The organism is Streptomyces sp. NPDC007917 (assembly GCF_042959105.1).
Classification (GTDB): domain Bacteria; phylum Actinomycetota; class Actinomycetes; order Streptomycetales; family Streptomycetaceae; genus Streptomyces.
The window spans coordinates 1-56556 of the sequence record NZ_JBIBKK010000025.1; the positions used below are offsets into that span (position 1 = coordinate 1).

At 73.2% G+C, this 56556-nt stretch carries 52 protein-coding genes, 1 rRNA gene and 1 pseudogene (1 of these 54 only partly in view); 37 read left to right on the plus strand and 17 right to left on the minus strand.

The features are described from left to right. The 3 genes from rrf to ACFZDL_RS35515 all read left to right on the plus strand — a co-directional run. A 5S ribosomal RNA gene (gene rrf / locus ACFZDL_RS35505) occupies positions 1–86 on the plus strand; the annotation flags it as partial. Between the two features lie 224 nt (positions 87–310). Beyond that, a complete protein-coding gene (locus ACFZDL_RS35510; RefSeq protein ID WP_391193357.1) occupies positions 311–1399 on the plus strand; it encodes a hypothetical protein in 1089 nt (362 codons plus the stop codon). Between the two features lie 23 nt (positions 1400–1422). Then, positions 1423–2241, plus strand: a complete 819-nt coding sequence (locus ACFZDL_RS35515) for a hypothetical protein (protein WP_353594692.1) — start codon at positions 1423–1425, stop codon at positions 2239–2241. Positions 2242–2349: 108 nt separating this feature from the next. Here ACFZDL_RS35515 and ACFZDL_RS35520 read toward each other — a convergent pair whose 3' ends face one another. After that, positions 2350–3756, minus strand: a complete 1407-nt coding sequence (locus tag ACFZDL_RS35520) for a DUF1015 domain-containing protein (protein ID WP_353594580.1) — start codon at positions 3754–3756, stop codon at positions 2350–2352. A 79-nt stretch (positions 3757–3835) separates the two neighbouring features. Between ACFZDL_RS35520 and ACFZDL_RS35525 the strand changes: the two genes are divergently transcribed. The 4 genes from ACFZDL_RS35525 to ACFZDL_RS35540 all read left to right on the plus strand — a co-directional run bounded on the left by ACFZDL_RS35525 (position 3836) and on the right by ACFZDL_RS35540 (position 8127). Continuing rightward, positions 3836–4894: an HAD-IIA family hydrolase gene (locus tag ACFZDL_RS35525; protein WP_353594581.1), complete on the plus strand. Its 1059-nt coding sequence runs from the start codon at positions 3836–3838 to the stop codon at positions 4892–4894. 91 nt (positions 4895–4985) lie between these two features. Continuing rightward, a complete protein-coding gene (locus ACFZDL_RS35530) occupies positions 4986–6035 on the plus strand; it encodes an iron chelate uptake ABC transporter family permease subunit (protein WP_353594582.1) in 1050 nt (349 codons plus the stop codon). Continuing rightward, entirely contained in the window at positions 6032–7117 is a 1086-nt protein-coding gene (locus ACFZDL_RS35535) for an iron chelate uptake ABC transporter family permease subunit (RefSeq protein WP_391193358.1), read from the plus strand. The genes ACFZDL_RS35530 and ACFZDL_RS35535 overlap by 4 nt, the downstream gene beginning before the upstream one ends. Before the next feature lie 86 nt (positions 7118–7203). Further along, positions 7204–8127 (plus strand): ABC transporter ATP-binding protein, encoded by a 924-nt coding sequence (locus ACFZDL_RS35540; RefSeq protein ID WP_353594694.1) that lies wholly within the window; start codon positions 7204–7206, stop codon positions 8125–8127. Here ACFZDL_RS35540 and ACFZDL_RS35545 read toward each other — a convergent pair. Beyond that, positions 8075–8422, minus strand: coding sequence for a sterol-binding protein (locus ACFZDL_RS35545; RefSeq protein WP_353594583.1), 348 nt, complete (start codon positions 8420–8422; stop codon positions 8075–8077). The genes ACFZDL_RS35540 and ACFZDL_RS35545 overlap by 53 nt on opposite strands. Positions 8423–8487: 65 nt before the next feature. Here ACFZDL_RS35545 and ACFZDL_RS35550 point away from each other — a divergent pair, with 65 nt between their 5' ends. The 6 genes from ACFZDL_RS35550 (at position 8488) to ACFZDL_RS35575 (ending at position 15325) form a co-directional block, all read left to right on the plus strand. Further along, on the plus strand, positions 8488–8877 hold the full coding sequence (locus ACFZDL_RS35550) for a hypothetical protein (protein ID WP_353594584.1): 390 nt from the start codon (positions 8488–8490) through the stop codon (positions 8875–8877). Between the two features lie 63 nt (positions 8878–8940). Continuing rightward, the gene (locus ACFZDL_RS35555; protein WP_353594695.1) at positions 8941–9807 is read left to right on the plus strand and encodes a TlyA family RNA methyltransferase; all 867 of its coding nucleotides are present in this window, start codon (positions 8941–8943) and stop codon (positions 9805–9807) included. After that, positions 9804–10733, plus strand: coding sequence for an NAD kinase (locus ACFZDL_RS35560; RefSeq protein ID WP_353594585.1), 930 nt, complete (start codon positions 9804–9806; stop codon positions 10731–10733). The genes ACFZDL_RS35555 and ACFZDL_RS35560 overlap by 4 nt, the downstream gene beginning before the upstream one ends. Before the next feature lie 90 nt (positions 10734–10823). Further along, positions 10824–12575, plus strand: coding sequence for a DNA repair protein RecN (recN, locus tag ACFZDL_RS35565; protein WP_353594586.1), 1752 nt, complete (start codon positions 10824–10826; stop codon positions 12573–12575). Between the two features lie 272 nt (positions 12576–12847). Next, a complete protein-coding gene (locus tag ACFZDL_RS35570; RefSeq protein WP_353594587.1) occupies positions 12848–13987 on the plus strand; it encodes a glycosyltransferase family 4 protein in 1140 nt (379 codons plus the stop codon). A gap of 156 nt (positions 13988–14143) precedes the next feature. Further along, the gene (locus ACFZDL_RS35575; protein WP_353594588.1) at positions 14144–15325 is read left to right on the plus strand and encodes a glycoside hydrolase family 64 protein; all 1182 of its coding nucleotides are present in this window, start codon (positions 14144–14146) and stop codon (positions 15323–15325) included. A 68-nt stretch (positions 15326–15393) separates the two neighbouring features. On the opposite strand, the gene ACFZDL_RS35580 is transcribed toward ACFZDL_RS35575, so the two are convergent. Next, on the minus strand, positions 15394–17196 hold the full coding sequence (locus ACFZDL_RS35580; protein WP_353594589.1) for a glycoside hydrolase family 15 protein: 1803 nt from the start codon (positions 17194–17196) through the stop codon (positions 15394–15396). 448 nt (positions 17197–17644) lie between these two features. Here ACFZDL_RS35580 and ACFZDL_RS35585 point away from each other — a divergent pair, with 448 nt between their 5' ends. The 14 genes from ACFZDL_RS35585 to der all read left to right on the plus strand — a co-directional run bounded on the left by ACFZDL_RS35585 (position 17645) and on the right by der (position 34047). Continuing rightward, entirely contained in the window at positions 17645–19354 is a 1710-nt protein-coding gene (locus ACFZDL_RS35585) for a CTP synthase (RefSeq protein WP_391193362.1), read from the plus strand. A gap of 112 nt (positions 19355–19466) precedes the next feature. Next, a complete protein-coding gene (locus ACFZDL_RS35590; protein WP_353594590.1) occupies positions 19467–20093 on the plus strand; it encodes an NUDIX hydrolase in 627 nt (208 codons plus the stop codon). A 198-nt stretch (positions 20094–20291) separates the two neighbouring features. Further along, positions 20292–22412: a tetratricopeptide repeat protein gene (locus ACFZDL_RS35595; RefSeq protein ID WP_391193365.1), complete on the plus strand. Its 2121-nt coding sequence runs from the start codon at positions 20292–20294 to the stop codon at positions 22410–22412. A 176-nt stretch (positions 22413–22588) separates the two neighbouring features. After that, the gene (gene ald / locus ACFZDL_RS35600; protein WP_353594698.1) at positions 22589–23704 is read left to right on the plus strand and encodes an alanine dehydrogenase; all 1116 of its coding nucleotides are present in this window, start codon (positions 22589–22591) and stop codon (positions 23702–23704) included. Between the two features lie 362 nt (positions 23705–24066). Next, positions 24067–25233 carry a ParA family protein gene (locus ACFZDL_RS35605; protein ID WP_319697328.1) on the plus strand — a complete coding sequence of 389 codons (1167 nt, stop codon included), beginning with the start codon at positions 24067–24069 and terminating at the stop codon, positions 25231–25233. Then, entirely contained in the window at positions 25218–25814 is a 597-nt protein-coding gene (locus ACFZDL_RS35610) for a hypothetical protein (RefSeq protein ID WP_353594591.1), read from the plus strand. The genes ACFZDL_RS35605 and ACFZDL_RS35610 overlap by 16 nt, the downstream gene beginning before the upstream one ends. Before the next feature lie 265 nt (positions 25815–26079). Continuing rightward, positions 26080–27450, plus strand: a complete 1371-nt coding sequence (locus ACFZDL_RS35615; protein WP_353594592.1) for a segregation/condensation protein A — start codon at positions 26080–26082, stop codon at positions 27448–27450. Positions 27451–27542: 92 nt separating this feature from the next. Beyond that, entirely contained in the window at positions 27543–28166 is a 624-nt protein-coding gene (gene scpB, locus ACFZDL_RS35620; RefSeq protein ID WP_353594699.1) for an SMC-Scp complex subunit ScpB, read from the plus strand. Next, on the plus strand, positions 28166–29248 hold the full coding sequence (locus tag ACFZDL_RS35625) for a pseudouridine synthase (protein WP_353594593.1): 1083 nt from the start codon (positions 28166–28168) through the stop codon (positions 29246–29248). Before scpB ends, ACFZDL_RS35625 begins: the two co-directional genes overlap by 1 nt. 155 nt (positions 29249–29403) lie before the next feature. Then, positions 29404–29766 (plus strand): chorismate mutase, encoded by a 363-nt coding sequence (gene aroH, locus ACFZDL_RS35630; protein ID WP_353594594.1) that lies wholly within the window; start codon positions 29404–29406, stop codon positions 29764–29766. Then, entirely contained in the window at positions 29763–30848 is a 1086-nt protein-coding gene (locus ACFZDL_RS35635; RefSeq protein WP_353594595.1) for a prephenate dehydrogenase, read from the plus strand. The genes aroH and ACFZDL_RS35635 overlap by 4 nt, the downstream gene beginning before the upstream one ends. 207 nt (positions 30849–31055) lie before the next feature. Beyond that, positions 31056–31769, plus strand: coding sequence for a (d)CMP kinase (cmk, locus tag ACFZDL_RS35640; RefSeq protein WP_353594596.1), 714 nt, complete (start codon positions 31056–31058; stop codon positions 31767–31769). A 125-nt stretch (positions 31770–31894) separates the two neighbouring features. Then, on the plus strand, positions 31895–32494 hold the full coding sequence (locus tag ACFZDL_RS35645) for a lysophospholipid acyltransferase family protein (protein WP_353594700.1): 600 nt from the start codon (positions 31895–31897) through the stop codon (positions 32492–32494). A gap of 86 nt (positions 32495–32580) precedes the next feature. Then, positions 32581–34047: a ribosome biogenesis GTPase Der gene (gene der, locus ACFZDL_RS35650; protein WP_353594597.1), complete on the plus strand. Its 1467-nt coding sequence runs from the start codon at positions 32581–32583 to the stop codon at positions 34045–34047. A 31-nt stretch (positions 34048–34078) separates the two neighbouring features. On the opposite strand, the gene ACFZDL_RS35655 is transcribed toward der, so the two are convergent. Together ACFZDL_RS35655 and ACFZDL_RS35660 are read right to left on the minus strand one after the other, a co-directional pair. Then, a complete protein-coding gene (locus ACFZDL_RS35655) occupies positions 34079–34480 on the minus strand; it encodes a hypothetical protein (RefSeq protein WP_353594598.1) in 402 nt (133 codons plus the stop codon). Between the two features lie 263 nt (positions 34481–34743). Then, on the minus strand, positions 34744–35532 hold the full coding sequence (locus ACFZDL_RS35660) for a hypothetical protein (protein WP_353594599.1): 789 nt from the start codon (positions 35530–35532) through the stop codon (positions 34744–34746). Positions 35533–35804: 272 nt separating this feature from the next. On the opposite strand from ACFZDL_RS35660, the gene ACFZDL_RS35665 reads away from it, so the two are divergent. The 4 genes and pseudogenes from ACFZDL_RS35665 to ACFZDL_RS35680 form a co-directional block, all read left to right on the plus strand. Continuing rightward, positions 35805–37055: a glycosyltransferase family 4 protein gene (locus ACFZDL_RS35665; RefSeq protein WP_353594600.1), complete on the plus strand. Its 1251-nt coding sequence runs from the start codon at positions 35805–35807 to the stop codon at positions 37053–37055. Continuing rightward, on the plus strand, positions 37052–37954 hold the full coding sequence (locus tag ACFZDL_RS35670; RefSeq protein ID WP_353594601.1) for a hypothetical protein: 903 nt from the start codon (positions 37052–37054) through the stop codon (positions 37952–37954). Before ACFZDL_RS35665 ends, ACFZDL_RS35670 begins: the two co-directional genes overlap by 4 nt. Positions 37955–38043: 89 nt before the next feature. Further along, positions 38044–38214 (plus strand): hydrophobic protein, encoded by a 171-nt coding sequence (locus ACFZDL_RS35675; RefSeq protein ID WP_353594602.1) that lies wholly within the window; start codon positions 38044–38046, stop codon positions 38212–38214. Positions 38215–38294: 80 nt separating this feature from the next. Then, positions 38295–39251: pseudogene (locus ACFZDL_RS35680) on the plus strand (helix-turn-helix transcriptional regulator); the annotation flags it as partial. Here ACFZDL_RS35680 and ctaD read toward each other — a convergent pair. The 9 genes from ctaD to gvpO form a co-directional block, all read right to left on the minus strand. Further along, a complete protein-coding gene (ctaD, locus tag ACFZDL_RS35685) occupies positions 39223–40935 on the minus strand; it encodes a cytochrome c oxidase subunit I (protein WP_353594603.1) in 1713 nt (570 codons plus the stop codon). The pseudogene ACFZDL_RS35680 and the gene ctaD sit on opposite strands and share 29 nt — an antisense overlap. Before the next feature lie 90 nt (positions 40936–41025). Further along, entirely contained in the window at positions 41026–41304 is a 279-nt protein-coding gene (locus tag ACFZDL_RS35690) for a gas vesicle protein K (RefSeq protein WP_353594604.1), read from the minus strand. Further along, positions 41301–41504 carry a gas vesicle protein gene (locus ACFZDL_RS35695; protein WP_353594605.1) on the minus strand — a complete coding sequence of 68 codons (204 nt, stop codon included), beginning with the start codon at positions 41502–41504 and terminating at the stop codon, positions 41301–41303. Before ACFZDL_RS35695 ends, ACFZDL_RS35690 begins: the two co-directional genes overlap by 4 nt. Further along, the gene (locus tag ACFZDL_RS35700; protein WP_353594606.1) at positions 41501–42397 is read right to left on the minus strand and encodes a GvpL/GvpF family gas vesicle protein; all 897 of its coding nucleotides are present in this window, start codon (positions 42395–42397) and stop codon (positions 41501–41503) included. The genes ACFZDL_RS35695 and ACFZDL_RS35700 overlap by 4 nt, the downstream gene beginning before the upstream one ends. After that, the gene (locus ACFZDL_RS35705) at positions 42397–42759 is read right to left on the minus strand and encodes a gas vesicle protein GvpJ (protein WP_391193372.1); all 363 of its coding nucleotides are present in this window, start codon (positions 42757–42759) and stop codon (positions 42397–42399) included. Before ACFZDL_RS35705 ends, ACFZDL_RS35700 begins: the two co-directional genes overlap by 1 nt. Then, complete coding sequence (locus ACFZDL_RS35710; protein ID WP_353594607.1) at positions 42738–42938, minus strand: gas vesicle protein GvpG; 201 nt, start codon at positions 42936–42938, stop codon at positions 42738–42740. Before ACFZDL_RS35710 ends, ACFZDL_RS35705 begins: the two co-directional genes overlap by 22 nt. A gap of 12 nt (positions 42939–42950) precedes the next feature. Beyond that, positions 42951–43670 (minus strand): GvpL/GvpF family gas vesicle protein, encoded by a 720-nt coding sequence (locus ACFZDL_RS35715; protein ID WP_353594608.1) that lies wholly within the window; start codon positions 43668–43670, stop codon positions 42951–42953. Then, positions 43667–44131 carry a gas vesicle structural protein GvpA gene (locus ACFZDL_RS35720; RefSeq protein WP_353594609.1) on the minus strand — a complete coding sequence of 155 codons (465 nt, stop codon included), beginning with the start codon at positions 44129–44131 and terminating at the stop codon, positions 43667–43669. The genes ACFZDL_RS35715 and ACFZDL_RS35720 overlap by 4 nt, the downstream gene beginning before the upstream one ends. A gap of 57 nt (positions 44132–44188) precedes the next feature. Further along, entirely contained in the window at positions 44189–44491 is a 303-nt protein-coding gene (gvpO, locus tag ACFZDL_RS35725) for a gas vesicle protein GvpO (protein WP_353594610.1), read from the minus strand. Positions 44492–44884: 393 nt separating this feature from the next. Between gvpO and ACFZDL_RS35730 the strand changes: the two genes are divergently transcribed. Then, positions 44885–45100 (plus strand): proteinase inhibitor I78, encoded by a 216-nt coding sequence (locus ACFZDL_RS35730; protein ID WP_353594611.1) that lies wholly within the window; start codon positions 44885–44887, stop codon positions 45098–45100. Positions 45101–45262: 162 nt separating this feature from the next. Here the strand turns inward: ACFZDL_RS35730 and ACFZDL_RS35735 are convergent, their stop codons facing one another. Together ACFZDL_RS35735 and ACFZDL_RS35740 are read right to left on the minus strand one after the other, a co-directional pair. After that, a complete protein-coding gene (locus tag ACFZDL_RS35735) occupies positions 45263–46294 on the minus strand; it encodes a phosphatase PAP2 family protein (protein ID WP_353594612.1) in 1032 nt (343 codons plus the stop codon). Positions 46295–46575: 281 nt separating this feature from the next. Beyond that, the gene (locus tag ACFZDL_RS35740) at positions 46576–47766 is read right to left on the minus strand and encodes a mannosyltransferase family protein (protein WP_391193375.1); all 1191 of its coding nucleotides are present in this window, start codon (positions 47764–47766) and stop codon (positions 46576–46578) included. Positions 47767–48107: 341 nt separating this feature from the next. Here ACFZDL_RS35740 and ACFZDL_RS35745 point away from each other — a divergent pair, with 341 nt between their 5' ends. Continuing rightward, positions 48108–49952 carry an MFS transporter gene (locus ACFZDL_RS35745; RefSeq protein ID WP_353594613.1) on the plus strand — a complete coding sequence of 615 codons (1845 nt, stop codon included), beginning with the start codon at positions 48108–48110 and terminating at the stop codon, positions 49950–49952. 163 nt (positions 49953–50115) lie between these two features. Next, positions 50116–51312, plus strand: coding sequence for an acyl-CoA dehydrogenase family protein (locus ACFZDL_RS35750; RefSeq protein ID WP_353594614.1), 1197 nt, complete (start codon positions 50116–50118; stop codon positions 51310–51312). A gap of 10 nt (positions 51313–51322) precedes the next feature. Here the strand turns inward: ACFZDL_RS35750 and ACFZDL_RS35755 are convergent, their stop codons facing one another. Continuing rightward, on the minus strand, positions 51323–51754 hold the full coding sequence (locus ACFZDL_RS35755; protein WP_353594615.1) for a cell division protein SepF: 432 nt from the start codon (positions 51752–51754) through the stop codon (positions 51323–51325). Between the two features lie 237 nt (positions 51755–51991). Between ACFZDL_RS35755 and ACFZDL_RS35760 the strand changes: the two genes are divergently transcribed. The 3 genes from ACFZDL_RS35760 to ACFZDL_RS35770 all read left to right on the plus strand — a co-directional run. After that, on the plus strand, positions 51992–53206 hold the full coding sequence (locus ACFZDL_RS35760; protein WP_353594616.1) for a DUF5685 family protein: 1215 nt from the start codon (positions 51992–51994) through the stop codon (positions 53204–53206). Between the two features lie 479 nt (positions 53207–53685). Then, a complete protein-coding gene (locus ACFZDL_RS35765; protein WP_353594617.1) occupies positions 53686–55593 on the plus strand; it encodes an FAD/NAD(P)-binding protein in 1908 nt (635 codons plus the stop codon). Positions 55594–55624: 31 nt separating this feature from the next. Continuing rightward, positions 55625–56556: the 5' portion of an LLM class flavin-dependent oxidoreductase gene (locus tag ACFZDL_RS35770; protein ID WP_353594618.1), read on the plus strand. The gene runs 211 nt beyond the window's last position; 932 of the gene's 1143 nt are visible here — the first part of the coding sequence; it begins with the start codon at positions 55625–55627; its stop codon lies off the right edge, out of view.

A 56556-nucleotide genomic window follows, 5' to 3' on the forward strand; every position in this document is an offset into this window, starting at 1 on the left:
GTTACATTCCGAACCCGGAAGCTAAGCCTTTCAGCGCCGATGGTACTGCAGGGGGGACCCTGTGGGAGAGTAGGACGCCGCCGAACAATCTTTGAAGGACCCTTGGTCCCAGCGTTCATGCTGGGACCAAGGGTCCTTTTGTTTTTGCTGAAACGCGTTCGCAAGTCCGATGCGCGAGAATGGCTGCAGTACCTCATCAAGACAGGAGTCACGTCGATGTCCACCAACTCCCCCGACGATCGGCCGAGCCGGGAGCCGCGGCGCCGGGACGGCGGTGACCGGCGCGACTTCCGTGAGTCCGGACCGCGACGTGACGGTGATCGCGGCGGGTTCCGGAGGGGGCGGGACGACCGCCCGTACCGTCCCCGGCGCGATGACGACCGCGGCGGCTACCGCCGTGACGACGACCGCGGCGGCTACCGCCGTGACGACGACCGCGGCGGCTACCGCCGTGACGACGACCGCGGCGGCTACCGCCGTGACGACGATCGTGGTGGTTTCCGCCGTGACGATGACCGCGGAGGCTACCGCCGTCGCGACGACGACCGCAGTGGTTACCGTCGCGACGACCGGGGGGATGACCGCCGTGGTGAGCGCCGCGATGACCGGCCGCGTGGGCCGCGTCGCGACGATGACCGTGGTGGACGGCCGGGAGGGTATGCGCGTCGTGACGACCGCGGTGGCCGGCCGGGGTTCGACCGCCGTGATGACCGGGGCGGTTTCCGCCGCGACGAGCGGCGTGATGACCGCCGTGATGATCGCCCCCGTGGGCCTCGCCGTGATGACCGTGACGGTGGCTACCGCCAGGGTGGGTTCCGTCGTGACCGGGACCGCGATGACCGGCCGGGGTTCCGGCGGGATGACGACCGCGGTGGCTACCGCCGCGATGACGACCGTGGCGGCTACCGTCGGGACGACGACCGTGGCGGCTACCGTCGCGACGATCGTCGTGATGACCGCCGTGACGACCGGCGCCGTGACGACCGGCGGGATGACCGGCCTTCGTACCGCCGTGACGACGACCGTGGCGGTTTCCGGCGTGATGATCGCCGTGATGACCGGCCGCGCGGGCCGCGCCGCGACGACCGGGATCGTGGTGGCCGCGTCGGCGGGTACGACCGCCGTGACGACCGTCGCGACGACCGCCGTGACGACAGGCCGCGTGCCCCGCGCCGGGATGACCGTGAGGGCGGTTTCCGCCGGGATGATCGCCGTGACGACCGTGGGCCGCGCCGTCCGTACGCCGGGCAGGGCCGTGGGCGCGATGAGCGTCCCGGTGGCGGTGGCTACAAGCGCCGGGACGACCGGTCCGGCGGCTACGGCCGCCGGGACGATCGCGCCCGCGATCGCGACCGTGACCGCGAGCCGGTCAAGCGGCTGCCGATCCCCGAGGATGTGACCGGGGACGAGGTCGACAAGAGCGTGCGGCAGGAGCTCATGAGCCTGCCGAAGACGCTCGCCGACGACGTGGCCAAGAACCTCGTCATGGTCGCCAGGCTGCTGGACGACGAGCCCGAGCGGGCGTACGAGTACTCGCGCGTCGCGCTGCGGCTCGCCTCCCGCGTCGCGGCCGTACGCGAGGCGGCGGGCTTCGCCTCGTACGCCGTCGCGAAGTACGCGGAGGCGCTGGCGGAGTTCCGCGCGGCGCGGCGGATGACCGGCACCGCGGACCTGTGGCCCGTGATGGCCGACTGCGAGCGCGGCATGGGCCGCCCGGAGCGGGCGCTGGCGATGGCCGGTGAGCCCGAGGTGCAGAAGCTGGACCGGGCTGGGCAGGTCGAGATGCGGCTGGTCGCGGCGGGCGCCCGGCGTGACATGGGGCAGACCGACGCCGCCGTGGTGACGCTGCAGAGCCCGGAGCTCGCCTCCCAGTCCATACAGCCGTGGACGGCGCGGCTGCGCTACGCGTACGCCGACGCGCTGCTGGCCGTCGGGCGTGAGGGCGAGGCGCGGGAGTGGTTCGCGAAGGCCCTGGAGGCGGACCAGGGCGGGACCACGGACGCCTCCGACCGGCTCGCGGAGCTGGACGGCGTGGAGTTCGTGGACGCGCTCGCCCCGGAGCTCGAGCACGAGGAGGAGCCCGGGGACGAGCCGGAGGTCGTGGACGAGCCCGGGGACGAGGAGGAGCCCGAGCTCGCAGCGGACGAGCCGGAGGGCGAGGGCGAGCCCGAGCCCGAGCCCGAGGCCGCCGCCGAGTCCGACCGTCCGAAGGACGGAACCGACGAGGCCGACGGCCGCTGACGGGGGCCGGGAGCGGCACCGGAGCGAAACAGCGAGAGACAGTGAGGGCGGAACCCCGGCCCAGGGGTTCCGCCCTTTCTCGTGAGCCGTGTCAGCGGCGTCAGCGTGTCAGCCGAGCGCGAGGCTCCGCAGGACCAGCCCCGACGCCGGCTTCGGCCCGAAGGAGGTCGACTTGTGCGGCATGGGAATCCCCTGCCGGGCCAGGTCGTGGACGACCCCCTCCCGTACCGGGTGCATCAGCACGGCCGTGCCGCCGTGCCGCTCTGCCTGCTCCACGGCCGCCGCCGCGTCATGGATGTAGCCGATGTGGCCAGGGTCGTCCGGGACCTTCCAGATGTGCTCGAGGAGCAGGGAGTGCAGGACTGTCGCGTCGAGGGTGCGCCATGCCTCCGGCCGGTCGGCGGGGATCGTACGGGCCAGGAGCGCCGGGTCGGGGCGGTCCAGGAGGAGGAAGCCGCCGTGCCCGGCGAGCAGGAAGGCGTTGCCGGCCCCCGGCTCGTCGGCGGCCTTCGCGAGCGTGGCCAGGGCCTGCGGGAGCGGGCCGTCGACCGGCCGTACGCGGAAGGCGGCGCCCCCCGAGCCCCCCGAGTCCCCTGAGCCTCCCGAGCCGGGCGTCGGCGAGCTCGGGCCGGTCGGGCCGGTCAGGTCGGTCGGGTCGGCCGGGCCGGGCGTGCGATGCGCGCCCGGGGCCCCCAGGGCGGCCAGCGCGTCGGCCGGGGAGAGCCGGTGCAGCAGCCGGTGGATGGCCCTGACCCGCAGCGGGTAGCGGGCGGTGTCGACGAGCAGGACCAGGCCGAAGTCCCAGGGACCGGGCTCCGTCCGCTCCTCGCGCAGCCGCAGATACGTGGCCCAGCGGTGGTGCCCGTCGGCGATGAGGGCCTGGCGGTGGCGGAGGTCGGCGGCGATCTGCGCGAGGTCGGCGGGGTCGGTCACCCGCCACAGGCGGTGGCTGAAGCCGTCCTCGGTGGGCGTGGACAGCAACGGGCGGCCCTGCACGGCGCGTTCGAGGACGGCCGCCGCGCCGCTCACCGAGCCGTCGCCGCGGTAGGCGAGCAGCAGCGGCTCCAGGTTGGCGGCGGTGGCGCGCATCAGGGCGGCGCGGTCCTCGACCACATGCGGCATGACCTCCTCGTGCGGGAGGACCACGCCCTCCTCGCGCGGGCTCAGCCGCAGGGCGCCGATGAGCCCCCGCTGGAGCACATGGCCGTCGCGCTGCTCGTAGACGTAGAGCGCGGGCTCGGGGTCGGGGGCGAGTATCCCGTCGGCCTGCCAGCGGCGCAGCGTCTCGGCTGCCTGCCGGTGGCGGTCGGCGGGGGTGCCGGCCTGCGGGAGGATGAGGCGGACGATGTTGTAGGGGTCCGCTGTCTCGAGCGCGCGCAGACCGTCGGGGCGCACCACGACGTCGTACGGCGGGGAGGTCACGGCGGCCAGGCTGCCGACCCGCTCCGCGACATAGCGCAATGCCCGGAACGGGGCGAGCTGCAGACCTTGCCCGACAGGCCCTGGAGTGCTCATCACTGAATGCTATGCCGTTCGACGCGATGAGCGATGATCGGAGCACAGACGCACATGTATGCGAGGAGCGTGTCCCCCGATGAATCCCCCCGTGACCCCGAACGTCCGGACCCGGCCCGCGACCAGCGAACGGCCGCTGAGCGCGGCGTACGACACCGCCCTGCTGGACCTCGACGGGGTGGTGTACGCGGGGGGCGAGGCCATCGAGCACGCCGTGGGCTCGCTGGGCGAGGCGAGGGACGGCGGGATGCGGCTGGCGTATGTGACCAACAACGCGCTGCGCACGCCGGAGGCGGTGGCGGAGCATCTGACCCGGCTCGGGGTGCCCGCGCAGCCGGAGGACGTGATCACTTCGGCGCAGGCGGTGGCCCGGCTGATCGCCGAGCAGGTCCCGGCGGGGGCCCGGGTGCTGGTGATCGGCGGTGAGGGGCTGCGGGTCGCGCTGCGCGAGCGGGGCCTGGTGCCGGTGGATTCGACGGACGACGACCCGGCGGCGGTGGTCCAGGGGTACGGCGGGCCCGACATGCCCTGGGGGCGGCTGGCGGAGGCCGGGTACGCGGTGGCGCGCGGCGTGCCGTGGTACGCCTCCAACGCGGATCTGACGATTCCGAGCGGCCGGGGCATCGCGCCGGGCAACGGCGCGGCGGTGGAGGTCGTGCGCATCGTCACGGGCCGCTCCCCGCAGGTCGCCGGGAAGCCGCTGCCCCCGATGCACCGCGAGACGATCCTGCGGACCGGCGCGGAGCGGCCGCTGGTGGTCGGGGACCGGCTGGACACCGACATCGAGGGCGCGCACGCGGGCGGCGTCGACTCGCTGCTGGTCCTGACCGGGGTGACGACCCCCGCGCAGCTGCTGGCGGCCGAGCCCAAGCACCGGCCGACCTATGTGGACCGCGACTTGAGGGGCCTTCTGGCGTCCCAGGCCGGGGTGGAGCCCGCCGGGGCGGGGGACGACGGCGGGTTTCGCTGCGGGGGCTGGCTGGCCCGGGTGCGCGAGGGCGAGCTGGTGCTGGAGGGGGAGGACGGCGACCCGATGGACGGGCTGCGGGCGCTGTGCGCGGCGGCGTGGACCGAGGCCGGGGACGGGGCGTGCGCCGCGGACGCGGGGAAGGCGCTGGCGCGGCTGGGACTGGGGTGAATGCCTGAAGGCCCCTCCCGAGGCGTGACAGGGCAGGTTAGGTTAACCTAACCTCAGTTGTGATCGGCCTTGCTGCGAGGTGGAGTTCCGCGTGACCCTGCTCAGTCCGGCCAGAGCCGGGACCGAAACAGCGACCGCGCCACCCGGGCGGCACCTCGCGCGCCGCGCGGCGGGGCTCGCCGCCTCCCTGGGGGTCCTGCTGGTGGTCGTGGCCGCCAGCGTCGCGATCGGCGCCAAGCCGATCGCGCTGGGCGAGGTGTGGCACGGGCTGTTCCACTACAGCGGCAGCGACACCGATGTGGTGGTCCGGGACGTGCGGGTGCCGCGCACCGTGCTCGGCCTGCTGGTGGGCGCCGCGCTCGGGCTCGCGGGCGCGGTGATCCAGGCGCTCACCCGCAACCCGCTCGCCGACCCGGGGCTCCTCGGGCTGAACGCGGGCGCGTCCGCCGCCGTCGTCTCGGCCATCAGCTTTCTTGGCGTCACCTCCCTGACCGGCTATGTGTGGTTCGCCTTCCTCGGCACCGCCGTCGCGTCCGTGCTGGTCTACGCGCTCGGCGGCACCCGGGGGGCCACGCCGGTGCGGCTGGCGCTCGCCGGTACGGCCGTGTACGCGGCGCTCTACGGCTATCTCAACGCCGTTGAGCTGATGGACACGGCGGCCCTGGACAAGATGCGCTTCTGGACGGTCGGTTCGCTCGCCTCCGCGAACATGGCGGTCGTCAAGCAGGTCGCGCCGTTCATCGCCGTCGGCGTGGTCCTCGCCCTGGCGCTCGGCCGGGCGCTGAACGCCGTGGCGCTCGGCGACGACACGGCGCGCGCCCTGGGCACCAACCTCAACCGCACCCGCGTGCTCGCCATGGCCGCCGTCACCCTGCTGTGCGGGGCCGCGACGGCCGCCTGCGGGCCGATCGCGTTCGTCGGCCTGATGGTGCCGCATCTCGTACGGGCGCTCACCGGGCCCGATCTGCGCTGGATCCTGCCGTACGCCGCGGTGCTCTCGCCGGTGCTGCTGCTGGGGGCCGATGTGATCGGCCGGGTCGTGGCCCGGCCCTCGGAGCTGCAGGCCGGGGTCGTCACCACGCTCATCGGCGGGCCCGTCTTCATCTACCTCGTCCGGCGCCGAAGGATGGCCCAGCTGTGAACGCGAGCGCGAGCAAGGTCAGGAACGGCGGCGCGAGCGCGCCCAGGGCGCGCGGGGCCACGCTGCGGACCCGGGGCGGGCTCTCGGTCCGGGTGGACGTCCGCGCGGCGCTGACGGGGCTGCTGCTGGCCGCCGTGGCACTGGGCATGAGCGTGGTGCTGATCGGGACGGGCGACTTCTCGATCGCGCCCGGCGATGTCGTACGCACCCTGTTCGGCGGCGGCACCCCGATCGAGCACTTCATCGTCAACGAGGTGCGGCTGCCGCGCGTCCTGGTCGGGCTGCTCGTCGGCGCGGCCCTGGGCCTGGCGGGCGCGCTGTTCCAGAGCGTGTCCCGCAACCCGCTGGGCAGCCCCGACGTGGTCGGCTTCGGACAGGGGTCGGCGGCCGGGGCGCTCACGGTCGTCGTGCTGTTCAAGGGCGACCCCAACCAGGTCGCGGCCGGGGCCGTCGCCGGCGGTCTGCTGACCGGGCTCGGCGTGTACGCGCTGGCCTGGCGGCAGGGCGTACACGGCTATCGGCTGGTGCTCGTGGGCATCGGCGCGTCCTCGACGCTCACCGCCGTCAACGGCTATCTGCTCACCCAGGGGCACCAGGAGGACGCGGCGCGCGCCATGGTGTGGCTGACCGGCTCGCTGAACGGGCGGGACTGGGGGCAGGTCTGGCCGCTGGCCTGCGTATGCGCGGTGCTGGTGCCGGTGGTGCTCGGGCACGCCCGGGGCCTGCGGATGCTGGAGATGGGCGACGACAGCGCATACGCCCTCGGGGTGCGGGTCGAGCGCACGCGGCTGGTGATGGTCCTGTCGGCCGTCGTGCTGACCGCGGTCGCCACGTCCGCCGCCGGGCCCGTGGCCTTCGTCGCGCTCGTCGCGCCACAGCTGGCCCGCAGGCTCACCCGCTCGACCGGGCCCAACCTGGTGCCCGCGGCCCTGATGGGCGCGGCCCTGCTGATCACCGCCGACTGGGCCGCGCAGCGCCTCTTCGGGGCGGACCAACTGCCGGTGGGGGTGGTCACCGGGGTGCTGGGCGGCTGCTATCTGCTGGGGCTGCTGATCACCGAGCGCCGGGCGGGGCGGATATGACGAGGGACGGTGCGGATGTGACGAGGGGCGACGTGGACAGTAGGGACGGCATCGACGGTATGGGCGATACGAGCGGCATGAGCGCCATGGGCGGTACAGGTGGCGCGGGCGGTACGGGCGGAATGGGTGAGGGTGCCCGGGCGCGGCGGCTCACCGCCGAAGGGCTCACCCTCGCCTACGACCGGCGCACGGTGGCCGAGGGGCTGACCGTGGCCATCCCCGACCACTCCTTCACGGTGATCGTCGGGCCCAACGCCTGCGGCAAGTCCACCCTGCTGCGCGCCCTGTCCCGGATGCTCAAGCCGACCGCCGGGTCGGTGCTGCTCGACGGGCAGGCGATCGGCTCGCTGCCCGCCAAGAAGGTCGCCCGCACCCTCGGGCTGCTGCCGCAGTCCTCGATCGCGCCGGACGGCATCACCGTCGCGGACCTGGTCGCGCGTGGCCGCTATCCGCACCAGGGGCTGCTGCGGCAGTGGTCGGAGACGGACGAGCGGATTGTCGGTGAGTCGATGGCGGCGACCGGCGTGGCCGAGCTCGCGGATCGCTATGTCGACGAATTGTCCGGCGGTCAGCGGCAGCGGGTGTGGATCGCCATGGCCATCGCCCAGCAGACTCCGCTGCTGCTCCTCGACGAGCCGACCACCTACCTGGACATCCAGCACCAGATCGATGTGCTCGACCTGTGCGCCCAGCTCCACGAGGAGCAGGGCCGCACCCTTGTCGCCGTCCTCCACGACCTCAACCACGCCGCCCGCTACGCCACCCACCTGATCGCGATGCGCGGCGGGGAGGTCGTCGCCGAGGGCGCGCCGGGGGAGGTGGTGACGGCCGAGCTGGTGGAGCGGGTCTTCGGGCTGCGCTGCCAGGTGATCGACGACCCCGAGACCGGCACCCCGCTGGTGGTGCCCGCCGCCCGGCGGCCCCGTACGCAGGCGGTCACGACGGAGATGGCCGCGGCTACAGCAGCTTCCGCAGCCGCAGAAGGTCGCGGAAGCCGGCCTCCAGCTTGACCCGGCCGCTGCCCCAGGCCCGCGCGAAGTGCAGCTCGCCGTCGACCAGGGCCACCAGGTCGTCGCCGGACATCGTCAGCCGGATCTCGGCGCGCTCGGCGGGCGGGCCCGGCACGGCCGTCACGTCCTCTATGCGGCCGTCGGTGAGACGTCCGAGGAAGGTGATGTCGAGGTCGGTGATACGGCAGCTCACCGAGCGGTCGAGCGCGGCGGCGCTGCGGAGGTCCCCGTTCGCGCCCGCCAGGTTCTCCGCCAGTTTGTCGAGTGCGCTGCGGCACTCCTCCATGGTCGCCATCGCGACAGACGGTACCCCAGGTCCCGTACGTCGGAGAATGTGCGGTTCGCGGTAGCGTCGGGACCATGAGTGAGCCGATCGAGGGTGTGCGGCCCGGGCCGGAGCCGCGGCCCGGGGTGGAAGCCGCCGTGGCGGGGGCCCCGGGGGCCGGGCCGGAGCCGACGGCGGGGCCCTCCTGCGAACCGTCTTCCACGCCTTCCCCGGAGCCTTCTTCGGACCCTTCCTCGGAGTCGGCGCGTCCGGCGGATCCGGCGCCGCTCGGTGTCACCCGTACGCCCACCGGCGTCGCCGGGATCGACGCGCAGCTGGACCGGCTGGCCGATGCCGACCACCTCGCCGTGAGCGGTCATCTGGAGGTGTACGAGGATGTGCACCGGGGCCTGCGCGACGCGCTGACCGCCCTGGACCGGCGGCCCGGCCCGCCGGCCCCCGCACCGCCCGCCCCCGCCTCGTAAGACGACCCCGCCTCGTAAGACGACCTCGTCCCGCAAACGACAGGAGCTGAACCCCCCGTGGCTGTGACCCGCCCACGACGCGTACGACTCGACGCGGAGCTGGTGCGCCGCGAGCTGGCCCGCTCGCGCGAGCATGCCAGCCAGCTGATCGCGGCGGGCCGGGTGACCGTCGGCGGGCAGGTCGCGACCAAGCCCGCCACACAGGTGGAGACCAGCGCGGCGCTCGTGGTCAGGGAGGACGAGAGCGACCCGGACTACGTCTCGCGCGGCGGGCACAAGCTCGCGGGCGCGCTGCTCGCCTTCAGCGAGGAGTACCGCCAAGGGGCGGGCGCGGCCGCCACCGGGGGCGGCCCGGGAGGCGGCGAGCTGAAGGTCGCGGGGCGGCGCGCCCTGGACGCGGGCGCGTCCACCGGAGGCTTCACCGACGTCCTGCTGCGCGCCGGCGCCGCCCATGTCGTCGCCGTGGACGTCGGTTACGGACAACTCGCGTGGTCTTTGCAGAGCGATGAACGCGTCACCGTCATGGACCGTACGAACGTACGTGAATTGACGCTCGAGCAGATCGGCGGTGACCCCGTGGACCTGGTCGTCGGTGACCTGTCCTTCATCCCGCTGGGGCTGGTGCTGCCCGCCCTGGTGCGCTGCGCCGCGCCCGGAGCCGACCTGGTGCTGATGGTCAAGCCCCAGTTCGAGGTCGGCAAGGAGCGGCTGGGCAGCGGCGGGGTGGTCCGCAGCGCCGCGCTGCGCGCCGAGGCCGTCCGTACGGTCGCGGAGCAGGCGGCGGGTCTTGGCCTTGGAGTCCTGGGGGTCACCGCGAGCCCGTTGCCCGGCCCGGCCGGCAACGTCGAGTACTTTCTGTGGATGCGCGCCGGGGCGCCGGCACTCGACCCGGCCGATGTCGACCGTGCAGTGGCGGAGGGGCCCAGTTGACCACTTCAGAAGCTTCAGCAGCAGCCTCGGCAGCAGCGGAGCGCACCGTATTCCTGCTGGCGCACACCGGCCGCCCCGCGGCCATCCGCAGCGCCGAACTCGTCGTCCAGGGGCTGCTGCGCTGCGGCATCGGGGTGCGGGTGCTGGCCGCGGAGGCCGCCGACCTGCCGCTGCCGTCCGCGGTCGAGCTGGTCGAGGCGGGCCCGGACGTCCTGGTCGGCTGCGAGTTGCTGATCGTCCTCGGCGGTGACGGCACGCTCCTGCGCGGAGCGGAGTTCTCGCGGATCTCCGGGGTGCCGATGCTCGGCATCAACCTGGGCCGGGTCGGCTTCCTCGCCGAGGCGGAGCGGGACGACCTGGACAAGGTCGTGGACCGGGTCGTGACCCGCAGCTACGAGGTCGAGGAGCGGATGACCATCGATGTGCTGGTCCGCACCGACGGGCAGATCGTGCACACCGACTGGGCGCTGAACGAGGCGTCGGTCGAGAAGGCGGCGCGCGAACGCCTCCTGGAGGTCGTCACGGAGGTCGACGGCCGTCCCGTCTCCCGCTTCGGCGGCGACGGCGTCGTCTGCGCGACCCCGACCGGCTCGACCGCCTACGCCTTCTCGGCCGGCGGCCCCGTCGTGTGGCCCGAGGTCGAGGCGCTGCTGATGGTCCCCATCAGCGCGCACGCCCTCTTCGCCAAGCCCCTGGTCACCTCGCCGCGCTCGGTGCTCGCCGTGGAGGTGCAGCCGCAGACCCCGCACGGGGTGCTGTGGTGCGACGGGCGGCGCACCGTCGAACTGCCCGCGGGCGCGCGGGTGGAGGTGCGGCGGGGGGCGGTGCCGGTGCGGCTGGCGCGGCTGCACCACGCGTCGTTCACGGACCGGCTGGTGGCGAAGTTCGCCCTCCCGGTCGCGGGCTGGCGCGGCGCGCCGCATTAGGCTCCCCGGCGGGGCGCCACGGCGGGCTCAGCGCGGGCGGGGCGCCCCGTAGGAGGAACCCGCCGTCGCATCGAGGCCGCGAAACCTCGTATGGTCGTGGTCGTGCTGGAGGAGATGCGGATACGTGCCCTGGGCGTCATCGACGATGCCGTCGTCGAACTGTCGCCCGGCTTCACCGCGGTGACCGGTGAGACCGGAGCGGGCAAGACCATGGTCGTCACCAGCCTCGGCCTGCTGCTGGGCGGGCGGGCCGACGCCGCCCTGGTGCGGATCGGGGCCAAGGCGGCGGTCGTCGAGGGCCGGATCACGGTCGACGGGCGGTCGGCGGCGGCCGTCCGGGCCGAGGAGGCGGGGGCCGAACTCGACGACGGCGCGCTGCTGATCAGCCGCACGATCTCCGCCGAAGGCCGTTCCCGCGCCCATGTGGGCGGCCGCTCGGTGCCCGTGGGGCTGCTGGGCGAGTTGGCGGACGACCTGGTGGCCGTGCACGGCCAGACCGATCAGCAGGGGCTGCTGCGCCCGGCCCGGCAGCGGCAGGCCCTGGACCGGTACGCGGGAGCCGCGGTCGCCGGGCCGCTGGAGAAGTACGGGGCGGCCTACCGGCGGCTGCGCGCGGTCACCGCCGAGCTGGACGAGCTGACCACCCGGGCGCGGGAGCGGGCGCAGGAGGCGGATCTGCTGCGCTTCGGCCTCGAGGAGATCGCCGCGACCGAGCCGCTGCCGGGGGAGGACATCGAGCTCGCCGCGGAGGCGGAGCGCCTGGGCCACGCCGAGGCCCTCGCCTCCGCCGCCACCGCCGCGCACACCGCGCTGGCCGGGCACCCGGAGGACCCCGAGAGCGTGGAGGCGGCCGGCCTGGTCGCGGGCGCGCACCGGGCGCTGGAGGGCGTCCGCTCGCACGACCCGGCGCTCGCCGCGCTCGCCGACCGGATCGCCGAGGTCGGCATCCTGCTGTCCGACGTGGCCGGGGAGCTCGCGGGCTACGCGGACGACCTGGACGCCGATCCGCTGCGGCTGGCGGCCGTCGAGGAGCGCCGGGCCGCGCTGGCCCATCTGACCCGCAAGTACGGCCAGGACATCGCGGACGTGCTGGCCTGGGCGGAGCAGGGCGCCGCGCGCCTGGCCGAACTGGACGGCGACGACGACCGCATCGGCGAGCTGACCACCGAGCGCGACGCGCTCCGCGCCGAACTGGGCGAGCTCGCGCAGGCCCTCACCGACGCCCGTACGGAGGCGGCGGCGCGTTTCGCCGACGCGGTCACCGCGGAGCTGGCCTCGCTCGCGATGCCGCACGCCCGGGTGACCTTCGCGATCAGCCAGAGCGAGGCCGCGGAGGAGGCGGCGGGCATCGAGGTGGGCGGCCGTGCGGTGCTGTTCGGGCCGCACGGGGCCGACGAGGTCGAGCTGCTTCTCGCCCCCCACCCGGGCGCTCCGCCCCGCCCGATCGCCAAGGGGGCGTCCGGCGGTGAGCTGTCCCGGGTGATGCTCGCGGTGGAGGTGGTCTTCGCGGGCTCCGACCCCGTGCCGACCTATCTCTTCGACGAGGTGGACCAGGGCGTCGGCGGCAAGGCGGCGGTCGAGGTCGGCCGGCGCCTGGCCAAGCTCGCCCAGACCGCGCAGGTCGTGGTCGTCACCCACCTGCCCCAGGTCGCGGCCTTCGCCGACCGGCACCTGGTCGTGGAGAAGACCAACGACGGGTCGGTCACCCGCAGCGGTGTGAAGGCGATGGAGGGCGAGGACCGCGTACGGGAGCTGTCGCGCATGCTGGCGGGCCAGGAGGACTCCGAACTCGCCCGCGCCCATGCGGAGGAGCTTCTGGAGACGGCGCGGGCGACGCGCTGACCGCTGCGGCTCCGCGCCGCTCCGCCCTGCGCCTCGCCGTGCCGGCGGCCCGGGCCGCCGCCCGCGGGTCGGGGGCGCGAGGGTGTTGCGCCGTCGGCCTTGTCCTCCGTATGGGTGAATCCTTGGACGTACGGGCGAGCCAACGGCAGGCCACGGGCGGGGCCATGGCGGTGGTGGCGGCCTGAAGGCTGGCATCCTGGGCGGAGCGCACCCGTACCGCCGCGTGCCGACGACCCACGCCCGAACGCAGTCCTCTCAGGAGCCCTTCCCGCGTGAGCAGCACCGTGAGCAGCACACCGGCCCCGCCGCACGGGAGCCCGGACGGGCAGCCGCCCCTGCACGCCCTGCAGGTGCTCGGCGGCGGAAGTTCCGGCAGCGGGGTGCATGTCCGGTCGCTGACGGCCGGGTTGGTGGCGCGCGGGCTGCGGGTGACGGTGTGCGGGCCGTCGCGGGCGGAGCGCGGGTACGGGTTCACGGAGGCGGGCGCGTGGTTCGCCGGACTGGACGCCCGTACGGACGCGGGGGCCGTCGCGACGCTGCGGGCGGCGGGGGCCGGGGCGGGTCTTGTGCACGCGCACGGGCTGCGGTCCGCGCTGCTGGCCGTGCTGGCGCTGCACGGCCGGGGCGTGCCGCTGATCGTCACCTGGCACAGCAAGCCGCACGCCGAGGGCGCGCGGGCCCATGCCGTGCGCCTCATGGAGCGCAGGGTGGTGCGCCACGCCGCGATCGTGCTGGGCGCGTCGTCGGATCTGGTGGAGCGGGCTCGGGCGCGGGGGGCTCGCGACGCCCGGCTCGCGCCGGTCGCGGTGCCCGCGCCGCGCGCCACTCCGGCCAGGGAGGACGGGTGGCGGCAGAAGGCGCGGGCCGAACTGGGCGCCGTGGAGCGGCCGTTGCTGCTCGCGATGGGGCGGCTGGTGAGGGACCGGGGTTTCGGGCCGCTGCTGGACGCGGCCCGGGTGTGGCGCGCGCTGGACCCCCAGCCGCTGCTGGCGGTCGCGGGGGAGGGGCCGGACCGGGCGGCGCTGCAGCACAGGATCGACGCGGAGGGGCTTCCGGTGCGGTTGCTCGGCCGCCGGGACGATGTGCCCTCGCTGCTGGCGGCCGCCGATGTCGCGGTGCTCTCCAGCCGGTGGGAGGCGCGGTCGCTGCTGGCGCAGGAGGCGCTGCACGCGGGCGTGCCGCTGGTGGCCACGGCGGTCGGCGGGGTGCCGGAGCTGGTGGGGGAGGCGGCCGAACTGGTGCCGTACGGGGCGCCGGAGGACCTGGCGGGCGCGGTGATCAGGCTGCTGGCGGATCCGGTGCGCCGGGTGGAGCTGGCCGCGGCGGGGCGGGCGCGGACCGCGGGCTGGCCGACGGAGGACGACACGGTCGCCCATGTCCTCAGCGTCTACGACGAATTGGTTCAGACCTGATCCGATCAAAGCCCGCCGAAGTCCTTGACGCATGGGGTGGCCGGTGGGCAGGGTGCTGGGCAAGGAGTGGGAGAGCGCTCTCACGGTGGCTTTCCCGTTACCCCCCACCCCTTCCGTATCCCGGCACATCCCCCACAACGCCGAGGAGAACATGTCATGAGCAGGACGAAAAGCGGGACGATCAGCCGCAGGAAGCTGCTCGGCGGCCTCGCCGCCGCTGCCGCCGCAGGTTCGGGCCTCACCCTCGCGGGCGGCCGGGCCGACGGGGCGGAGCGCGCCGCCACGATGCCGCTGACGGTCGTCAACAACACAGGTCAGTTCAGCAACTCGTCGATATGGGTCTACATCGTCGGCAACGAGGGCGGCCGGCAGGTCCGCGTCACCCCGGACGGCAAGGTCGCGCCCATCGCGCTCTCCGACAACGGACCGGACGGCTTCACCGACTACGCCATCCCGCTCGCCGGGAGCGGGGACACCAAGCTGACCCTGCCCAACATGTCCGGCCGGATCTATGTCGCGCTCGGCTCCAAGCTCAGGTTCAAGGCGGTCACCGACGGCGCGGGCAACGCGGCCCTGCAGTACCCGGCGGGCTGGGTGTCCGGCGACCCCAACTACAACGTCCTGCACGACTGCGCGGAGTTCACCTTCAACTCCGCCGGGATGTTCTGCAACACCACCATGGTCGACATGTTCAGCGTCCCGCTGTCGATCCGCCTCACCGGGGCCAAGGACCAGACCACCGGCACCCTCAAGAGCGGCGCCCGCGCCAAGGTCTTCTCCGACCTGGCGGCGGTCGACGCCTTCGCGCCCCTGGTCGTCGGCGACGAGCTGAGGGTCATCGCCCCCGGGCACGGCCTCGACGCGGGGCTGTTCGCCAAGGACTACCTCGCCGCCTACATCGACGAGGTCTGGGCCGCCTACGCCGCGAAGGACCTGAAGGTCACCACCAACGCGGGCACCTTCACCGGCCGGGTGAGCGGCGGGCGGCTGTCCTTCACCGGCCCCGCCTCCGTCGCCTTCAACAAGCCCTCCACCCGGGACGTGCTCTTCTGCGACGGCGCGCTCGCCGCACCCAACGACGGGACGACGGGCCCCGTCGCGGCCATCCTCGGCGCGGGCCTCAACCGCACCACCCTGCACAACACGCCGGCCCAGCCGACCACCGACCCGGCCGCCTTCTACGCCTCACAGGTCACCAACCACTACGCCAAGGCCATGCACGCGGCGACCGCGGACGGCAAGGCGTACGGCTTCGCCTTCGACGACGTCGCCGACTTCGCGTCGTACATCCAGGACACCGCCCCGACGGGCGTCACGCTGACCCTGACGCCCTTCTAGGCGGCATGAGCCACCGGAGCCCGGACCGTACGGGCCCGGGCTCCGGTGACTTCGGCCTGTGGCCGGGCCTACCCTCCGTACGCCCCGGACGCGGTCAGCCGCAGCGCCGTGTCGATCAGCGGCACATGGCTGAAGGCCTGCGGGAAGTTGCCCACCTGGCGCTGGAGCCGCGGGTCCCACTCCTCCGCCAGCAGCCCCAGGTCGTTGCGGAGCGAGAGCAGCTTCTCGAAGAGCTTGCGCGCCTCGTCGACCCGGCCGATCATCGCCAGGTCGTCGGCGAGCCAGAACGAGCAGGCCAGGAAGGCCCCTTCGTCGCCTTCGAGGCCGTCCACCCCCGCGTCCTCGCCGGCCGTCGGGTAGCGCAGCACAAAGCCGTCCGGGGTCGACAGCTCCCGCTGGATGGCCTCGATGGTCCCGATGACCCGCTTGTCGTCCGGCGGCAGAAAGCCCATCTGCGGGATCAGCAGCAGGGAGGCGTCCAGCTCCCGCGAGCCGTAGGACTGGGTGAAGGTGTTGCGCTCGGGGTCGTAGCCCTTCTCGCACACATCCCGGTGGATCTCGTCGCGCAGCTCGCGCCAGCGCTCCAACGGCCCGTCCACGTCGCCCGATTCGATGAGCTTGACGGTGCGGTCCACCGCGACCCAGGCCATCACCTTGGAGTGCACGAAGTGCCGGCGCGGGCCGCGCACCTCCCAGATGCCCTCGTCCGGCTCGTCCCAGTGCTCCTCGAGGTAGCGGATCAGCTTCAGCTGCAGCACGCTCGCGTAGTCGTTGCGGGCCAGGCCGGTCATGTGCGCCAGGTGCAGCGCCTCGGTGACCTCTCCGTACACGTCCAGCTGGAGCTGGCCCGCCGCGCCGTTGCCGACCCGGACCGGCTGGGAGCCCTCGTAGCCGGGGAGCCAGGGCAGCTCGGCCTCGCCCAGTTCGCGCTCACCCGCGATGCCGTACATGATCTGCAGGTTCTCCGGGTCGCCCGCGACGGCGCGCAGCAGCCACTCGCGCCAGGCGCGCGCCTCCTCGCGGTAGCCGGTGCGCAGCAGCGAGGACAGGGTGATCGCCGCGTCCCGCAGCCAGGTGTAGCGGTAGTCCCAGTTCCGGACGCCGCCGATCTCCTCGGGCAGGGAGGTGGTGGGCGCGGCGACGATGCCGCCGGTGGGGGCGTAGGTCAGCGCCTTGAGGGTGATCAGCGAGCGGACCACCGCGTCCCGGTAGGGGCCGTGGTACGTGCAGTGCTCGACCCACTCGCGCCAGAAGACCTCGGTCGCCTCCAGGGCGCCCTCCGGGTCCGGCAGGGCGGGCGGCTCCTTGTGCGAGGGCTGCCAGCTGATGGTGAAGGCGATCCGGTCGCCGGGGGCGACGGTGAAGTCCGAGTAGGTGGTCAGGTCCTTGCCGTAGGTGTCGATCTCGGTGTCCAGCCACACCGAGTCGGGTCCGGCGACGGCGACCGTCCGCGCGTCGATCTTGTGCACCCACGGCACGACCCAGCCGTACGAGAAGCGCATCCGCAGGGCCGAGCGCATCGGCACCCGGCCGCTCACGCCCTCGACGATCCGTACCAGCTGCGGGGCCCCGTCGCGGGGCGGCATGAAGTCGATCACGCGGACCGTGCCGCGCGGGGTGTCCCATTCCGATTCGAGGACCAGCGAGTCGCCGCGGTATCGGCGGCGGTCGGCGGCCGCGGGGGTGCTGCCCGCGGACTGCGCGGGCCCCAGGTGCCAGAAACCATGCTCCTCGGTGCCCAGCAGCCCGGCGAAGACGGCATGCGAATCGAAGCGCGGCAGACAAAGCCAGTCGACCGTGCCATCTCTGCAGACCAGGGCGGCGGTCTGCATGTCCCCGATCAGTGCGTAATCCTCGATACGCCCGGCCACGTACTATCCCCATTCGAACGGCCGCGGTGCCCCGGAAGGCTATTGTCCACGGTCTTGGAAGTTCTCGACGAGCGCTTGTCCCGGGGACGTGCTGGTGGTCCCTTGCCGGCCGGCTCGCAGCATTGCGTCCGAGCAGGATACGACGGAGAACAGTGATCCGCTTGAGCCGTCCCACATCGTGGCTCGGATCCCGGCGGCCGATCGGGTGGCCAGGTCACGCAAGGTGTTCGAGCGGTAGCGGATCCGTAGCTCCGGTCGCCCGGGGAGGCGCCCTGGCTCCCGCCGGGGGGCGCACCCTGCCCAGCGGTGGCCCAGGGTGGGCACTGATACCCTGGTAGCCCGTGGAGCGGTGGGCGCAAAACCCCCGAACCTCACCAACGGCGCCCCCGGAAAACCGGGGCGGTCGCCGGACCCCGCACCCTCACCTCGCGACCACGGGAGCCCCGTTTTGGCCATTGCCGCTAAGCCCACGACGACCAAGCACATCTTCGTCACCGGGGGTGTCGCTTCCTCACTCGGCAAGGGCCTGACCGCCTCCAGCCTCGGTGCCCTGCTCAAGGCGCGCGGCCTGCGCGTGACGATGCAGAAGCTGGACCCGTACCTCAACGTCGACCCCGGCACCATGAACCCGTTCCAGCACGGCGAGGTGTTCGTCACCAACGACGGCGCCGAGACCGACCTGGACATCGGCCACTACGAGCGGTTCCTCGACGTCGACCTCGACGGCTCGGCCAACGTCACCACCGGTCAGGTCTACTCCACCGTGATCGCCAAGGAGCGGCGCGGCGAGTACCTCGGCGACACGGTGCAGGTCATCCCGCACATCACCAACGAGATCAAGCACCGCATCCGGCGGATGGCGACGGACGACGTGGACGTCGTGATCACCGAGGTCGGCGGCACCGTCGGCGACATCGAGTCGCTGCCCTTCCTGGAGGCCGTGCGCCAGGTCCGCCACGAGGTCGGCCGGGACAACGTCTTCGTCGTGCACATCTCCCTGCTGCCGTACATCGGCCCCTCCGGCGAGCTCAAGACCAAGCCCACCCAGCACTCGGTCGCGGCCCTGCGCAACATCGGTATCCAGCCCGACGCGATCGTGCTGCGCGCCGACCGCGAGGTCCCGACCTCCATCAAGCGCAAGATCTCGCTGATGTGCGACGTCGACGAGGCGGCCGTGGTCGCCGCCATCGACGCCAAGTCCATCTACGACATCCCCAAGGTGCTGCACTCCGAGGGCCTGGACGCCTATGTCGTGCGCCGCCTCGACCTGCCCTTCCGCGATGTCGAGTGGACCCAGTGGGACGATCTGCTCAAGCGGGTCCACCAGCCCGACCACGAGGTCACCGTCGCCCTGGTCGGCAAGTACATCGACCTGCCCGACGCCTATCTGTCGGTCACCGAGGCGCTGCGCGCGGGCGGCTTCGCCAACAACGCCCGCGTCAAGATCAAGTGGGTGACCTCCGACGACTGCCGCACCGCCGCCGGCGCCCGGCAGCAGCTCGGCGACGTCGACGCGATCTGCGTCCCGGGCGGCTTCGGCGACCGCGGCGTCAACGGCAAGGTCGGCGCGATCACCTACGCCCGCGAGAACAAGATCCCGCTGCTGGGCCTGTGCCTGGGCCTGCAGTGCATCGTCATCGAGGCCGCGCGGAACCTGGCGGGCATCGAGGGCGCCAACTCCACCGAGTTCGAGCCCGCCACCAGCGACCCGGTGATCTCCACCATGGCCGAGCAGCTCGACATCGTCGCGGGCGAGGGCGACATGGGCGGCACGATGCGGCTGGGCATGTACCCGGCGAAGCTCGGCGAGGGCACCATCGTCCGCGAGGTCTACGACGACCAGCCGTACGTCGAGGAGCGCCACCGCCACCGCTACGAGGTCAACAACGCCTACCGCGGAGAGCTGGAGAAGAAGGCCGGCCTCGTCTTCTCGGGCACCTCGCCCGACAACAAGCTGGTCGAGTACGTGGAGTACCCGCGCGAGGTGCACCCGTACCTGGTCGGCACCCAGGCCCACCCGGAGCTGCGCTCCCGGCCCACCCGCCCGCACCCGCTCTTCGCCGGCCTGGTGAAGGCCGCGGTGGCGCGGCACTCCGGGCAGTCCGCGCAGCCGGGCGCGCAGCCGGGTGCGGCGACCGGCCAGCGCGCCAAGGCCTGAGGGATACGGTTGACCTGGGCGGGAGCGGCTCGCGCCGCCCCGCCCGGGCCCCGCCCCAGGGCCCTCGTTGGTCTCCTGGGCCGTTCGTCGACGAGAGGACGCTGAGCCGAGCATGCGCATCGAGGACACCCCCGAGGAGTGGCAGGTCACCGCCACCACCACGCCGTTCACCGGCAACAAGACCGGCGTGCGCACCGACGAGGTCGTCATGCCCGACGGCTCCAGGACGACCCGCGACTACCAGGTCCACCCCGGCTCGGTCGCCATCCTCGCCCTCGACGACGAAGGCCGCGTGATCGTGGTGCGCCAGTACCGCCACCCGGTGCGGCAGCGGCTCTGGGAGATCCCGGCCGGCCTCCTCGACGTCCCCGGCGAGAACCCGCTGCACGCGGCGCAGCGCGAGCTGTACGAGGAGGCACACGTCAAGGCCGAGGACTGGCGTGTGCTGACCGACGTCTACACCTCGCCGGGCGGCAGTGACGAGGCCGTGCGGATCTTCCTGGCCCGGGGGATCTCGGACGCCGAGGGCGAGCGGTACGAGGGGGACCACGAGGAGGCGGACATGGAGCGCGCCCGCGTCCCCCTCGGCGAGCTGATCGCCGGCGTCCTCGCGGGCGAGCTGCACAACACCTGCCTGGCGGCGGGCGTCCTGGCGGCCCACGCCGCGCGGACCGGCGCCGGCTTCGAGTCCCTGCGCCCCGCGGACGCCCCCTGGCCGGCGCGGCCCTTCGAGGCCTGACCGCTCTCGGCCCGCCCTCGGCCCCTGTTGTCCGGCCCTGCCCCCAATCCGAACATCCGTGCATCCGATCAGGTGATTTTCTCCCCGCCGTATCGGCCGGGAGTGCCGGAGTGCTGACGCGCGGTGAACTACGCTCGGAGTGATCCCGGCCGCGCCCGCGGCGGGCTCGTACGCGCAGGTGGACGGGGATGGGGCCCAGTGGCGGAGCAGGCGGTCGACACCGATGGGGGGCCGGCCCCCCGGAAGCGGCTGCCGCCGCCTGGCGCCGAACCCCAGCCCCCTCGCGCCGCCCCGCCGCCCCGGGCCGCAGGGCGCGCGGAGCCGCCTGCCAGGCCGCAGGACGACGCCGGAGGGCTGTGGAGCGGCGCGACGCGGGCCGTGCTGTTCGCGGCGGCGGCGTCCGTGGGGAGCGGTTTCGCGGGGCGGCGGCGCGAACTGCTGTCGCTGCGGGCCGACATCGACCGGGCCGGCCTGGACACCCTCGCCGGCCGCAAGGCCCCCCGCAGCCGGGTGCTGCTGATCGCGGGCCGCCCCGGTTCGGGCCGTACCGCGCTGGCCGAGGAACTGGTGCGGCGGCTGGCCGACGACTACCCCGACGGGGTCCTGCGGGCCCGGCTGGCCACATCCGGGGGCGAACCCGTGCCCGTCGAGCGCACCGCCCGCGAACTGCTGGCCGTGCTCGGGGTGTCCGTGCCCGCGGGAGCGGACGAGGACGAGCTCTGCGAGGCGCTGCGCGACGCCCTGGCCGGGAAGCGCGCACTGCTGCTGCTCGACGACGCCACCGGCGCCGAGCAGGTGGACGCGCTGCTGCCGGACGCGCCGGACAGCCTGGTCGTCGCCGTCTCGCGCGGCCCGCTGACGGGGCTGCCGGACGTACGGCCGTGCACCCTCGGCGGGCTCGATGTGAGCGCGGCGATCGGGCTGCTCGCGCAGTACGCCGGGGCCACCCGCATCACCTGCGACCCGGTGGCCGCGCAGTCCCTGGTCGAGGAGTGCGGCGGCCAGCCCGCCGCGCTGGTGCTGGTCGGCGGCTGGCTCGCGGCGCGCCCCCAGGCGTCCGTCGCCGACGCGGTGCAGCGGCTGCGCGAGCTGCCGTCGACCGAGGGCGACCAGGACCGGGGCGCCCGTCCGCTGGCCCGCGCCTTCCGGCTGGCGTACGAGGCGCTGCCGCCGGCCGCCGCGCGGCTGCTGCGGCTGCTGGTGCTCGCGCCCGACGGCCGTGCCGACGCCCAGATGGCGTCCGCGCTGGCCGGCTGCTCCATGTCGGACGCCGAGGCCGCGCTGGAGGGCTTTGTCGCACACGGGCTGCTGCGCCCGCTGGCCGAGCGCCAGTACCAGGTGCCCGGCTGCCTCGACGCGATGCTGCGGGCGGCGCTGCGGGCCACCGAGCGCCCGGCCGAGGTGGAGCTGGCCGGGGCCCGGATGCTGGAGCGGACCGTACGGCAGCTGCACGCGTGCCGTCTGGCCGCCCAGCCGTACGGCTCGCCCGGCCGCAAGGCACTGGCCGCGATGCCGAGGCCGCTGAGGTTCACCTCGTCGGCGGCCGCTGCGGTCTGGCTGGAGTCGCGGCTGCCGGTGCTGCTGGAGATCGCCCGGCTGGCCGTCGAGGACGGCGGGCTCGACACGCTGGCGCGCCGGCTGGTGGCCGGCCTGACGCATGCGCTCGGCGCCCATCGGAGCGCGGAGGAGGCCGCCCCGGAGCTGTACGGGCTGCACCAACTGGTGCTCGATGTGGCCCGCCGCCGCGATCTGCCGGTGGAGGAGGCCGCGGCGCTGCTGAACCTGGGTGACCTGGACGCGGGGGCGGGGCGGGTGGAGGAGTCGCTGGTCCGCTACAAGCACGCGCTGGAGGCGGCCCGGGAGGCCGGCGACCCGTACACCACGGGGCGCTCGCTGGAGTCCATCGGCGGCACCTACGAGGACCTGGGGGACTGGCACCGGGCGGCCGACTGGTACGGACGGGCGCTCCAGCTGCGGCTGTCCCGCGGCGACCGGATCGGCGAGGCGCGGCTGTACGAGCGGCTGGGCACGGTCCAGGCCCGCACCGGCCAGTGGGGCGAGGCGCTGCGCGCCTGGCGGGCGGCCGGGGCCGCGTTCCGCCGGGCGGGCAATCCGCAGGGCGCGCTGCGGGCCGCGGAGGCCCTGGACCGGCTCGGCGACCCGGCGGCGGCGGACGCGCACCGGCGCGCCGCGCGGCGGCTGGCGGCGCGACAACGGGGTGGCAGTGGGGCGGGGGGAGTACAGGGCGGCAGCGGGGTGGGGGGAGCACAGGGTGGCAGCGGGGCGGGAGGGGCCATGGAGGCCGAAGAGGCAGAGTGACCTAAGAAACCGGCAGCGGATCGGCAAAAGATTGATGCATTGCAAGGCTGGACAGCGCGGCGTCCTTCATTAGACTGGGTGTACCGCGATTGTTGCGGTCGTCTCCGGCATGCGGACGCATTCCGGTTTGTCTGCTTAAAACCCGGATTTCCCCAGAATCAAGGACCGTGATCGACGTGAAGGTCGGTATTCCCCGCGAGGTCAAGAACAACGAGTTCCGTGTGGCCATCACCCCCGCCGGTGTGCATGAGCTGGTCCGCGGCGGCCATGAGGTCTTCCTGGAGCGGGGGGCCGGCCTCGGCTCCTCCATCACGGACGAGGAGTACACCGCCGCCGGCGCGGGCATCCTCGGCTCGGCCGACGAGGTGTGGGCCACCGCCGACCTGCTGCTCAAGGTCAAGGAACCCGTCGCGGAGGAGTACCACCGGCTGCGCAAGGACCAGACCCTCTTCACCTACCTCCACCTGGCCGCCTCCCGGGAGTGCACGGACGCGCTGCTGGAGTCCGGCACCACCGCCATCGCCTACGAGACGGTCGAGACCGCGAACCGCGCGCTGCCGCTGCTCGCGCCGATGTCCGAGGTCGCGGGCCGGATCGCGCCGCAGGTCGGCGCGTACCACCTGATGCGGTCGGCGGGCGGGCGCGGGGTGCTGCCCGGCGGGGTGCCGGGCGTGGCCGCGGCCCGGGCCGTGGTCATCGGCGGCGGCGTCTCCGGCTGGAACGCCACGCAGATCGCCCTCGGCATGGGCTTCCACGTCACCCTGCTCGACAGGGACATCAACAAGCTGCGCGAGGCCGACAAGGTCTTCGGCAACCGGGTGCAGACCATCTCCTCCAACGCCTACGAGCTGGAGAAGGCCGTGCTCGCCGCGGACCTCGTCATCGGCGCGGTGCTCATCCCCGGCGCCAAGGCGCCCAAGCTGGTCACCAACGAGCTGGTCTCCCGGATGAAGCCCGGAAGTGTACTTGTCGACATCGCGATCGACCAGGGCGGCTGCTTCGAGGACTCCCGGCCCACCACCCACGCCGAGCCCACCTTCACGGTGCACGACTCGGTCTTCTACTGTGTGGCCAACATGCCGGGAGCGGTCCCCAACACCTCCACCCACGCGCTCACCAACGCCACGCTGCCGTACATCGTGGAGCTGGCCAACCGCGGCTGGCGGGACGCGCTGCGCCGGGACGCGGCGCTGGCCAAGGGGCTCAATGTCCATGAGGGCGAGGTCGTTTACGGCCCGGTCGCCGAGGCGCACGGCCTGTCGGCCGTCGAACTGTCCACGCTGATCGGCTGAAACCGGCCGAGGGGTCAACCGCGACCGTCAACAACAGGTCAATAACGGGCATCCGGCCGGGTCTTGCCGTAAGGCGGGGTCCGGCCGTTGATGTGTCCGATACGACCCGTAACGCGGATGGCGGGCCGCTCGGTCAACTCGCCCTAAAAGTAACTATTCAGACGCTTTACCCGTCGAGGAATCCTCGCTTCACCCCCCATACGCCCTTGACAGCGCGGTGTTCGATTGCCGACACATCGTGCCGTGTCCGGTGGATTGTGTTGCTGCGAACCGCCGACACGCCATAGAGTCGCCAACCGTCGGCATGGTGTCACGCTGACCTATCTAGAAATTTCCTGGTCACCAAGGAGGTAGGACGACTTGTGAATGAGTCGACATTTTCTCCCGGGGGTGGTCAACCAGGATCGGCTGCGCGGGGCCAGGGTCCCTCGGGGCTCGAGGCTGTCGGCTCTGTCGCTGTCCGCACCTTCGCCACGCACCAGAACATGACGACAGCCCACCAGAGTCAGAGCATGGACGGCCATCACGTGAACGCCATGGCCGGCGACCAGGGGGGCATGGATCCCGCCCGCTTCGCCGCCTACGACGACCTCCCCGACGGGCACTTCTACGACCCGGACGCCGAGTACGAGCCGGACCCCGAGTACGCGGCCACACTCGCGCCCGACGCGGCCCGCCAGCGACGCGAACGCATCGGCCCCACCGGGCGGCCGCTGCCGTACTTCCCGATCCCCGGACCGCTGACCGACCACGGCCCCGCGAAAATCATCGCGATGTGCAACCAGAAGGGCGGCGTCGGCAAAACCACCTCCACCATCAACCTCGGCGCGGCCCTCGCCGAATACGGACGCCGGGTGCTGCTCGTCGACTTCGACCCGCAGGGCGCCCTGTCGGTCGGCCTCGGCGTCAACCCGATGGAGCTCGACCTCACGGTCTACAACCTGCTCATGGAGCGGGGCATGTCGGCCGACGAGGTGCTGCTGAAGACGGCCGTGCCCAACATGGACCTGCTGCCCAGCAATATCGACTTGTCGGCCGCCGAGGTGCAGCTGGTCAGCGAGGTCGCCCGCGAGTCCACCCTGCAGCGCGCGCTCAAGCCGCTGATGGCGGACTACGACTACATCGTCATCGACTGCCAGCCCTCGCTCGGCCTGCTCACCGTGAACGCGCTCACCGCGGCGCACAAGGTGATCGTGCCGCTCGAGTGCGAGTTCTTCGCCCTGCGCGGTGTGGCGTTGCTCACGGAGACGATCGAGAAGGTCCAGGAGCGGCTGAACCCCGAGCTCGAACTGGACGGCATCCTCGCCACGATGTACGACTCGCGCACGGTGCACAGCCGTGAGGTCCTGGCCCGCGTGGTCGAGGCGTTCGACGACCACGTCTACCACACGGTCATCGGCCGCACGGTCCGCTTCCCCGAGACCACGGTCGCGGGCGAGCCGATCACCACGTACGCGTCCAACTCCGTCGGTGCCGCCGCCTACCGCCAGCTCGCCAGGGAGGTGCTCGCCCGGTGTCACGCCGAGTGAGTCTGCCGGGAGCCGACGAACTGTTCCGCACCACCGGAGGAATGGCGCTCCAGTCGTCCTCCCCCGCGTCCTCCCGCCGCCAGAACGGCGGCGAGGCGCGGGTGCCCGCCCCGGCCGGCGACCCCGACACGGCCGCTGACGGGGCCGAGGGCGGCCCGGGAGAGCGACGGGCGACGGAGGAGGCGGAGCAGTCCGGCCCGGCCGAGCACAGCGGCAGGGAGACCGCCGCCCGCCCCGACGCCGTCGGCGACCGCCGCCCGGCCGGCGGCGGGGAGCGGCGGGGCGGCCGCCAGCCGCAGGACGGCCCGACCGCGCCGGCCCAGGCGGGCCCGGCCCGCCGCCGTGGCCGCGCGGCCAACCGCCGCCCCAGCGGGCGCGAGCGCCACGACGAGAAGATCACGGTCTATGTCTCCGCCGAGGAGCTGATGGACCTCGAGCACGCCCGGCTGGTGCTCCGCGGCGAGCACGGCCTCGCCGTCGACCGCGGCCGGATCGTCCGCGAGGCGGTCGCGGTCGTCCTCGCCGACCTGGAGTCGCGCGGCGACGCGAGCATCCTGGTACGCCGCCTGCGCGGTCGCTGACGGGGCCGGGCGATAGCCTGCCCAGCGCCCGTCCTCACAGCGGGCGGCCGGCCGCGAGCGGCGTCCGGTGCCGGGCCCCTCGCAGCGGCGGCCGGGGGATCGCCCCCGTACTTGCGGTCGACATATCGCCGACGCGGCGTGGCGGTGACCCCGACGACGCGGCCGGGGGCGCGGCGCCAGGCGTCGCGTCGTGAGCAGGACGCCCGGTCTGAAGACGGCCCCGAGCACGGGCCGCTCTGCCCGTCCCCCCGCCCCCTGGACCGCGATGCCCACGAACCCCGCCCCCGCCCAGCCCCCTCGCCCACCCCGCCGCAACCTCGGCCGGGGCCCCGGCGCGGGCCCGCGCGCGGCCGGCGCCGTACCCGGGACCCAGGCCCCGGACTCTGACGCCCCACCCGCCGAGGCGGCCGACGCGCGGCAGCCGATCCCCACGGACGCCGACAACGCCGCGGCCCCCGACGACCCGGCGCACCCGAAGCCGACCGGCCCCGCCGCACCGGTGCGGCGCGCCCTGGGAGGCAGGGCGGGGAGCCGCGCCGACGGCGGGCGGGGCGCTGCGGCTGGGACCCGGTCGGCGGCAGCGGGAGGCGACCGGGCCTCCAGCGACCCGGCGGCGGCGGCGGTCGACGGCCGCGAGGACGTGTCCGCGGGGCCTGAGGCGGGCCGGCCGGCTCCGCCGACGGCCGACGGGGGCCGGGAGGCACTGGGCGGGCGGCGCACCGCCGCCGGGGAGGAATCCGGCGACGGGGGCGGTCAGGGGAAGTTCACCGTGCGGCTGGCGAACTTCGAAGGGCCCTTTGACCTCCTGCTGCAGCTGATCTCCAAGCACAAGCTGGACGTCACCGAGGTCGCGCTCTCCAAGGTCACTGACGAGTTCATGGCGCATATCCGGGCCATGGGGCCGGACTGGGACCTCGACCAGACGACCGAGTTCCTGGTCGTCGCCGCGACGCTGCTCGATCTCAAGGCGGCCCGGCTGCTGCCCGCGGCCGAGGTCGAGGACGAGGCCGATCTGGCTCTGCTGGAGGCCCGGGACCTGCTCTTCGCGCGTCTTCTGCAGTACCGCGCGTTCAAACAGATCGCGGACATCCTCAACGACCGGCTGATCGCGGAGTCCCGCCGATACCCCCGCACCGTGGGCCTGGAGCCGCACCACGCGGACCTCCTTCCCGAGGTCGTCATCAGCATCGGCGCGGAGGGCTTCGCGAAGCTGGCCGTGAAGGCGATGCAGCCCAAGCCCAAGCCGCAGGTGTATGTCGACCACATCCACGCCCCGCTGGTCAGCGTCAGAGAGCAGGCCGAGGTCGTGGTGGCGCGGCTGCGGGAGCTGGGGGAGGCGAGCTTTCGGACGCTGACCGAGGACGCGCCCGATGTGCTGACCGTCGTCGCGCGGTTCCTGGCGCTGCTGGAGCTGTACCGGGAGCGCGCGGTGCACCTGGACCAGGAGGAGGCGCTCGGTTCGCTCATGGTGCGCTGGACGGGCGCGGAGGGGCGGCAGCCGCTGGTGACCGACGAGTTCGACCAGGAGGACCGGCAGGGTCAGAAGCGGGAAGAGCGGCAGAAGCAGCAAGAGCGGCGGGACCAGGAACCGCGGTCGCAGCCCGAAAAGCAGCCCGAAAAGGAGGCAGAGACGTGAGCGAGCAGCAGCCATCCCGCACCGCCGAGGCCCCGGCCGGGGCCTCGGACCTTGCCGAGCTCGACCTCAAACCCGCCCTGGAGGCCGTGCTCATGGTGGTCGACGAGCCTGCCACCGAGGAGCATCTGGCCAAGATCCTGGACCGTCCGCGCCGGGTGGTCCGGGGCGCGCTGCGCGAGCTGGCCGACGAGTACGCCGCGCAGGGCCGCGGTTTCGAGCTGCGGCTGGTCGCGGGCGGCTGGCGCTTCTACACCAGCCCCGCCTACTCCGCGGCCGTCGAGCGCTTCGTTCTGGACGGTCAGCAGGCCCGGCTCACCCAGGCCGCTTTGGAAACCCTCGCCGTGGTCGCGTACCGTCAGCCGGTCAGCCGTTCCCGCGTCTCGGCCGTGCGCGGGGTGAACTGTGACGGCGTGATGCGGACCCTCCTGCAGCGCGGTCTGGTGGAGGAGGCGGGAACGGAACCCGAAACAGGTGCGATCCTGTACAGGACGACGAACTACTTCCTGGAGCGGATGGGCCTGCGCGGCCTGGACGAGCTTCCCGAGCTCGCCCCGTTCCTCCCGGAGGCGGACGCGGTCGAGAGCGAGTCCCAGGAGGGGCTGCCGTCCTTCGACCCGGACGCACCGGACCCGCAGGACGACGGCAACCGAGCCCACGACAACGAGGGCCACGACAACCAGGGCCACGACAGCGGCCACTCTCAGACGGAATCTTGATGCGAAGCAGCGGCAGGAACAGCAGGGGCACCGGCGGCGGGAAGAACTACCGGGGCGCGGGCAACGGGCGCGACGACAAGCAGAAGCGCGCGGGCCGGCCCCGTCCCGAGGAGCGCCGCTACGACGTGGGCGGTGGCCAGCCCGGCGGCCCGAAGAGCGGCGGCCGGGGCAGCGGCGGCCCGAAGTCCGGTGCCGGGGCCGGTGGCGCCCAGGGCGGCGGCCCCAAGGGCGGCGGCCGCGGTCGCAAGCCCGCCGCCCCGGCCCGCCCGCGCGAGTACGAGGCCCAGATAGAGGAGCGCAACCGCGCGCGGCACGACAAGCCGCGGGTCACGCTGCCCAAGACGTTCCCCGGAGCCGAGCAGGAGGGCGAGCGGCTGCAGAAGGTCCTCGCCCGCGCCGGCATGGGCTCGCGCCGCGCCTGTGAGGAGCTGATCGACCAGGCCCGGGTCGAGGTCAACGGCAAGATCGTCACGGAGCAGGGGCTTCGCGTCGACCCGGAGAAGGACGAGATCAAGGTCGACGGGCTGACCGTCGCCACCCAGTCGTACCTCTTCTTCGCGCTGAACAAGCCCGCGGGCGTCGTCTCCACCATGGAGGACCCGGACGGCCGCCAGTGCCTGGGCGACTACGTCACCAACCGTGAGACCCGGCTCTTCCACGTCGGCCGCCTCGACACCGAGACCGAGGGCATCATCCTGCTCACCAACCACGGCGAGCTGGCCCACCGTCTCACCCACCCCCGCTACGGCGTCACCAAGACCTACCTCGCCGCGATCCAGGGCCCCCTCCCGCGCGATCTCGGCAAGCGGCTCAAGGACGGCATCCAGCTCGAGGACGGCTACGCCCGCGCCGACCACTTCCGGGTCGTGCAGAACACCGGCAAGAACTACATGGTCGAGGTGAGCCTGCACGAGGGGCGCAAGCACATCGTGCGGCGCATGCTCGCCGAAGCCGGCTTCCCGGTCGACAAACTGGTGCGTACGGGCTTCGGCCCGATCGCGCTGGGCGACCAGAAGTCCGGTTGGCTGCGGCGGCTGACCAACACCGAGGTCGGCATGCTGATGCGCGAGGTCGACCTCTAGCCACCCCATACCGTCCCGTCCCGGCCCCTCTCATCCCGTTCCGTCCCGTCCCGGTGACGGTGGGTGTCCGCAGGGTGGGCGCGGCGTCCTCGCGCCCGGTCCGCCTCGCTACGCTGATCGGGGTACGCCGGGACGGTACGGAAGGGAGCACGGACGTGGCGGTACGAGCGGTCCGCGGGGCCGTCCAGCTGGAGCGGGACGAACCACAGCACATGCACGAGCAGGTCTCCGCGCTGCTCACCGCCATCCTGGAGCGCAACAGTCTCACGCCGGACGACCTGATCAGCATGTGGTTCACGGCCACCCCCGACCTGCACAGCGACTTCCCCGCCGTCGCCGCCCGCCGGCTCGGGATCACCGATGTGCCGCTGATCTGCGCGCAGGAGCTCGATGTCGCCGGGGCCATGCCGCGCGTGGTCCGCATCCTCGCGCACATCGAGACCGACCTGGCCAGGTCCGATCTCGCCCATGTCTACCTCGGCGCTGCCGCCGCCCTCCGTAAGGACATCGCCCAGTGAGAACCGCCCTCGTCATCGGCACCGGTCTGATCGGCACGTCCGTGGCGCTCGCCCTGGCGGGCCGCGGGGTCCGGGTGTATCTCAGCGACCACGACCCGGACCGGGCCCGTACCGCGGCGGCCCTCGGCGCCGGCACGGTGGACGAGCCGGAGGGGCCGGTCGACCTGGCGGTCGTCGCCGTACCGCCCGCGCATGTGGCCCGGACCATCGCCGATGCGATGCGCCGGGGCGTCGCGCGCGGCTTCCTGGACGTCGCCAGCGTCAAGGGCGGGCCGCGGCGCGAGCTGGAGGCGCTCGGCTGCGCGCTGACCCGTTACCTCGGCACCCACCCCATGGCGGGCGCCGAGCGCTCCGGGCCGCTGGCGGGGACGGCCGACCTCTTCGAGGGGCGGCCATGGGTGCTCACCCCCACCGGCGCCACCGACACGGAGGTGCTCAACCTCGCGCTCGAATTGGTCGCGCTGTGCCGGGCCGTGCCCGTGGTCATGGACGCGGACGCCCACGACCGGGCCGTCGCGCTGGTCTCGCACACCCCCCAGCTGCTCTCCAGCATGGTCGCGGCGCGGCTGGAGGACGCGGACGAGACGGCTGTGCGGCTGTGCGGCCAGGGCATCCGCGATGTGACCCGGATCGCCGCCTCCGACCCCGCGCTGTGGGTCGACATCCTCTCCGCCAACCCGGGCCCGGTGGCCGACATCCTCGCCGCGGTCGCCGCCGACCTCGACGAGACGGTCCGGGCGCTGCGCGGACTGCAGTCGGCCGACGACGCCAAGCGCCGCGACGGCACGCAGGGCATCGAGGACGTGCTGCGGCGCGGCAACGCGGGGCGCGAACGGGTGCCGGGCAAGCACGGCGCGGCCCCGGCCGCGTACGAGACGGTGTCGGTGCTCATCGGCGACCAGCCCGGCGAGCTGGCCCGTATCTTCGCCGACGCGGGCCGTGCCGGGGTCAACATCGAAGACGTACGGATCGAGCACGCGACCGGCCAGCAGGCCGGCCTGATCCAGCTCTTCGTCGAACCGCAGGCCGCGCCCGGCCTCACGGCCGCCCTGAGGGAACGGGGCTGGTCGATCCGGCAGTGACCGGCGACCGGCAACCGACGACCGGCAACCGACGACCGGCGGACGGAGTCCGGCGCAGCCGTCCCGAAGCCCGGGAGGCGCCCTGGCGCCGAGCGGTGCGAGGGCGGCGGTGTGAGGGGGCACGGGGTTGGTCGATCCGGCAGTAACCTTGTGCGAGGCTCTTCAAGGGCCCGCGAAACCAGCCCGTGCGCAAGAAACGCAAGAAAGGTGTCTGTCACCGTGGAAACCGCCGCCCGGACCGCCCCGGCAGCAGTGATTGTCGCGATCGACGGCCCCGCAGGCACGGGCAAGTCCAGCACCTCCAAGGCGGTCGCGGCCAAGCTCGGCCTCGGCTACCTCGACACCGGCGCCCAGTACCGGGCGATCACCTGGTGGATGGTGAACAACGGCATCGACGTCGATGACCCCACCGCCGTGGCCGACGCCGCCGTCAAGCCCGTCATCGTCTCCGGCACCGACCCGGCGGGCCCCACCATCACCGTGGACGGTGTGGACGTCTCCGGCCCGATCCGCACCCAGCAGGTCACCTCCAAGGTCAGCGCGGTCAGCGCGGTCCCCGAGGTGCGGGCGCAGATCACCGACCTGCAGCGGTCGATCGCCGCCGAGGCGCCGCGCGGCATCGTCGTGGAGGGCCGGGACATCGGCACGACCGTGCTGCCCGACGCCGACGTCAAGATCTTCCTGACCGCTTCCGCCGAGGCGCGGGCCGCCCGCCGCAGCGGGGAGCTCCGGGGCAAGGACGCCGCGGACCTCGCGGCCACCCAGGCCGCGCTGGCCAAGCGGGACGCCGCCGACTCGGGCCGCAAGACCTCGCCGCTCGCCAAGGCGGACGACGCGATCGAGGTGGACACCACCGACCTCACCCTTGAGCAGGTCATCGAGTGCGTGGTCACCCTCGTCGAGGAGAAGCGTTCCGCGTGACCTCGAGCGCCAACAAGACCCCCGACACCGGCAAGGCCACCGGCACCGGCAAGACCGCCAAGGCCCCCGACGGGCTGCCCAGCGCGAGCGGCGCCGCGGTCGGCCGCCGGATCGGCATCGGCTTGATGTACGGGCTGTGGCGGCCGCGGGTGCTGGGAGCCTGGCGGATTCCGGCCTCCGGGCCCGTCATCCTCGCCGGGAACCACTCCCACAACCTCGACGGCCCGATGCTGATCGGCACCTCGCCGCGGCCGGTGCACTTCCTGGTCAAGAAGGAGGCGTTCGTCGGTCCGCTGGACCCGTTCCTGCGCGGGATCGGGCAGTTGAAGGTGGATCGGACGAGCGCCGACCGGGCGGCGATCACGGACGCGCTGGGCGTGCTGGAGCGCGGTGGGGTGCTGGGGATCTTCCCGGAGGGCACCCGCGGCGAGGGGGACTTCGCCTCGCTGCGCTCCGGGCTCGCCTACTTCGCCGTGCGGTCGGGCGCCCCGATCGTGCCGGTGGCGGTGCTGGGTACCGCGCAGCGGCGCGGCCGGGTGGTGCCGGGGCTGCCGCCGCTGCGCAGCCGGATCGACGTGGTCTTCGGCGACCCCTTCGAGGCGGGGGACGGCAGCGGCCGGCGGACCCGCGCGGCCCTGGACGAGGCGACCGTGCGCGTCCAGAAGCGGCTGGGGGCGCACCTGGCGGACGCCAGGCGGCTCACCGGCCGCGCCGGTCATCCATGACCGGCCACCCATAGACGTGACACCAGCGGGCCGTACGGGCCCGCGGCAGCTGCGGACAGCAGCGAAGGACGACGAGGAATGACTTCATGAACGACCAGATCCACACCGGCGGCGACCAGCAGCACGGTGAGCTTGGCGACGCCGAGTACGCGGAGTTCATGGAGCTCGCCGCGCAGGAAGGCTTCGACCTGGAGGAGGTCGAGGGCGACCTGGCGGCGGCGGGACATGGCCCGCTGCCCGTACTCGCCGTCGTCGGCCGGCCGAATGTCGGTAAGTCGACTCTGGTGAACCGCATCATCGGCCGCCGGGAGGCGGTCGTGGAGGACCGCCCGGGCGTCACCCGTGACCGGGTGACCTACGAGGCCGAGTGGTCCGGCCGCCGCTTCAAGGTGGTCGACACCGGAGGCTGGGAGCAGGACGTGCTCGGCATCGACGCGTCCGTGGCAGCGCAGGCCGAGTTCGCCATCGAGGCCGCCGACGCGGTGGTCTTCGTGGTGGACGCCACGGTCGGCGCCACTGACACCGACGAGGCCGTGGTCAAGCTGCTGCGCCGGGCCGGGAAGCCCGTCGTGCTGTGCGCCAACAAGGTCGACGGCCCCAGCGGCGAGGCGGACGCGGCGATGCTGTGGTCGCTGGGCCTCGGCGAGCCGTACCCGGTCTCCGCGCTGCACGGCCGCGGCACCGGCGACATGCTGGACGCCGTGCTGGAGGCGCTGCCCGAGGCCCCGGCCCAGACCTTCGGCGCCACCGTCGGCGGTCCGCGCCGCATCGCGCTCATCGGCCGCCCGAACGTCGGCAAGTCGTCCCTGCTCAACAAGGTGGCGGGCGAGGAGCGGGTGGTCGTCAACGAGATGGCGGGCACCACCCGCGACCCGGTCGACGAGCTGATCGAACTCGGCGGGGTGACCTGGAAGTTCGTGGACACGGCCGGTATCCGCCGCCGGGTGCACCTCCAGGAGGGCGCGGACTACTACGCCTCGCTGCGCACCGCCGCCGCCGTGGAGAAGGCCGAGCTGGCGGTCGTCCTGATCGACGCCAGTGAGTCGATCAGCGTCCAGGACCAGCGGATCGTCTCGATGGCGGTCGAGGCCGGGCGCGCGATCGTCGTGGCGTACAACAAGTGGGACACGCTCGACGAGGAGCGCCGCTACTACCTCGAGCGCGAGGTCGAGACCGAGCTGGGCCAGATCCAGTGGGCGCCGCGGGTCAATGTCTCGGCGCGCACCGGCCGCCACATGGAGAAGCTGGTCCCGGCGATCGAGACCGCGCTGGCCGGGTGGGAGACCCGGGTGCCGACCGGGCGGCTCAACGCCTTCCTCGGTGAGATCGTCGCCTCCCACCCGCACCCGGTCCGCGGCGGCAAGCAGCCCCGCATCCTCTTCGGGACGCAGGCCGGGACCAAGCCGCCGCGCTTCGTGCTGTTCGCGTCGGGTTTCCTGGAGGCCGGCTACCGCCGGTTCATCGAGCGGCGGCTGCGCGAGGAGTTCGGCTTCGAGGGGACTCCGCTGCAGATCTCGGTGCGGGTGCGCGAGAAGCGCGGCCGCAAGAAGTAGCTTCGGAAGCAGTCACGGGCGGGGCGCGGGGTCAGTACCCGTGGCCCCGCCCGTCGCGCTGTCCGGGCGGCAGCGCGGGCAGATAGGTGCGGTGGTGGCGCCCGGTGGGCTCCCAGGCCCCGGTGTGGCCCCCCGCGTGGCCGACCGTGTGTCCCGTGTGTCCCGTATGCCCTGGGTGGGCCGCGTGGCCCTGGCCTCCCGCGTGGCCCGGGTAGCCGCCCGTGTGGCCGTGGCCTTGGCCGCCGCTGGTCAGCCCGCGCGGCTGGCCGGGCTGCCCGATGGCGCTGAACGCCGTGAACTCCAGGTCCTCCTCGTCCGAGCGGTCGCCGGGCAGGGCCCGGAACATCCTCCGGTACTCCGCGTACAGCGCGTCGTAGATCGGCGTGGCGGAGGTCCGCCGATGATCGCCCAGCGTGTCCTGCGCCGGGCGCATGGCCGGAATGTGCGCGGCGTGCTGCAGGGAGCGCGAGGGTGGGGAGTACGGCGAGTACGGGGCCCGGGCGGGCGGGGGATACGAGCCCCGGGGGAGCGGGTCGTACGGGGCCCTGGCGGGCGGGAGGGACGAGGCTCGGGAGGGAGGGTCGTATGCGTGCACGTATGTGCCAACGACCCGGCCGCCCGTCGGATGCGGGATCGGCCGTGAATGGGCCGCGTGTACGAGGTCGGCGCGGCGGGGCACGGGCGCGCTCATGGGGATCAGGTGCCCGAGAGCGGCATGGCGGCGCCGACCAGGGCACCGCGCGCGGCGGCCCGGTCCAGGGCGGCGCGCAGCTGGTCCTCGCGCGGCTGGGTGCCGATGGTGCCGGCCGCGGCGGCGTAGAGCAGCACCTGCTGGGAGCGGCCGACGGCGGACCGCCAGCCGTCGCTGACCGGCATCGGGCGGTGGGCCTGCCACCACGCCACGGGCGCGCCGCCGCCGGGGGCCGGCATCAGTACGGCGTGCAGCTGCCCGGCGGCCAGCAGCACGGACCAGCCGGGGATGGGCGCCGGCGGCCGGCCGAGGTCGTACACCGGCAGGAAGCCCTGCTCGGTCAGGAGGGGCAGGAAGTCGTCGCCCGCGCCGCCGATGCCGGACCGGGCGATCGGCTCGGTCGGCTCGATGACGAGCGCGGGCCGCGCCTCGCCGCCCACCAGGACCACCCCGCTGGTGACGCCCAGCACCGCCTGGGTGTCGGGGGCGGGTGGCTCGGGGGCGGGCGGCGCGGCGTCCTCGGCGGTGATGGACCGCACGGCCCCGCGCAGCTGCTCCTCGGAGACCGGGACGACCTGGGAGGGGACGCAGGTGGCGTGCGCGAAGGCGAGCACCGCGGTCTCCTGGCCCACGAAGAGCACGGTGCTGGTGCGCTCCTGGTCGGTGTTCCCCGGCGTGCGGCAGGAGGTGCAGTCGTAGCTGCCCGGGGCGTTCTCGCCGGCCAGCAGCCGGTCGGCTTCTTCGTCGCCGATCTCGGCGCGTACGTCATCGCTGACGTCGAGCATGCGCGGCACGGGTGGCTCCTCGTATCGGTCCGTGGCACCGGGTGGTTTCCCGGCTCCATGTAGTCAACGGGCCATCCGCGGCTGGGTCACTGCACTTGAGGCTCTGATGAGCTAAGACCGGTAAAAGTTCCGCACGTTCGCTACCGATTTGACATATGTTCAAGAACAAGACGGTTATGGAGCCCAACCCAGCAACCGTTTCCCAGGTCTGACCCAGTGCTAGGCGGACGAGTGAGCCTGTCCGCGGGGAAACGGTGGGAAACGGTTGGATACCGGGACGGATGCATATCTCATTCCTGATTCACAACGCGTACGGGATCGGCGGGACGATCCGAACCACGTACAACCTCGCCCGCACGCTGGGCGAGCAGCACGACGTGGAGATCGTGTCGGTGTTCCGCCACCGTGACGTGCCGGTCTTCGACCCCGGCCCGAACGTGCGGCTCAGCCACCTTGTGGACATCCGCAAGAAGAGCCCGACGTACGAGGGGGCGGACCCCGAGCACGCCCGCCCCGCGCGGGTCTTCCCGAAGAGCGAGGGCCGGTACAAGCAGTACAGCCGGCTCACCGACCGGCGGATAGCCGAGCACCTGCGGCGGCTCGACGCCGATGTCGTGGTCGGCACCCGCCCCGGTCTGAACGTGCACATCGCCCGCGAGGCGCGCCGCGGTCCCGTGCGCGTCGGCCAGGAGCATCTGACCCTGAGCACCCATTCCAAGGCGCTGAAGCGGACGCTGCGCGGTGCGTACCCGCGGCTGGACGCGGTCACCACCGTCACCCAGGCGGACGCCGAGACCTACCGGGGCCAGATGCGGCTGCCGGGCGTACGTCTTGAGGCGGTGCCCAACAGCGTGCCCGAACCGGGTCTGGAGCCGGCCGACGGCACCGGCAAGTGGGTCGTGGCGGCCGGCAGGCTCGCCCCGGTGAAACGGTACGACCTGCTGATACGGGCCTTCGAGAAGGTCTGCGCGGCACGCCCCGACTGGCGGCTGCGGATCTACGGCGGCGGCGACCAGCGGGCCAAGCTGCGGGCCCTGATAGACCGGCTGGGCCTCTACAACCACATCTATCTGATGGGCCCCGCCAATCCCCTCGATCCGGAGTGGGCCAAGGGCTCGATCGCCGCCGTGACCTCCAGCATGGAGTCCTTCGGGATGACCATCGTGGAGGCGATGCGCTGCGGGCTCCCCGTGGTCTCCACCGACTGCCCGCACGGGCCCGCCGAGATCATCGACGACGGCGTGGACGGCCGTCTGGTCCCCACCGGAGACGTCGACGCCATCGCCACGGCCCTCCTGGACCTGATCAACGACGACGAGCTGCGGCAGCGGATGGGCCAAGAGGCGCTGAAGCGCTCCGCCCGCTTCGACCCGTCCCAGGTGGCCGGGCACTACGAATCGCTCTTCGCCGACCTCGTGGGGCGCGGGGCCGTGCGCGGCACCCTGCACCGCGCCCGCGGGACCCTCCTCAGCGGTGTCTTCGCGACCAAGGACGCGGGCCGCTCCATGCTCGCAAAGGGGCGTGCCGCATGAGCGACGCGAACACGGACACCACGTTCGCCCCGCCGCGCGCCGACTGCGTGGCGGACTCCGCCGGCGGGCTCACCTTCCACGTCACCGACTGGGTCCGCCCCGGGCCGGACGCCGACCCGGACGCCGGCCGGGGCTCCGACCCGGACGCCGCGCTGGTGCTGGTGCGCCGGGGCGCGGACCCCGGCCCCGAGGGCGAGGTGCGGCTGCCGCTGGTGCCCACCGAGGACGGCAGGCTGCAGGCCGCCCTGCCGAGCACCGTGCCGCTGCCTGAGGGGCGCTGGGACGTCCATATGGCCCTCGGCGAGGCCGAACCGCAGCGGCTCGCGCCGGGCCTGAACGATCTGCGCTCGCTCGTGGACCGCAGGCCGGGCCCCAGCACCTCGCCGACGGCCGTCCGCATCCCGTACCCGACCAAGCACGGCAACCTCTCGCTGCGCAGCTGGCTCCGCGCCCCGCACGCCGAGGCGGGGGAGCTGCGGGTGGAGGGCGGCGGGCTGGTGGTGCGCGGCCGGCTGTACGGGGTGGAGCGCCCGGCCCGGTGGTCGGCCGGCGCGGTCGCCGAGGCCCGCTTCCGGCCCGACCCTTCGCGGGTGTGGACGGGGCAGCTCGACCTGAACGGAGGGGACGGCGCGGACGGCGCGGAGTTCTCCTTCACACTGCCGCTCGCGGAGTTGGCGGACGGCTGGAAGGGGGGCGAGGAGGCGTGGGACCTGTGGCTGCGCCCGGCCGACCCGGACGCGGCCCCGGCGCGGCTGGCGCGGATCCTGGACGACGTCCCGGACAAGAAGGAGATCTTCACCTACCCCGCACAGCCCGTCGCCGCCCCGCACGGCACCGCGAAGGCCGGTCCTTACTACACCGTCAACAACGATCTGGCGGTGCGCGTCGAGAGTGCCTAGCGAGCGCGGGAGATCCTTCCCCGGCAGGACGGTATTAATCTGGGCATAAGCTCCCCAGAAGGGGAACTCGCACCGTGGAGGTGTGAACGATGATTCCTGTTCTTCTGGTCCTGCTTCTCGCGGTGGTCCTGTTCGGGATCGGGTTCGCCGTCAAGGCGCTGTGGTGGATCGCGCTCGCGGTCCTGGTGGTCTGGCTGCTCGGCTTCCTGTTCCACAGCACCGGGGCGTCCGGCCGCCGGACCCACTGGTACCGCTGGTGAGCGGTGCCATCAGCGGCTGATGCCGCTCTCCCGGCCGCCGAGGACACTCGTTGTCCTCGGCGGCTGGCACACTCGGCGCCATGTTGGAGACCTCTGCGCGCCTGCTCCGCCTGCTGTCCCTTCTGCAGGCCCACCGCGAGTGGTCCGGCGGCGAGCTCGCCGACCGCCTCGGGGTGACCACGCGCACCGTGCGCCGCGACATCGACCGGCTGCGCGAGCTCGGCTATCCCGTGCACTCCAGCCCCGGGACGGCCGGCGGCTATCAGCTCGGCCCCGGCGCGCAGCTGCCGCCGCTGCTGCTCGACGACGAGGAGGCGGTGGCGGTCGCGGTCGGGCTGCGCCAGGCGGCCGGCGGCGGGGTGGAGGGCATCGAGGAGACGTCGGTGCGCGCACTCGCCAAGCTGGAGCAGGTGCTGCCGGACCGGCTGCGCCGCCGGGTGAGCGCGCTGAGCGCCTTCACCGTGCCCATGCTGGGCGGATTCCCCGGCTCCGCCGTCGACCCGGCGGTGCTGACCGAGCTGGCGAACGCCTGCCGGGACTGCCATCAGCTGCGCTTCGAGTACCGCGACCACGGTGGCACCGTCAGCCGCCGCACCGCGGAGCCGCACCGGCTGGTGGCCGCGCAGCGCCGCTGGTACCTCGTCGCCTGGGATGTGGACCGGGGCGACTGGCGTACGTTCCGGGCCGACCGCATCACCCCGACGCCGCCGCACGGCCCGCGCTTCGCCCCGCGCCGGCCGCCCGCCGAGGACCTGGCCGAGTACGTCCGCGAGGGCGTGTCCACCACCGTGTACGCCGAGAAGGCCACCGTGCTGCTGCGGGTGTCCGCCGAGCGGGCGGCCGAGCGCGTCCCGCCGGCGGCCGGGATGCTGGAGCCGGTCGACGAGCACAGCTGTCTGCTGCACGCCGGGGCCGGGAGCCTGAGCGTCATGGTGGTTCATATCGCCATGCTGGGGCTGGATTTCGAGGTCCGGGAGCCGCCCGAGCTGAACGAGCACATCCGGGAGCTCAGGGACCGCCTGGCTCGGGCCCTGGGCTGACCGAGCCCTTCGGCTTCAGCTGCTGGTCCTGCTCCTCGCCCTGGACGAACCGCGGGTGGTGCAGATCGAAGGCGGGGGACTCGGAGCGGATGCGGGGCAGCGCGCGGAAGTTGTGCCGGGGCGGCGGGCAGGAGGTCGCCCACTCCAGGGAGCGGCCGTACCCCCAGGGGTCGTCGACCGTCACCTCGGTGCCGTACCTGCCGGTCTTCCAGACGTTGTAGAGGAACGGGAGGGTCGACAGGCCCAGCAGGAAGGAGCCGATGGAGGAGACGGTGTTGAGCGCGGTGAAGCCGTCGGCCGCCAGATAGTCGGCGTAGCGGCGCGGCATGCCCTCGGCACCCAGCCAGTGGTGCACCAGGAAGGTGGTGTGGAAGCCGGTGAACAGCGTCCAGAAGTGGATCCGGGCGAGCCGTTCGTCGAGCAGTTTCCCGGTGAATTTCGGCCACCAGAAGTAGAAGCCCGCGAACGTCGCGAAGGTCACCGTGCCGAAGACGACGTAGTGGAAATGGCCCACCACGAAGTAGGTGTCGGTGACGTGGAAATCCATCGGCGGCGACGCCAGGATCACCCCGGTCAGCCCCCCGAACAGAAAGCTGACGAGAAAGCCGACCGCCCAGAGCATCGGCGACTCGAAGGACACCGAGCCGCCCAGCATCGTGCCGATCCAGTTGAAGAACTTCACCCCGGTCGGCACCGCGATCAGGAAGGACAGCAGCGAGAAGAAAGGCAGCAGCACCGCGCCGGTCGCGAACATATGGTGTGCCCACACCATCATCGACAGCGCCGTGATGGCGATCGTCGCGCCGATCAGCGTCACATAGCCGAACACCGGCTTACGGGAGAAGACCGGAATGATCTCGGTGATGATGCCGAAGAACGGCAGCGCGATGATGTACACCTCGGGGTGGCCGAAGAACCAGAAAAGGTGCTGCCACAGCAGCGCGCCGCCGAACCGGGCGTCGAAGACCACCGCCCCGAACCGCCGGTCCGCCTCCAGGCACAGCAGCGCCGCCGCCAGCACCGGGAACGCCATCAGGATCATGATCGAGGTGAAGAGGGTGTTCCAGGTGAAGATCGGCATCCGGAACATCGTCATGCCGGGGGCGCGCATCGTGATGATGGTCGTCAGGAAGTTCACCGCGCCGAGGATGGTGCCGAACCCCGCCAGCGCGAGCCCCATGATCCACATATCGGCGCCCACGCCCGGGGTGCGGACCGCGCTGTTGAGCGGGGCGTACGCGGTCCAGCCGTAGTCCGGGCCACCCCCGGGCAGCGCCAGGCCGCACAGCACGATCACCCCGCCGAACAGGAACAGCCAGTACGAGAGCATGTTCAGACGCGGAAAGGCCACGTCCGGCGCGCCGATCTGCAGCGGCATGATCTCGTTGGCGAACCCCGCGAAGGCCGGCGTCGCGAACAGCAGCAGCATGATCGTGCCGTGCATGGTGAACGCCTGGTTGTACGCCTCGTTCGACATCAGCTGCATCCCGGGCCTGGCCAGCTCGGCGCGCATCACCATCGCCAGCGCCCCCGCCACCAGGAAGAAGCCGAAGGCGGTGATCAGATACAGATGCCCGATCTTCTTGTGGTCCGTGGTGGTCAGCCAGTTCACCAGCACCTGGCCCACGCCCGGTCCCCGCGCCGGTCCGGCAGCCGCCTCCTGTGCGGTCTCCGTCCCCATCGGCGCTCCTTTTGGGTTATTTCGGTGGCATCTGGGCTGTGGCCATGATGCGCACGACGGGCGCGCGGGCGCGAGGGTGCCCCCTCCGCATCACTCGGTCGGCGGCAACAGCGGCCCGAGTGGCCCAAGGTCCAGGTTGAGGTCCGACCGCCCGATGCCGTAGCGCTCGCACAGCTCGCCCATGCGGTCCTCCAGCAGCATCAGGGTCAGCCCGATCCGCTCCTCCTGGTCCTCCGTCAGACCGCCCTGATCAACCCGGCGCAGCGCCTGCCGCTCCATGAGCTGGCGCAGCAGCTCGACGACCGTCAGCACCAGCCGCATCAGATCGCGCTCGACGTTCTCCCGGTCCAGTTCCAGCTCGCGGGTCACGGCTCCTCCCAGGGAGACGGCACGTTCTCGCTCACCGAGCTGATGAGCGCGCGCAGATCGATGCGTACGAGGTCGACGTCGGCGATCCGCAGGGTGAGGTCGCCGACCACCACCACCCCGCCCGCGAGCAGCCGGTCCAGCAGATCCACCAGGGCGACGGGCCGCTGGGCGAGGGGGCTGCTGGTCGTCACGGCCGTCATGACGCCGCCCGGGGCTCGTCCGCCGGTTCGGGGGCCACGAAGGAGTACGGCGCCCAGGGGCCGGTCAGCTCCACCCGCAGCCCCACCACCCGGCCGGCCAGCTCGCGCACCCGCGCCGCGAAGTCCGCGCTGTGCTCATGCGGCACCAGATACGCGGCGTTGAGCACATTGCGGTCCGCCACGCCGGACAGCCGCGCGTCCTGCGGAGGGTGCAGCCGGGCGCGTTCGGCGAGCCCGGCGAGTGTGTCGTGCACCAGGCGCGCGCCGTCCTCCGTGCGCTGCCACCGCTGCTCGTGCGCCCGCCGCTCCGCGCTGCGCCGGCGCAGGTACTCGCGGCCCGAGACCGCTTTGGAGACGGCTCCCGAAGGCGTTTGGGAGGGCACCCGGGAAGGTGCGTTCCCGGGTGCCCCAGCCGGTGCTTCGGCGAGTCCTTCAGCGGATGCTTCAGCGGATGCTTTGGCGGAAGCGCCGGCCGCCGTGTCCTCGCCGGCCGGCCCCGCGTACACCTTGACGCCCCATTCGACCCGGCCCTCCAGCCGGTCAAGCGCCGCCGTGAACCGTGCCCGCCCCTCCTCCAGCATCCGCCGCAGCCCCTCCTCGCCCCGGCAGACGGTGGCCAGCCCCACCGGCACCACGCACCCGACGGCGCCCGCCGCGTTCACCACCCGCTGATGCGCGCGGGCGACGTCCTCCAGCCAGGCCATGTCCTCGAGCCGGGTGCGCAGCGGCCCTTCCTCGAACTCCTCGGCCGGCACCGGGCTCGCCAGCACCGCCAGCCCGAGATGGCGCACGGCACGCACCGGGCCGCCCGCGACGCCGCTCACCCCCGGCGGTACGGGCCCCGGCGCCCCGGTGTCCCGGACGATTCCGTACGCGTACTCCAGCTCCCGCATCACGGCCGCTCCTTCCCGCTGTCGTTCCCGCCGTCTCCCGGCGCGTCGAGCTCATGGCCGCGGGCGCGCGAGGACAGGGCCGGGTCGCGCTCCCACCAGTCGATGCCCATCTCCTTCGCCTTGTCGACGGAGGCCACGACCAGCCGCAATTTGATCGTGAGAAGTTCGATGTCGAGCAGGTTGATACGGATGTCGCCTGCGATGACCACACCCTTGTCCAGGACGCGCTCCAGGATGTCGGCCAGGTTGGCCGAGCTCTCGCCGCGGCCCGCCAGCCCGTACGAGCCCGACGGACCGTAGTCCGGCGAGCGATGGCCGGACGCCCCGTACGGCGCGGTGGTCAGCGGATCCCGTTCGCCCATCGCTGCGCCTCCTCCAGTCGGTCGAGCAGCTCGTCCTCCCGCCGCTCGAACTCCTCCTCGTCGATCAGCCCTTCCTCCGCCAGCGTCACCAGGTCGGACAGCGCCGCCTGGATGTTCGCGGGGTTGTAGTACTCCCGCTCGGCCTGCGCGAGGAGCTGCCGCAGCACCCAGCCGATCACCGGCGGCCCTGTTTACGACTCGACGAAGCTGTACGGCGGCAGCGGGCCGTGGACGCTCAGCCGCAACCGCGGATGCGCCCGCTCCAGCTCGGCCACCGCCTCGGTCAGCGCGCCCCCGGCGTCCTTGCCCACCAGGAACGACAGGTTCACGAACCAGCCGCTGCCCTCCGGCCCGGACCGCACCTCCTCGGCGGCCGGCGCCAGCGCCTTCTCGACGAGCCCCGCGTCGCGTACCTCACGCGCCTGCACGGCACCCGCCATCAGCTCGCCGAAGCGCAGCCGCTGCTCGTAGGTGCCCCCGCCCGCGGCCCGGTTGGCCTCGGCCATCGCCCGCAGCTCGGGCTCCTCGGCGAGCACCTGGTGGAGCACCGCGTCCTCGTCGTGCACCGCCTTGACGTTGTACTCCACGCGGTGCGCCAGACGCCGCAGCTGGGCCCGGTAGCGGTCGGCCTGTTCGGCCAGCACACCGCGTACGTCCTCGTCGCTGCGCGAGATGCTGCCGAACCGCATCGGCAGCACGGCCCGGCCGTCGCCCACCTCGGTCAGCACATGCTGGTGGGCGAGCAGATCGCGCCGCTTGGGCCGGAGCCGTTCGGGGCAGTCGCTGACGATCGCCGACAACTCGCCCTCGCTCAGGGTGCGCACGGGCCTCGGCGGATCACCGACGCCCAGGAGCTCGTCATCCAGCTCCGGGAGCGCGCCCTCCGCTATCCCGTAGACATAGGTGCTCACTCGCCCTCCTCCTTCTTCGCCGCGGCCTTACGGGCGGCCGGGCGCCGACCGCGGCCCTGCGACTCCTCCTCGGCTTCCTCCTCCTTGCCCGTGGGCCGGAGCGCGTCGGTGACGGAGTGGGCCGCCTTCGCGACGGTCTGCCCCGCCCCGGAGAGCGCGCCCTTGGTCTTGCTGCGCGCCGCGCTCTCGGTGGTGCCGTCCAGCAGCTCGGGCAGGCCGGCTGACTTGTTGGGTCCGGCCTCCAGGTCTAGGCGGTTACAGGCCTCGGCGAACCGGAGGTAGGTGTCCACGCTCGCCACCACGACCCGGACGTCGATCTTGAGGATCTCGATGCCGACCAGCGAGACGCGGATGAACGCGTCAATCACCAGTCCTCGGTCGAGAATCAGCTCGAGGACGTCGTACAGGCCGCTGGTGCCGCCTCCGCTCCTGGTCTGCTGTGCCGGGACAACGGTGGTCATGTCGGTGTCTTCCTCTCGTGGCCGGCCGGGCCGTTCCCCGGGCGCCGCGACGATGCGTCAGCCACGGTCGCTCCGCCCTCGTTCGTAGCGGCGGACGCGGCGGTAGCCGGTGAGCAGACCGTCCGGGTCGAGGGTCACCTCGTACAAGGCCATCAGGCTCATCGTCTCGGGCACCCGGGCGAGCTCCACCACTTCGGCGTCGAGCATCCAGCCCTCCTCGGTCCGCTCCAGGCGCGGCAGCGCCTCGGGGTACAGACCCGTCAGCTCGGCGAACTGTTCGCAGGCGGCGCGCATGAGCCCCGCAGGCGTCAGTCCGCCCTTCGCCGTCTTCTTACCGGTCTCATCGGATGTGTCTGTCATGTGTGCCTCGGTGCGCCGGGTACCGCGCCCGGCCGGGGGCAAACCTGTGGCTGTGGACTCGGCCAGTTTGTGGCGGAATTGTGTATTCCGGTGGCGTGGGAGGATGATTTCCGCCGGGGCTCGGGAATTTACCCGGGAGTTGCTGTGAGCCCGTCTCCACCAATACCGCAGCGGCGTCAAAGGAAGCGATTCGCCGGAGATACCGGAGGAAACTCGCCGTCACCTTCGTGCCGTCAACACGGAACACGTACGAGTGACGGAGAACGAAGGAAACCCGGGCGTGTTTTCTGTGACACAAGTGTGACCAGTGGGGGACGCGGTACGGGTGAGCCTGTGTCAGCGGGCTGGGAGAGCCGGGTTTCACCGCCGTGCCCCGGCGCATACGGTGGCGTCATGGCACCTGTACCGACGCCCTCCCCGGAACCCGACGACGACCTCGACAGCTATGTGGGCCTCGACGCCCGGACCGCCCAGGAGCGCGCTCATGAGCGGGGCTGGAGCACCGTGCGCGCGCTTCCGACGGGCGCGATCATCACCATGGAGTACCTGCGGGGCAGGATCAACTTCGAAGTGGCCGACGACACCGTCAAACGCTGCTGGAAGGGGTGACGGTGGCGGGGCGCACCCGCCGAGGCGGCCGATACGGCGACGGCCCCGGACGCTCGGCGGGAGCGTCCGGGGCCGTCGGTGCGATCGGTGCGATCGGTGGGCGGCGGGGCCGGGGGAGAGGTGTGCGTACCGTCCCCGCGGGCCCGTGGGCCCAGCCGCGGGTCAGCCGCCGGTGCTGGCCGGGCGCCCGCGGCCCGCGGCCGGGCCCAGCGGCGCCGTGGCGCGCGGCACCCGGTCGGCGTGCGGCGGGCGGCGGCTGCCGCCCGGGGTGCCCCGCTCGGTGCGGATCGGATGCGGCCGCAGCGGATGGTGCGGCCGGCCCTCGGACAGGTGCGCCGTGACACCGTTCGGCCGGCCGCCGACGCCCACCGTCTCGCGGGCCGGCAGCTCGTCGTCGTGCGCCGCGCGGGGGGTGGCCAGGGCCGAACCGGCCACCGGCCGCGAGAGCGGCTGCGGCGCCGGCGCCCGGTACTCGCGCACCTTGCGGTACAGGGCCCGCAGCAGCACCTCGGCGCGCGCCATGGCCGGCTCCAGCCACGGCAGCGCCAGCAGCACCAGCACCCCGGCCGCCCAGCCGAGCACCACGTCGCTGACCCAGTGGGTGCCGAGGTAGACGGTGGTCATGCCGACGCCGAAGGCGAAGATCGCCGCGATGACCGAGGCGACCCTGCGGGCCCGGGGAGTGGTTGCCAGATAGGCCAGCACACCCCAGGTGACCACCGCGTTCGCGGTGTGACCCGAAGGAAATATATCGCCGTTGCCCCACATTTCGTTGGAGCCGACGGTGGTCGCGTAGTGCGGCCCGAGCCTGCCGAAGCCGAGCTTGACGGAGCCCACGGTGATGTTGAGCAGCAGCAGGGAGGTCCCCAGCACGATCAGCGGGCGCAGGGTGCGCTGCTTGTAGCAGCACCAGCCCATCCAGGCGGTCACCGCCACCGCGGTGGGGCCGCGCTGGCCCATGACCACGAAGTAGTCCAGGAAGGTGTGGATCTCCGGCCAGTGCTTGTACGGCCGGAACAGCATGACCTGCCAGTCGAGCTGGACCAGCCACGAGGTGGTGAGCACCCCGATCACGGTCGCCGCGTACACAGCGAGGGTGGACCCGAGCAGCCAGCGGCGTGTCCGGGTCATGCGCGGTCGCGCCAGATCGGTCGGGCGCCCCTTCACCTGAGGGAGCTTGTCATCGGTACGCACTCAATCGACGTTACATTGCGTGACAGGCCGCATCGGTCGATCACGTCGCTTTGTGATGACGATGTGATGTGGAGTGGGTCTCGTCCCGGGTTTTTGAACTCGCCATTCAGTCGGAAATCCGCGGGTGGTCGCGGCTTTTCGGGAGCCGCCTTCCCGAGGCGGCTCCCGGACTTCTTTATGGAATTCTTACAGGGTCGTTTATCGGCGATTAGCCGGGGCGTTCCTCGGAGTTTCCCCGGCCGTCGCCCGGCGGGCGAGCCGGCCGAAGCGCTCCGGCCTGCTCACGGCGGCCCCGTCCCGTTCAGCCAGAAGGCCCCGTACGCCGCCGAGGCGAGCCCCACCGAGGCCAGGATCAGCGCGGCCCTGGCCGTACGCAGGCGCGCGAGGGCGGCCGCGAGGGGAAGCAGGATCGGGAAGGCGGGGAGCAGCAGCCGCGGCTTGGAGCCGAAATAGCCCTTCGCGGTCAGCGCGAGGGTCAGTACCACCCCGGCGTACACCAGCAGCGGCAGCGGTTCGCGCCGCCGCACGCACCGGATGAACACCCAGATCAGCAGGGCCACGCCGAGCACCAGCCCCAGCCCGGCCGGGAAGCCCGGCCCCGCCAGCAGGTCCCAGGTGAAGCGCGCGAAGGCCACACCGCCGTCGAATCCGTTCCGCCAGCCGCCCTGGACGTCGAGATAGCCCGTGACGCTGCCGGTCCGCACCCCCACCCACGCCACATAGCCCAGCCAGCCGAGCGGCGCGAGGGCCACGCCCAGCAGCATCCGCCGGTGCTCCGGGTGCCATGCGAGACGCCACCGCCCACCGGGCAGCAGGGCCACGGCCGCCGTGACCCACACCGCCGCGATCACCGCCGCCCCCACCGGCCGGGTCAGCCCGGCCAGTGCGGCGAGCGATCCGGCCCCCACCCACCGCCCGGTGAGCAGCGCGTACACCGCCCAGGCGGCCAGCGCGGTGAACAGCGACTCGGAGTACGCCATCGACTGCACGATGCCGACGGGCAGCACCGCCCACAGCACGACCAGCGCCGTGCCCACGCGCCGCCCGCGCAGCCGGTCGCCGATCGCGAAGATCCCCCACGCGGCGAACAGCGACGCGACCCAGCTCACCGCCAGGCCCGCGGCGGCGGCGTCCAGCGGGGTCAGGGCCGAGATCAGCCGCTCCAGCCAGGGCAGCAGCGGGAAGAAGGCCAGATCGGAGTGGACCGAGCCGTCGGGCAGCCGGAGCGTGTAGCCGTAGCCGTGCTCGGCGACGCGCGAGTACCAGACGGAGTCCCAGCGCGCGGAGAGCAGCGTGGACCAGCTCTTGCCCGCCGACTCCGCCCAGATCGCGAGAACCACGACGCCCAGCAGCCGCGTCCCCGCATACGCCAGGAGCGCCGGAGCGGCCCGGCGCAGCATCACGGGAACCGCGCGGCCCGCCCGTACGTCGTGTTTTCCGGCCGGGGCGTCGGCCTGGACGAGTTCGGTCACGGACCCGATTATCCAGATGACCTGGGTGGTCGACCGGCGCCGCCGGGCGCGGGCGGTGCGAGCGGGCGGGCGGGGCGGCACGGCACGGGACGAGGCGCGGGGAGCGGAACGGGGGCCGGGGCGTGCGGGAGAAAACGGGAGGGACAAATGGGGGACACCGGAACGTACGCCTTCGTTCACCCCTGCGACGTGGGTCTCATCATGGGACGGGCCACACGACCCGCGTGACGACTCGCGTACGCTGACCATTCACTCGCCCTCGCCGCCGGGTCGCCGGACGTCCTCAGCCTGCGACGTCCCGCCCCCGAGGGGCCGCGAGCGCAGACAGGGAGGTGCGGTTTATGTCCGGGACGACCACGGCCGGCAAGCGACGGACGACGGGCGTCCCCCGGCAGTGGCGCGGTACCGAGGCGTCCGGCGGAGCCAACCGCTGGGTCGTGCTCCTCGTGCTCTGCGTCAGCCTGCTGCTCGTCGCCGTCGACGCGACCGTGCTGCACGTCGCGGTGCCCGCCGTCACCGAGGACCTGCGGCCGGGCTCGATCGAGCTGCTGTGGATCGTCGACGCGTACCCGCTGGTCTGCGCCTCCCTGCTGATCCTGTTCGGCACGCTCGGCGACCGGGTCGGCCGCCGTCGGGTGCTGCTGCTCGGCTACGGCCTCTTCGGCGCGGCCTCGGCCCTCGCCGCCGAGGCCGGCAACCCGAAGATCCTCATCGTGGCCCGCGCCCTGCTGGGCGTCGGCGGCGCGATGATCATGCCCGCGACGCTGTCGATACTGCGCCAGGTCTTCCCGGACCGCCGTGAGCGCGCCCTGGCCATCGGCGTCTGGAGCGCGGTGGCCGCCGTGGGCGCGGCCGTCGGGCCGCTGCTCGGGGGCTTCCTGCTGGAGCACTTCTGGTGGGGCTCGGTCTTCTTCATCAACATCCCGCTGATGGCGGTCGCCCTGCCCGTCGGCCGCTGGCTGCTGCCGGAGTCCACCGGAGACCGCGACGGCCCCTGGGACGTGCTGGGCGCGATCATGGCCGCCTGCGGGCTGTTCTGCGTCGTCTTCGGTGTCAAGCGGGTCGGCAGCGGCGCGGGCCCGCTGGAACCCCTCACCGCCGCGCCGGCCCTGTTCGGCCTGGTCCTGCTGGTGCTCTTTGTACGCCGGCAGCGCCGCCGCACCCATCCGCTGGTCGACCTGCGGCTGTTCAACCGGCCCGCGTTCTCCATCTCCGTCGGCTGTATCGTGCTCGCCCTGCTGGCGCTCGTCGGCCTGGAGCTCATAGCCGCCCAGTACCTGCAGCTCGTCCTCGGCCTCACCCCGCTCGAGACGGGCATGCGGCTGCTGCCGCTCACCCTCGCCGCGATGGCCGCCGGGCTCGCCGGGTCCCGGATGCTGCAGCGGCTCGGCCCCCGCACCATGGTGGCCTTCGGCTTCTCGCTCACCGCGGCGGCCGTCCTCTCGCTGGTCGTCATGGGCCAGTCCGACCGGCCCGCGGTCCTGGTCGGCGCCTTCCTCTTCCTCGGCTTCGGCCTGGAAACCACGCTCTTCGGCGCATACGAGTCGATGCTCAACGAGGCGTCGGTCAAGTCCGCGGGCGGCGCGGCCGCGATCGGCGAGACCTCCTACCAGCTCGGCGCCGGCATCGGCATCGCCCTCCTGGGCAGCGTCATGAACGCCACCTACGCACCCGGCGTCTCCCACGCCGCGGGCGTCCCGGAGTCCGCGAGCGCGGCCGCGAGCCAGTCGCTCGGCGCGGCCTACAAGGTCTCCGACCGGCTCGGCGGCTCGCAGGGCGAGGCGCTGCGCTCGGTGGCCCGCCAGTCCTTCGTCCACGGTCTGCATGTCACGCTGGCGGTGAGCGCGGGCCTGCTGCTGATGGGGGCGCTGGCGGCGCTGCGGCTGCCGAAGTCGATGGAGTGCGCCCCCGACGAGCCGGAGAAGGACGGGACGGACACCGGGCACGCCACGGACCCCGGGCACGCCACGGACCCCGGGCACGCCACGGACCCCGGGCAGGGGACGGACGCCGGGCACGCCACGGACCCCGGGCACGACGGGCAGCCCGGCGCTGCCCCGGACGCCGCCCGCGACGCGGCGCGGGAAACGGGCGCCGCGCGGGTGCCCCGCCCCGACCGCCCGGACCGCCCCGACCGCCCGAACCGCGCCGACCGCGCGGCGGTCGGCGCGGAGACCTCCGGCTGACGGCGGTTCCCCCCGGCCCCCGCCCCCGTGCCGCCGGACGGCCGGGCGCGGTCTGGACGCCGGGGATTACCCGGCCGTAGCGTCGGATCCGGCCGGAATGATCACCGGCCGCTGCGACCCGCACCCACCGCAGCCGAACCGCACCGGAACCGGAGGCCGAACCATGTCCGAGGGCGCCCCCCGCAGCCTGCCGCCGTTCGACCCCGCCGATCCGCTCGGGATCGACGACCTGCTCGCCCCGGAAGACCTCGCCGTCCGCACCACCGTCCGCCAGTGGGCCGCCACCCGCGTCCTGCCCCATATCGCCGACTGGTACGAGCGCGGCGAGCTGCCCGGCATCCGGGAGCTGGCCCGCGAGCTCGGCTCCCTCGGGGCGCTCGGCATGTCGCTGACGGGATACGGCTGCACGGGCGCGAGCGCCGTCCAGTACGGGCTGGCCTGCCTGGAGCTGGAGGCGGCCGACTCCGGAATCCGCTCCCTGGTGTCCGTCCAGGGCTCCCTGGCCATGTACGCCATCCACCGCTTCGGCTCCGAGGAACAGAAGGAGCGGTGGCTGCCCCGGATGGCCACGGGCGAGATCATCGGCTGCTTCGGGCTGACCGAGCCCGACCACGGCTCGGACCCGGCCGCGATGCGCACCTACGCCAAGCGGGACGGCTCCGACTGGGTGCTCACCGGCCGCAAGATGTGGATCACCAACGGCTCGGTGGCCGGGGTCGCCGTGGTCTGGGCCCGTACGGACGAGGGCATCCGGGGATTCGCCGTGCCGACGGACACCCCCGGCTTCTCGGCCCCCGAGATCCGGCACAAGTGGTCGCTGCGCGCCTCGGTGACCAGCGAGCTGGTGATGGACGAGGTGCGGCTGCCCGCCGACGCCGTGCTGCCGGAGGTCACCGGGTTGCGCGGCCCGCTCAGCTGTCTGAGCCACGCCCGCTACGGCATCGTCTGGGGCGCGATGGGTGCGGCGCGGGCGTGTTTCGAGGCGGCGCTGGAGTACGCGGGGTCCCGCGAGCAGTTCGGCCGGCCCATCGGCGGCTTCCAGCTCACCCAGGCCAAGCTCGCCGATATGGCGGTCGAACTGCACAAGGGCGTACTGCTCGCCCATCACCTGGGCATGCGCATGGACGCCGGAACGCTCCGCCCCGAGCAGGTCAGCTTCGGCAAGCTCAACAACGTGCGGGAGGCGATCGAGATCTGCCGCACGGCCCGGACGATCCTGGGCGCCAACGGGATCTCCCTGGAGTACCCGGTGATGCGGCACGCGACGAACCTGGAATCGGTGCTCACCTATGAGGGCACCGTCGAAATGCACCAACTGGTGCTCGGCAAGGCGCTCACCGGACTCGACGCGTTCCGGTGAGCGGCCCTGCCTAGCTCTGGTTGAAGAAGCCCGTGGCGTGGTGTCTGTTGGCGCTGAGGACTTCGTAGTCCGGCGGCGTCAGGAGGAAGACGCGGTTGGCCACGCGGTCGATCGAGCCGCGCAGCCCGAAGATCAGCCCGGCGGCGAAGTCGACCACGCGCTTGGCGTCGGCGGGCTCCATGGTCGTCAGATTGACGATGACCGGCACGCCCTCCCGGAACATCTCGCCGATGCTGCGCGCGTCCCGGAAGCTCTCGGGGGTGACCGTGGCGATACGGGTGCCCTCGTCCTGCGCGGCCTGGTCGGCCACCCGCACCCGCGGGTCGGTCACCCAGGCGTCGCCGGGCTCGGGCCCCTCGGCGTAGTCGTCGTCGTAGTAGCGCTCGTCATCGCTGTCGTCGACGAGGCCAAGCCAAGCACTCGCCTTGCGCACCGATCCCATGGACGCCTCCTTTCACTGCCGCTCTCTGTACTGCGCCTGCCCCCTCTATCGTCGTCCATGATGCGGAAGGTGTGCCACGTGGATTGCGGCCGCACAGGGGATTCGTGACGGTACTGGTGCACAACGTTTGGCGTCGAATCAGAGTTCCTCCTGCTAGCAGGCCCTGACGGGGCGATGGGTAGACTCCGCCGGGCCGGACGGGTGACGCCGGGGACGTATGGGTGAACGGGGAGAAAGTTGTTTGGCATTATCCGCCCTTGCCGACACCGGCTGTCGGAAAACCTGCGCACCGAGTGGATGGCGCATCTGTGCGGGTTGTGCCTCGCGTTGCGCGGAGCCCGTGGCCAGTTCGCGCGGGTCGCCACCAATTACGACGGCCTGGTCGTGTCGGTGCTCGTGGAGGCCCAGTCGCGGCGTACGGAGGGCTGGCGGCGCACCGCCGGGCCCTGCCCGCTGCGCGGTATGCGGAGCGCGTCGGTCGCCCAGGGCGAGGGCGCGCGGCTGGCGGCCACCGTCTCCCTGGTGCTGGCCTCGGCGAAGATCCGTGACCATGTGGCGGACGGGGACGGGGCGTTGGCGCGCCGACCGGTCGCCGCGGCCGCCCGGCGGGTCGCCGCCGGGTGGGACCGGGCGGGCGCCCGCAGCGGCGCGGACCTCGGCTTCGACACGGCCGTGCTGCTGGAGGCGGTCGGCCGTCAGGAGGGGATAGAGAGGGCGGCGGGGCTCGGCACCCCGCTGACAGCCGTCACCGAGCCGACCGAGACCGCGACCGCCGCGGCCTTCGGACACACCGCCGTACTGGCCGGGCGGCCCGGCAACCGGGCGCCGCTTGAGGAGGCGGGGCGGCTGTTCGGCCGGCTCGCGCACCTGCTGGACGCGGTGGAGGACCTGGCCGAGGACACCGCGGCCGGAGCCTGGAACCCGATCACGGCCACCGGTACGGACCTGGCCGAGGTGCGCAGGCTGTGCGACGACGCGGTGCACGGGGTGCGTCTCGCGCTGCGCGAGGTGGAGTTCGAGAACGGCAAGCTGGCCCATGTGCTGCTGGCCCATGAGCTGGCGCGCGCGGTGGACCGGGCGTTCGGCACCACGTCCTGCTCGCACGGGCCGTCCGCTGCGCAGGGGGCGCACGCCCCGTACGCGGCCCAGGGCGCGCCGCCGCCGCGGTCACCCTGGATCAACAACCCGTACGGGCCCGGCGGTGCCCCGCCCGAGCCGCCGAACCGCAGGCGGCGCGGGCTGATAGCCGGTTGCGCGGTGTGGGCCGGGCTCTTCTGCACTTGTCAGGTGTGCTGCAGGAACCCGTACGACGACCCGTGGACCGGGGAGCCGCGTGAGGGCTGGTGCCACAAGTGCGATGACTGCAGCGACTGCTGTGACTGCTGCGACTGTGGCGATTGCTGTGGAAACTGCTGCAGCTGCGACTGCTGTGACTGCAGCTGCGATTGCTAGGCGGGGTGCGGACGGGCGAGGGGAGGGGAGAGCGCTGAAGCGTGAGTGAAGGCGCGTGCTGCGTGAACTACGTGAAATAGGGGAAACTGTGCGGCATACGGGAGCTGCGTGGAACAGGGACGGCCGCGCCGAACCCGGACAGCGGGCGGCGGACAGGCCGGTCGGATGAGAAAGCCTCGGAACGCCGGTGCGGCGGAGGCGGCGGTCAGCCCGGACAGGAACCCGAACAGGACGCGGACCACACCCGACCGAAGTCGATGTGCCCGCGCGTGATCAGTCGCTGACGTGGCTGCATGGCCCAAGTGGAACAGTCTTGCGGTTCCGCGTCAACCAGCCGTGAGACGCGCCGCTCACAGTTCGGACAGCCTTGACAACGGGCCGTGGTGACGGCTTAGCCTCGGCAACAGGCCGTGCTGAGGGGCGCGGCCGGGTGTGAAGGCCACTGACGTGTTCGGTGACGAACCGACGGAGCCTTCCGCATGTCCGTGCGACCGGACCTTCCCTCCCGACCCCCCGCCCTTGTGATCGTCGGCGCGGGCCCCCGCGGCACCGGCCTTGTGGAGCGCATCGCCGCCAACGCCCCCGAGCTGTACGGCGAGGCCACCCCCCTCGATCTGCACCTGGTCGATCCGCATCCGCCCGGCGGCGGCCGGATCTGGCGGCCCGACCAGTCTCCGCTGCTGTGGATGAACTCCATGGCCGAGGACGTCACCGTGTTCTCGGACGAGACCGTCGAGCACGAGGGCCCGGTCCGCCCCGGCCCCTCCCTCGCCGAATGGGCGGAGCAGGTCCGCGCCGGGGCGCTCCCCGACGGCCTCGCCCCGGGGCTCACCCCCGAACTCGCCGCCGAGGCCGCCGCGCTGACCGGCCGCGGCTTCGCCAGCAGACGGCTGCAGAGCGCGTATCTGGCCTGGGTGCACAACCGCGCGGTGGCCGCCCTGCCGCCCGGCGTCACGGTCCACCGGCACCGCTGCCGCGCCGTACGGATCACCGGCCCGCACGACGGGGTCCAGCAGGTGTGGCTGGAGGGGCGGGCCACCCCGCTGGCCGCCGACGCCGTCGTGCTCGCCCTCGGACACCTCGACGCCGACCCCGACCCGCAGCAGCGGGCGCTCACCGCCTTCGCCGCCGAACACGGGCTCGTCCATCTCCCCCCGGAGTTCACCGCCGACAGCGACCTGAGCCGGCTGCGCCCCGGCGAGCCGGTGATCGTACGCGGCTTCGGGCTCGCCTTCGTCGACCTGATGGTCCTGCTCACCGAGGGGCGCGGCGGGACGTACCAGGAGAGTGGCGCCGGGGAGCTGACGTACCGGCCCTCCGGCCGCGAACCGGTGCTCCACGTCGGCTCGCGGCGCGGCGTCCCGTACCGCTCCAAGATCGGCTACGGATGGCGGGGCGAACGCCCGCCGCTGCCCCGGTTCTTCGGACCGGCTCAGGTCGAGGAGTTGCTGCGGCGCCCCGGCCGGCCCGACTACCGCCGCGACATCTGGCCGCTGATCGCCAAGGAGCTCGGCTTCGCCCACTACCACCAGCTGTTCACGGCCCATGCGGACCGCACGGCCATGCCCTGGCCCGACTTCGAGGAGCGGTACGCCGCCTGCCCGCCCGGCGGCCCCGAACTGCGCGCCCTGGCCGCGGCCGCCGTCCCCGACCCCGCGGACCGGCTCGACCTCGACGCCCTCGACCGGCCCCTGGCCGGGCGGCGGTTCGAGAGCCCTGAGGACCTGCAGCAGGGCCTGCGCGCGCATATCGAGGCCGACCTCGCCCGCCGCCACGACCCCGGCAACAGCCCCGACCTCGCGGTCTTCCTCGCCCTGCTGTCCGTATACGGCCAGCTCACCCGGCTCGGCGACATCGGCGCCCAGTGGCACGGCTTCTTCAGCTATCTCGCCTCCGGCCCGCCCGGACCCCGGCTGCGCCAACTGCTCGCGCTCTCCCGCGCCGGCGTGGTGCGCTTCCTCGGCGCCGAGGTGCGCGTGGCCGCCGACCCGCTGCGCAAGGTCTTCCGGGCGAGCGGCGCCGGGGTGGCGGGCCCGGCGGTGGAGGCCCGCGCGCTGGTCGAGGCCCGGCTGCCCGAGCCGACCGTGGAGCACACCCGCGACCCGCTGCTGCGCTCGCTGCACCGGGACGGCGCGGCAGCCACCCCCGCCGGGCTGCTCGCCGTCAGCCCCGACGACGCCCGCATCCTGGACCGGGCCGGCCGTTCCCACCCGCGCCGCTTCGCGCTCGGCCCGTACACCGACGCCCGCGCCTCGGGGGGCTTCGCCCGGCCCCGTACGAACGCGCCCGTCTTCCGCCAGAACGACGCGACGGCGCGCGCCCTGCTGTCGCTGCTCCGCCCTTCCTCTCCGCCCGGCCCGCGCGCCGTCCGGGCCCATGCCCGCTGAACCGCCGCCCCCGCCAGGAAGGTCCCCGACCATGGCCGCATCCCAGCCGCCCCCCGCCCCGCACCCCCGCGGGGCGCGCCCCGCGCCCCTGCCCCGCCTGCTCCACCTGGCGGCCGCCATCGACGGCAGCGGGCAGTACCGGGCGCCGTACTTCGTCGAGCTCGCGCGCCTCGCCGAGCGCGGCATGCTCGACTTCGTCACCCTGGACGACTCGCTGGGCCCGCCGGGGGAGGGGCAGGGCAGGCTCGACGCGCTCGCGGTGCTCTCACGGGTGGCGCCCGACACCGGGCGGATCGGCCTGGTGCCGACCGTCACCACCACCCACACCGAACCGTTCCACCTCTCCTGTGCCGTGGCCACCTTGGACTGGGTCAGCCGCGGCCGGGCGGGCTGGCGGGCCGAGGTGTCGACGACCGAGGCGGACGCCCGGCTGATCGGCCGCCGCGCCGCCGCCCCCGCCGAGGACCTGTGGGAGGAGGCCGGGGAGGTCGCGGACGTCGCCGCCCGGCTGTGGGACAGCTGGGAGGACGACGCCGAGATCCGCGATGTGGCCACGGGCCGCTTCATCGACCGCGACAAGCTGCACTACGTCGACTTCGAGTCCGCCCGGTTCAGCGTGCGCGGGCCCTCCATCGTGCCCAGGCCGCCCCAGGGCCACCCGGTCGTCGTGGTCGACGCCACCGACCCGGTCGCCCGGCGGACCGCGGCCCGCCACGCCGATGTGGCGTACGTCCGGGCCGCCGGCCCGGAGGCGGCCGGCGCGATCCGCGACGAGCTGCGGCGGCGCGCGGTGGCGTACGGCCGCGACGAGGACGCGCTCACCGTGCTCGCCGCCCTCGCGGTCGATCTGCGCGAGGGCGAACCGGCCTCCGAACTCCCCCCGCCGAGCGGTCTGCCCTCGGCACGCGCGGACGGCCTCCCGCTGTACCACGGCGGCCCGGTCGACCTCGCTGAGCTGATCGC

Bases quoted from the DNA above. Each gene is read 5' to 3' on its own strand.
- ACFZDL_RS35520 (WP_353594580.1), bottom strand. From the start codon at position 3,756: ATGAGCACTCCAGGGCCTGTCGGGCAAGGTCTGCAGCTCGCCCCGTTC.
- ACFZDL_RS35525 (WP_353594581.1), top strand. From the start codon at position 3,836: ATGAATCCCCCCGTGACCCCGAACGTCCGGACCCGGCCCGCGACCAGC.
- ACFZDL_RS35540 (WP_353594694.1), top strand. From the start codon at position 7,204: ATGGGCGGTACAGGTGGCGCGGGCGGTACGGGCGGAATGGGTGAGGGT.
- ACFZDL_RS35545 (WP_353594583.1), bottom strand. From the start codon at position 8,422: ATGGCGACCATGGAGGAGTGCCGCAGCGCACTCGACAAACTGGCGGAG.
- ACFZDL_RS35550 (WP_353594584.1), top strand. From the start codon at position 8,488: ATGAGTGAGCCGATCGAGGGTGTGCGGCCCGGGCCGGAGCCGCGGCCC.
- recN (WP_353594586.1), top strand. From the start codon at position 10,824: ATGGTCGTGGTCGTGCTGGAGGAGATGCGGATACGTGCCCTGGGCGTC.
- ACFZDL_RS35575 (WP_353594588.1), top strand. From the start codon at position 14,144: ATGAGCAGGACGAAAAGCGGGACGATCAGCCGCAGGAAGCTGCTCGGC.
- ACFZDL_RS35590 (WP_353594590.1), top strand. From the start codon at position 19,467: ATGCGCATCGAGGACACCCCCGAGGAGTGGCAGGTCACCGCCACCACC.
- ACFZDL_RS35615 (WP_353594592.1), top strand. From the start codon at position 26,080: ATGCCCACGAACCCCGCCCCCGCCCAGCCCCCTCGCCCACCCCGCCGC.
- scpB (WP_353594699.1), top strand. From the start codon at position 27,543: ATGGTGGTCGACGAGCCTGCCACCGAGGAGCATCTGGCCAAGATCCTG.
- ACFZDL_RS35625 (WP_353594593.1), top strand. From the start codon at position 28,166: ATGCGAAGCAGCGGCAGGAACAGCAGGGGCACCGGCGGCGGGAAGAAC.
- ACFZDL_RS35645 (WP_353594700.1), top strand. From the start codon at position 31,895: ATGTACGGGCTGTGGCGGCCGCGGGTGCTGGGAGCCTGGCGGATTCCG.
- der (WP_353594597.1), top strand. From the start codon at position 32,581: ATGAACGACCAGATCCACACCGGCGGCGACCAGCAGCACGGTGAGCTT.
- ACFZDL_RS35655 (WP_353594598.1), bottom strand. From the start codon at position 34,480: ATGCGCCCGGCGCAGGACACGCTGGGCGATCATCGGCGGACCTCCGCC.
- ACFZDL_RS35665 (WP_353594600.1), top strand. From the start codon at position 35,805: ATGCATATCTCATTCCTGATTCACAACGCGTACGGGATCGGCGGGACG.
- ACFZDL_RS35670 (WP_353594601.1), top strand. From the start codon at position 37,052: ATGAGCGACGCGAACACGGACACCACGTTCGCCCCGCCGCGCGCCGAC.
- ACFZDL_RS35675 (WP_353594602.1), top strand. From the start codon at position 38,044: ATGATTCCTGTTCTTCTGGTCCTGCTTCTCGCGGTGGTCCTGTTCGGG.
- ctaD (WP_353594603.1), bottom strand. From the start codon at position 40,935: ATGGGGACGGAGACCGCACAGGAGGCGGCTGCCGGACCGGCGCGGGGA.
- ACFZDL_RS35695 (WP_353594605.1), bottom strand. From the start codon at position 41,504: ATGACGGCCGTGACGACCAGCAGCCCCCTCGCCCAGCGGCCCGTCGCC.
- ACFZDL_RS35700 (WP_353594606.1), bottom strand. From the start codon at position 42,397: ATGCGGGAGCTGGAGTACGCGTACGGAATCGTCCGGGACACCGGGGCG.
- ACFZDL_RS35705 (WP_391193372.1), bottom strand. From the start codon at position 42,759: ATGGGCGAACGGGATCCGCTGACCACCGCGCCGTACGGGGCGTCCGGC.
- ACFZDL_RS35720 (WP_353594609.1), bottom strand. From the start codon at position 44,131: ATGACCACCGTTGTCCCGGCACAGCAGACCAGGAGCGGAGGCGGCACC.
- gvpO (WP_353594610.1), bottom strand. From the start codon at position 44,491: ATGACAGACACATCCGATGAGACCGGTAAGAAGACGGCGAAGGGCGGA.
- ACFZDL_RS35730 (WP_353594611.1), top strand. From the start codon at position 44,885: ATGGCACCTGTACCGACGCCCTCCCCGGAACCCGACGACGACCTCGAC.
- ACFZDL_RS35745 (WP_353594613.1), top strand. From the start codon at position 48,108: ATGTCCGGGACGACCACGGCCGGCAAGCGACGGACGACGGGCGTCCCC.
- ACFZDL_RS35750 (WP_353594614.1), top strand. From the start codon at position 50,116: ATGTCCGAGGGCGCCCCCCGCAGCCTGCCGCCGTTCGACCCCGCCGAT.
- ACFZDL_RS35755 (WP_353594615.1), bottom strand. From the start codon at position 51,754: ATGGGATCGGTGCGCAAGGCGAGTGCTTGGCTTGGCCTCGTCGACGAC.
- ACFZDL_RS35765 (WP_353594617.1), top strand. From the start codon at position 53,686: ATGTCCGTGCGACCGGACCTTCCCTCCCGACCCCCCGCCCTTGTGATC.